Origin of the sequence: Paeniglutamicibacter sp. ZC-3 (assembly GCF_025847175.2) — a bacterium.
Classification (GTDB): Bacteria; Actinomycetota; Actinomycetes; order Actinomycetales; family Micrococcaceae; genus Paeniglutamicibacter; species Paeniglutamicibacter sulfureus.
Genome location: NZ_JAOYTG010000012.1, coordinates 55,856 through 113,526 on the forward strand (window position 1 = coordinate 55,856; position 57,671 = coordinate 113,526).

A 57,671-nucleotide genomic window follows, 5' to 3' on the forward strand; every position below is an offset into this window, starting at 1 on the left:
TGGTTGGGGTTGCAGGCTAGTTGGCCCGCGCGAGCTGGCGGACGGCCAGCCACCGGTTCGAGAGTCGGCGATAGGAAGCAGCGGCGCCGGTCATGTCGGATTCGGCCAGCGACTCGATGCCCAGGCGCAGGTCGTGGGGCGAATCGTCGGGCCAGACGAGCGCTGCAATGCGTCCGTAGTCGAGCTCGACCACCGACTCCTTGTCAAAGAGCTGCAGCCATTCGCTCAGCGCCGCAAGCTCGTCCAGAAGGTCCATTTCCGGGGCATGGATGGCCAGGGTTGCCGCGGCATAGCGGACCCGGTCCAATGCCTGCGGCAGCGGGGTGTAGATGCGGCTGGCGAGCAGTTCCTCCCCGTCCTCAATGACATCCACCTCGTCGTCCTCGTGCACCAGGATCAGCCAGCCAAAGGGGATGCCCCAAGTCGCAGTGCGGGTGTGCAGGTGTGCCAGGTCGTCGGTGAAGCGTTGCCGGTCCACGCGCAGCGCATTGGCCGCCCGGGCGGCATCGGGAACCAGCAGCTCCAGGAGCTGGGGGCGCATGGAGCCGTCGAGCTGTTCCGAGGCCAGGATGGTGCGGGTGGCCAACTGGTCGGGGCAATACAGGGTGTTGACGGTGCCGTCCCAGGTGGTGGTGACCAGTTTGCGGAAGGTCTCGGTGTGCCGGTGGGGGAACGGGTCGGAAGCCGGGCGGGTCAGGCGCTGCAATGCCGCGCATGCGCTGGCGTCCTCCATGGTTTCGCGGTTGATTCGGCCGCTGGCCACGGCCAGCCGCTGATCGGCATCCGAAAAGGCCCGAAGTGGTTCGAAAATGCGCAGGTACGAGGTCGGCGGGAGGGCCCGTCGGTTGGTTCCGTTGACCTGCACCATGGCCTAGTCCAGCTCCACAATCACCGGGACGTGGTCGGAGGCGCCCTTGCCCTTGCGTTCGTTGCGGTCGATCTCGGCACCAATCACGCGGGAGGCCAGCGCGGGGGAGGCCAGCGTGAAGTCAATCCGCATGCCCTCGTTCTTGGGGAACCGCAACTGGGTATAGTCCCAGTAGGTGTAGGTCTTGGGGGTGTCGGTATGCGGGCGGACCACGTCGACGAAACCGGTCTGCAGGAAGGCGTCGAAGGCCGCGCGTTCCGGGGCCGAGACGTGGGTGAGTTCATTGGCGATGAAGAAGTCGATGTCCCAGACGTCCTCGTCGCGCGGGGCGATGTTCCAGTCGCCCATCAGGGCAACCTGCGCCTCGGGGTTTTCGGCCAGCCAGCCGGCGGCCTGGGCGTTGAGGTTTGCGAGCCAATCGAGCTTGTAGGGCATGTGCTCGTCCTGCAGGGCGCGGCCGTTGGGCACATACAGGCTCCAGATGCGCACGCCGCCGCAGGTTGCGGCAATCGCGCGCGCTTCCTGCACCGGGTCCTTGCCGCCCTTGCCGAAGGCCGGCTGGTCTGCGAAGGTCCGCTCGACGTCGTCAAGGCCCACTCGGGAGGCGATGGCCACGCCGTTCCACTGGCTGAGGCCGAAGTGGGCGACCTCGTAGTCGTTGTTTTCAAACAACTCCCAAGGGAAATTCTCGTCCTTGCACTTGGTTTCCTGGATCGCCAGGACATCGACGTCGGAGCGGCGCAGCCAGTCCTCGACGCGGTCGGCACGGGCACGAAGGGAGTTCACGTTCCAGGTAGCAATCTTCACATACCCAACCTATCAACTCTCATCACGGCGGTCAGTTCTGCGCGACAGCGGGTTGCCGCCCCGATGAACACCGTCCGTGCCCCGGCGCACGGGCGGTGTGCGGCCATGGGGTGCGGGCGGGGGTGGCCAAGACCTAGCAATTTAGTAGGAAGTCCGAGTATATTTTTGGGTAACAGGCGTGGTGCGCATCACAGGCCGCTGCCGCGTTCAGGCGAATCTTGCATAGGAGCATCAATCACATGACCCGTGAACTGACCCACTACGTGGGCGGCGCCCACGCCAAAGGAACCTCCGGTCGCTTCTCCGATGTGTACAACCCCTCCACCGGAGCCGTGCAATCCAGGCTCCCACTGGCTTCGCCCGGCGAAGTCCGAGACGCCATCACCGTCGCCGAGGCCGCACAGGTCGAATGGGGCCAGACCAACCCGCAGCGCCGGGCCCGCATCCTTAGCAAGTTCGTCGAGCTCGTCTACGCGAACATGGATGAGCTGGCGGCGCTGCTGACCAGCGAGCACGGCAAGACGTTCCCCGATTCAAAGGGTGACATCCAGCGGGGCCTGGAAGTCATCGAGTTCTGCGCCGCCGCCCCGCACCTGCTCAAGGGCGAATTCTCCGACAGTGCCGGAACCGACATCGACGTGCACTCCCTGCGCCAGCCGCTGGGCGTTGTCGCAGGCATCACCCCGTTCAACTTCCCCGCTATGATCCCGCTGTGGAAGGCCGGACCGGCCCTCGCCGCGGGCAACTCCTACATCCTCAAGCCCTCCGAGCGCGACCCCTCCGTCCCGCTGCGGCTCGCCGAGCTCTTCACCGAGGCCGGGCTCCCGGACGGTGTCTTCAACGTCGTGAACGGTGACAAGGAAGCCGTCGACGCCTTGCTTGAGGACCCGCGGGTGAAGGCCATCGGCTTCGTGGGCTCGACCCCGATCGCCCAAAGCATCTACGCCACCGCAGCAGCCAACGGCAAACGCGCCCAGTGCTTCGGCGGGGCCAAGAACCACATGGTCATCATGCCCGATGCGGACCTGGAAATGGTGGCCGATGCCCTCATGGGCGCCGGATACGGATCGGCAGGCGAACGCTGCATGGCCATCTCTGTTGCCATCCCCGTCGGCGAGGCCACCGCCGACGCCCTGGTGTCCAAGCTGAAGGAACGCGTGGCCGGGCTCAAGGTCGGCGACGGCATGGACAAGGAATCCGACTTCGGACCCGTTGTGGCCCAAAGCGCCAAGGAACGCATCGAGAACTACATCCAGGTCGGCGTGGACGAGGGCGCCTCGCTGCTGGTCGACGGCCGCGGATTGAGCGTTTCGGGCCACGAAGACGGATTCTGGGTCGGCCCCACCCTCTTCGACAACGTCACCGAAAACATGCGCATCTACAAGGAGGAAATCTTTGGACCCGTGCTCTGCGTGGTGCGGGCCAAGGACTACGAGGAGGCCCTGCGCCTGCCCTCGGAGCACGAATTCGGCAACGGCGTCTCCATCTACACGCGCGACGGCGACACCGCCCGGAACTTCACCTCGCGCGTCCAGGTCGGCATGGTCGGGGTCAATGTTCCCATCCCGGTCCCGATCGCCTACTACACCTTCGGCGGGTGGAAGGCCTCCGGCTTCGGGGACCTGAACCAGCACGGGGCCGACGCCTTCCGCTTCTACACCAAGACCAAAACCGTGACCACGCGCTGGCCCTCGGGCATCCGCGAGGGCGCGAGCTTCGTCATGCCGGAAGGTAGCTAAGCGACGTGGACGAGCCGCAGATCCTTTCCGAAGTGCGCGGATCCCTCGGCGTGATCACGCTGAACCGACCGCGCGCCGTCAATGCCCTGACTGCTGGCATGGCCGCGACCATGCTCCAGACCCTCGGCGAGTGGGCCAGCGACCCGGCGGTGAGCCAGGTGCTGGTGCGAGGGGCAGGCGATCGCGGGCTGTGCGCCGGCGGCGACATCGTGGCGATCCACCGCGACATCGCGGCAGGCGGCAGGGAAACCGAAGCCTTCTGGGCGACCGAATACCGGCTGAATTCCCTGATCAATGCCTATCCCAAGCCCTACATCGCCTACATGGACGGTCTGGTCCTGGGCGGGGGAGTCGGGATTTCCGCCCACGGAAGCCACCGCCTGGTCACCAGCCGAACCCGCAGCGGGATGCCCGAAACCACCATCGGCTTTGTCCCGGATGTCGGCGGCACGTACCTGCTTTCCCGTGCCCCCGGGGAAACCGGCACCCATGCCGCGCTCACCGGCGAGCACCTGGGCGCGGCCGAGGTGCTCTACCTTGGACTGGCGGACCACCTCATCGACTTCGCCCGCGCCGAGGAGCTCTTCGCGGAACTTGAGCGCAGGCCGGTTGACGAAGTGCTGCCGGCATACCTCCTGCCCGTCCCGGCCTCGAACCTGGAGGCCTGGCGGCCTTGGCTCGATGACGTCTATGCGCGGCAGGATGTCGAGGAAATCGTCTCCGCGCTCCAGGAACTGGCAGACGACGGAAACGCTGAGGCCCAGTACGCCGTGGCGACGCTGGCGAAGAAATCGCCGACCGCGCTCAAGCTCACCCTGGCCTCGCTGCGCCGCGCCAGGGACCTGGGATCCCTCGAAGAGACGCTGGAGCAGGAATACCGGGTCGGGTTGCGTTGCCTCGAGTCCAGGGACTTCCCCGAGGGCATTCGTGCCCAGGTCATCGACAAGGACTACGCCCCGGCGTGGAATCCCCCCACCCTGGCCCAAGTGCGGCAGGAAGACCTTGATGCCTGCTTCGCCTCGCTCGGGGAGCGCGAACTCAAACTCAACCCACGCGCCCTGAGCGACGCGGTCGAATAACGCTGGAGGAAGAACATGTCTGAACAATCGCCCGCCTCCGCGGGCCGGATAGCATTCCTGGGGCTCGGGCACATGGGCGAGCCCATGGCCGTGAACCTCATCAAGGCGGGTTTCGACGTGGTGGGCTTCGACGTCGTCCCCGCGGCCGTTGACGCCGCCGTCGGGGCGGGCGTGCCATGTGCTGCCTCGGCCATCGAGGCCGCCACCGGCGCACGCATCGTGCTGACGATGTTCCCCTCCGGGGACATCCTGCTCGATGCCTACCGGGGCGTGGGCGAACCCGGGTTGCTGGAAAGCGCCCCGCCGAATACCCTGTTCCTCGACTGTTCCACCATCGACGTGGCCCAGGCCCGCGAGGCGGCGCAGCTGGCGCTGGCCGCCGGGCACCGGTCGGCAGACGCCCCGGTTTCCGGTGGCGTGGTCGGAGCCGAAGCCGGGACCCTGACGTTCATGATCGGCGCCGAGGAGGGCGATCTCGCGCACATCACCCCGCTGCTGGAGGTCATGGGCAAGAAGCTGGTGCACTGCGGCGGACACGGCGCCGGACAAGCCGCGAAGATCTGCAACAACATGCTCCTGGGCATCTCCATGATCGGCGCCGCCGAGGCGTTCGTGCTCGGCGAGAAGCTGGGCCTGACCCACCAGGCGCTGTTCGACGTGATCTCCACGGCCTCGGGACAATGCTGGTCGGTGACCACCAACTGCCCGGTCCCCGGACCGGTGCCGGCTTCCCCTGCCAATCGCGACTATGTCCCCGGTTTTGCCGGTGCACTGATGGCCAAGGACCTTGGCCTGGCGTTGAACGCCGTGGAGACTGCGGGGGTTGCCGCGCAACTGGGCCCAATGGCCGCACAGATCTACCGCAAGTTCGCCGATGAGGGCGGGGCCGGCCGCGACTTTTCCGGCATCATCGCCGAGATCCGGGACAAATCGGGAGGCTAGGCAGGCCGGCAAGCCGAAGCGCGGGAAGGTCGCCCGGGTGCGGGAGCGTCTATGACGCGCCCGCACCCGGGGGACTTGACCTCAACGCACCTTGAGGTTCGTGGGATGTGACCACGACCTGCAAACCGAGGGGAAAGGGGCCCTGATGACCATCTTCAGTTGCTTAACCTGCGCCATTGAACACGGCGATGGCGCCGGCCCGCCCAAGAGCTGCGCGATCTGCGAGGACGAACGCCAATACGTGCCCGCGACGGGCCAGGCCTGGACCACCCGTGATGAGCTCGAATCCAAGGGGTACAAAATACTGGTCGAGGAACTGGAACCCGACCTCTACTCCGTCACCACGACACCGCGACTGGGCATCGGGCATCGCGGGCTGCTGATCCGCACTCCCGACGGCAACCTGCTTTTTGAGCCGCCCGGATTCATCGATGTGGCCGGTGCACTTCGTATTGACGAGCTCGGCGGAGTGGCGGCCATTGCCTCCAGCCATCCGCACCTGACCGGATCCTCGATCCAGTACAGCCATCGCTTCGGACATGTCCCTGTGTACGTTGCCGCGGCAGATGAGCAGTGGATCCGGCGCCCGGATCCGGTCATCAGGCTTTGGGAAGGAAAAGTCGAGATGCTCCCCGGCCTCTGGATGTACCAATGTGGCGGCCACTTCGCCGGAAGCAGCGTCGTGCACTGGCCGGCCGGGCAGAATGGTGCCGGGGTGCTGGTCAGCGGGGACACCATTGCCGTGGGGGGTGACAGGACATCGGCAAACGCCATGCGCAGCTACGTCAACAACATCCCGCTGCCCGCCAGTGCCGTTGAACGCATCCTTGGCATCGTGATGCCACTGGCGTTCACTCGGATGTACAGCGCCTTCGGCGTATTGGAACAGGACGCCCACACCGCTGTCAAACGGACGCTGCGCCGGTACATATCGTGGGTCAATGGGGATATGCCCGAATAATGGGACAGCCTGCACCAATCGACCATATGGTCGATGTGCAAGGGAGGCTGCAGACGGAGGATGGGAGATAAGAAGGGGGAAATTGCCGGTCGCAAGGCCCCCCGCACCATCCACTGAGAGAGAACCTCCTACCGTGTTTCTTGCAATCCGCGACATCCGCTTCGCCAAGGGCCGCTTCGCCCTCATGGGCTCGGTGGTTGCGCTCATTACCTTGCTGCTGGTCATGCTCTCCGGTCTGACCGCCGGTCTGGGAGACCAGTCAACCTCTGCCCTGAAAAACCTCGGCTCCGGGACCACCCCGGTGGACACCCTTGCCTTTGGCGCCGCCAGCGGCAACGAACCCAAGGCCTCGTTCACCGAAAGCCAGGTCACCGCGGAACAGGTTGACGTCTGGGGCAGCCGCCCGGGTGTTGCATCGGCAGAAGCCATCGGCATCACCCAGACCCGCTTCCAGGGCTCGGCCGCGGGGTCGGAAACCAGCACCGGAACCACCAACGTCGCGGTCTTCGGCATCCCGGAAGGCAGCTCGCTGGCCCCGTTGCCGGTTGCCGAGGGAGAGGTCGTCATCGGCGAATCGGTGGCCGAGGACCTGGCGCTTCAGGCCGGGGACACCGTCTCCATGGCCGGGATCGACCTGGTCGTCGGCGGGATTGCCGCGGACAACTGGTACTCGCACACCTCTGTCGCCTACACGGACCTCGATTCCTGGGCCGGCCTCGCCCACCTGGGCGACGCCACCCAGGCCGGAACCGTCATCGCCGTCACCAACCGGGACGGGGCAACGGTTGATAGCGAGGCGGCCAACGCCGCCGCAGGCACCGTCAGCACCACCCGCACCGGCTCCTACGCCGCGCTGGGCTCCTACAAGAGCGAAAACGGCTCGCTGCTGATGATGCAGGGCTTCCTCTACGGGATCTCCGCCCTGGTGATCCTGGCCTTCCTCACGGTCTGGACCGTGCAACGCACCCGCGACATTGCCGTGCTCAAGGCCCTGGGCGGCTCCGGTGGGTATGTGCTTCGGGACGCCATCACCCAGGCGAGCATCGTACTGCTGCTCGGTGCCGGGATCGGCGGCGGCATCGGCATCCTCGGCGGCTCCCTCGCCGCCAGCGCCGCGCCCTTCCTGCTCGGCCCCGCCACCACGGTGCTACCCATCCTCGGCGTATTTGTGCTCGGCCTGGCCGGGGCAGCGCTCGCCGTCTCCCGCGTCACCAAGGTCGATCCGCTCATCGCCCTGGGCGGCAACTAGCCCCACAGGCCACGATGACGTCCGCGCGTCTTTCCCAACGTCTGCCCCCACCTTCCCCGCAAAGGATTTGAATGAACACCGCCGCCACCGGCATAACCGCAACCGCCAACATGCCCCTGCAATTGATCGACCTGACCCTGGAATACCCGGACGGGCAGGGCACCGTCAAGGCCCTGGACGCCGTCAACCTCGGCGTCGGTGCCGGCCAGATGCTCTCGCTCATCGGTCCCTCGGGGTCGGGCAAGTCCTCCCTGCTGGCGGCCGCGGCAACATTGATCCGCCCCGCCAGCGGGCTGGTCATCATCGACGGGACAACCGCCAGCGACCTGAACGATGCCCAGATGACCACTTTGCGTCGCGAGAAGGTCGGCATCATCTTCCAGCAGCCCAACCTGTTGGCCTCGCTGACGGCAGTCGAGCAACTCATGATTTCCGACCACTTGCGCGGCAAGCCGCTGAAGCCCGCGAAGGCCCGGGCCCTGGAACTGCTGGAAATCGTTGGTTTGGCCGACAGCGCCAAGAAGCGCCCGCACCAGCTTTCCGGCGGTCAGCGCCAGCGCGTGAACATCGCCCGCGCCCTGATGGGAGAGCCAAAGGTGTTGCTGGTCGACGAGCCCACCGCGGCACTGGACAACACGCGCAGCGAGTCCATTGTGCGGCTGTTGGCCCATGTGACCAAGGAGTTCTCCGTGGCCACCGTGATGGTCACGCACGATACCGAATTCATCTCGCTCACCGATGCCGTCGCCTCAATGCGCGACGGCGTGCTCGGACTCCCGGAATTGGTCGGCGTCTAGACCGCCGAAAACAGGCAGGCCGTTTCCCTCCGCTACTCGGAAGCCGGCTCGTCCCCGGAGAAATCCCCGGCTTCGCGGCGGAACTTGCTGAAGATCCGGATCAGTGTGGAGATGTCGCGGTCCGAAAACCCGGAGTCGGCAAAAACCTGGGAATTAAGCTCGATGGTGGCGGCCGCGGCCAGTTCGCGGCCCTGCCGCGTCAGGGCAATGAGGGTGGTGCGCTTGTCGGTCGGATGCTTGGTGCGAGCCACCAGGCCGGCACTCTCCAGCCGGTCCACGGCGTTGGTCACCGAGGTGGCGTGGACCTGTAACAGGGCGCTTGCCCGATTCATGGCCAGCGAGCCCTCACGGGCAAAGCTGAGTAAAGCGAGCATCTCATAGCGGGCGAAGGTGAGGCCGAATGGCTTGAGGACCGTTTCCGCGCGTTGCAACAGGATCTGTTGCGTCCTCATCAGGGCCGTGATCGCAGCCATGGGCTCGGCAACGTCCTCCCACCCCCGGCGTTCCCAATTGCGTTGCGCTTCCAGGATCGGGTCGCGCGATAGTGGCTGGCTCAATGTTCCCTCCGGATAGAATTCGTGCCCCAGCTTATCCAAGCCTCTCCGTGCATCAGGATTTCAGGGACGGGAAATCGTCGTCACGGTACTCGATGCCCTGGGGCTGGAGCCCAGGGGCCGCGTCGTGGCGTGCCGCTTCGTTGTTCCGCAGTTCCACGCGCCGGATCTTCCCGGAAATGGTCTTGGGAAGCTCGGCAAATTCGAGTCGACGGATCCGTTTGAAGGGAGCCAGATGTTCCCGGCAGTAGCCCAGGATGCTTTCGGCCAACTCCGCCGAAGGCTCATGGCCCGCGGCGGTGACCACGAAGGCCTTGGGGACCGAGAGCCTGAGCGCATCGGGGGAGGGCACGACGGCGGCCTCGGCGACGGCGGGATGCTGGATCAGCACCGACTCCAGCTCGAAGGGACTGAGCTTGTAGTCGCTGGACTTGAACACGTCATCGCCGCGGCCCACGTAGGTGATGACCCCCTGCTCGTCCATCTCGGCCATGTCTCCGGTGTGGTAGACGCCGTCACGGAAGGCATCCGCGGTCTTCTCCCCGTCCCCGTAGTACGACTTCATCAGCCCCAGCGGGCGTGGATCCAGCCGCAGGCAGATTTCCCCCTCGCGCCCCTCCGCTCCGGTGGCTGGGTCGATGAGGACCACGTCGTAGCCGGGCATGGGCCTGCCCATGGCACCGATCTTGATGGGCATCCCCGGCGGATTGGCGATCTGCACGGTGGTTTCGGTCTGTCCGAAGCCGTCGCGAATCGTTTGCCCCCAGGCGCGGCTGACCTGGTCGATGACCTCCGAGTTCAGCGGCTCGCCGGCAGACACCAGCTTGGCCGGAGGGTTCTTCAGTGCCGTCAGGTCGGCCTGGATCAGCAGGCGCCACACGGTGGGCGGGGCGCAGAAGCTGGTGACGGATTCGGCATCCATCTGGGCCATGAGCGCCTTGGCGTCGAAGCGTTCGTAGTTGTAGAGGAAGACGGTTGCCTCGGCAATCCAGGGGGTGAAGAAGTTGCTCCACGCGTGCTTGGCCCAACCCGGGGATGCAACATTCAGGTGTACGTCACCGGGCTCCAGACCGATCCAAAACATCGTGCTCAGGTGCCCGGCCGGGTACGAGGTATGGGTGTGTTCCACCAGCTTGGCCTTGGAAGTGGTGCCGGAGGTGAAATACAGCAGCAGGGTTTCATCGGCCTTGGTTGCCACCTCGGGCACGAATTCGGTGGGATGCCCGGTGCTCTCGGTGTAGTCCACCGCGCCCACCGGTGCGTCGCCGTCCACGTGGATCACCGTGTAGTCGCCGGCGACCAGGTCAAACTTTTGCGTGTCGCCGTGCCCGGCCAGCGCCCAGCGCACACCGCCCCGCTCAACCCGGTCCTGCAGGTCGAGGTGGTTCATCTGCGTGGTGGTGGGGATCATGACCATGCCCAGCTTGATGCCGGCCAGCATGATCTCCCAGAGCTCCACGCGGTTGCCAAGCATGACGATCATCTTTTCGCCGCGCTTCATGCCGATCGAGCGCATCCAGTTGGCGACCTGTCCGGAGCGGGCAGATAGTTCGGCCCAGGTGCGGCGCGTGGACGTTCCGTCCTTTTCGACGATGACCAGTGCATTGGTGTCGGCGCGCAGCGGATCCTTGGCAACCTGGTCGAACCAGTCGAGGCCGAAATTGAACTCCGTGAACTCGGGCCAGCGAAATTCCTTGCGGGCGCCGTCGTAATCGGTCCGCAGTTCCAGGAGTCGGTCGCGTGCTGCACGGAATTCTTCGGTAACTGTCATTGCCGTCCTTTCGCCCGGACACCCAATTAGTAGGAAGCCCTAGTGATTTGAGTCACTGGCAAATATACTTGGATATCCAAGGGTTTGGAAGAGCTCGCAAACATCGAGCCAAACATTTCACCGGACAAGGAGTTACCCCTCTCATGCCATTGAGTGAGAACCAGGCAACAATCGCCGTTGCCGACACCGAACGAAGCTTCACTTCACTCCCGTTTCCGGACGTGGACCTCATGCACATCTGGCAGCTGCTGGAGCCGTCCGAACGTCGACGCTTGCGGGATATCCGCACTTTCCTGCAGGACCGGGTGCGGCCGGAATCCCTCGAGTACTGGAACCGCGAGGAGTTTCCGCACCACCTCCTGCCCGAGATGGCAGCCCACGGCCTCGGAGGAATCCAGCTGGATGGCAGCAGCGAATTGTTCAAGGGCCTGGTCTATGTCGAGGCGGCACGCGCCGATGTCTCACTCTCGGCCCTCGTTGGCATCCACAACGAACTTATCGTCGGCATGATCCGGGAACTCGGATCGGCGGAACAGCAAAAGAAGTGGCTGCCTGGACTATCCCAATTCACTGCACTGGGTGCCTTTGCCCTGACCGAGCCCGAGCATGGCTCCGACATCGCCGGAGGGCTCGCCACCACGGCGACTCGCGACGGGAATGAATGGGTCATCAACGGGGCCAAGCGCTGGATCGGCGCGGCCACGATGGCCGACTTTTCCCTGGTTTGGGCACGCGACACCGAAGACAATACGGTCAAGGCCTTCATCGTCGAGTCCGATTGTCCGGGCTTCAGCGCCACCAAGATCTCCAACAAGGTCGGTTTGCGCATCATGCAAAACGCGGACATCCGTTTGGACGCTGTACGTGTTCCGGAAACCAACAGGCTGCCCGGGGCCAAGAACTTCGCGGCGGCCAACGAACTGCTCAAGCACTCCCGTGCCTGGGTGGGATGGCAGGCGGCGGGCGTCCAACTGGGGATCTTCGACATCGCCAGGGACTACGCCTTGGCACGCACGCAATTCGGTGCGCCCATCGCAGGCTTCCAGTTGGTGCAGTTGCCGCTGGCCGAGATTCTGGGCAACGCCATGGCAAGCCTCTCACTCATGTCGGACGTGGCCAGGATCCAGGGGACCGGGGATCTCGAAATGGTCCAGGCCGCCATGGCCAAGGCGACCACCACCCGCCTGGCACGCGAGTCCGCGGCCAAGGGACGTGCCCTTTTGGGAGGCAACGGCGTCACCAGCGACTACGAGATGGCCAAGCTATTTGGGGACGTTGAAATCCTCTACACGTATGAAGGCACCTACGAAATAAACTCATTGATCGTCGGCCGGGCCGTCACCGGCGTCTCGGCGTTTGTCAGCCGACACTGACGAATGCGGTCGCGGAACCGGGGGTGATTTCGGTGCGCCCGGCATCGTGGATCACCGGGCCGTGGGCAGTGCGGGCGTTCTTCCTGAACGCCCTGGAGTCAAGGCGTTCGATGGAAAGCGGGCAGCCGGCCGCACGCCAGGCATCGAGCTCCTCGGGCTTTCCCTCCAGTACCCAGGCGAACAACGCGTGCGCTGCCTGCGCGGCGGCCTTCCCGGTGCTCATTCCCAATGAATCGTTCAACCCAATGCGAACCGTCGTCGGGACCATGGGCGCGCCCGGAGGCAAGGTGGTTCCCGAGACCTGCAGTTTGGCCAGGCGCTTGGGCAGGGAGTCGGCCTGCATCGGGGCAAAACCCATGGCCCGTGCGGACCCAATCTGCGCGAGCGCGTGGGCGGGGAATTCCTCGGCGACCTTGGCGAACATCTTGGCATCCGCCCGGCGGACGCTCTTGGCAAACGCTCCCTGCGCCCATGGCCGCCAATACGGGTGGCGCGGATCTGCCAGCAAGGCGCTGACCGAGGCCAGCGCCGCGACGGCGATGCCCTCGTCCTCGGGGCAGGGTTCCTCGCGATCCACCAGCAAGATGATGGGCTGCACCAGCTCGCCGGTCGGTTCAGGGAATTCCTCGACCGGACTCTCTGGTGCGTCGGGACGTGGGGATGGTTCGTTCAGGCTGCTTTCCACGGGTTCCAGCCTATGCGGTAGTGGAACCGATCAGGACTTCCACCACGTGTCGGAGATCGTGACGGGAGTGGTGCGCTTGTGCCGTGTCCGCAGGAACTTGCCCTCGATCAGGGTTGCGGCGGCCTCCGGGATCTCCCGTCCCTCCAAGTAGTCATCGATGTTCTCGTAGGTGATGCCCAGCTCATCCTCGTCGGTGCGTAGAGGCTGGCCGTCGAGCAGATCGGCCGTGGGGACCTTTTCCCATAATTGCCTCGGGGAGTCCAGATGCCGCAGCAGCTCGCGGTTCTGGCGCTTGTTCAGACCGAAGAGCGGAAGGAGGTCGGCCCCGCCGTCTCCGAACTTGGTGAAGAATCCGGTGACCGATTCGGCGCCGTGATCGGTGCCCAGGACCAAAAGGTTTTCCTCGCCGGCCAAGGTGTACTGGGCGATCATGCGCATGCGCGCCTTGATGTTGCCCTTGTTGAAATCCGAGACCGGTGTGCCCACGGCCTTGTGGAAGGCGGCTTCGAGTCCGTCGACACCCGCCTTGACGTTGAAGGTCCGTTCCACGTCTGCGGCCACGAACTCCATGGCGGCCTGCGCGTCGTCCTCGTCGAGCTGGGTTCCGTAGGGAAGTCGAACGGCGACGAACTTGGCGTCGGTTCCTGCAGCCCGGAGCTCCTCCGCGGCGAGTTGTGCCAAGCGCCCGGCCAGGGTGGAGTCCAGGCCGCCAGAGATGCCAAGCACAAACCCGCTGGTGTGCGTGGCGGTGAGGTATTCCTTGAGGAAATCAATGCGGGCACGGACCTCCGCGGCGGGGTCGATCCGGGGCTTGACACCCATTTCCTTGATGATGGCAGCCTGTAGTTCGCGCATGTCCCTAGCCTAACCTGTCAAGGGAACCCAACCATGGCGGATTCGTCCTACGCGTCCGCGGGAGGCCGGTTGGGATCCCATCCAAGGTTGGTGGCCATTTTCTGCAGGGATGAGACCGTGGTGGAATACTCCTCCGGCGTGATTCCGGCGCTTGATTCCTCGCGCATCGCATCGACGATCTCTGTGAGACGGTTCAGGGACACCGACCCCTGCTCGGTGAGTGCAAAGGTGTGCCCTTCCTCGGCAACCCAACCCGATTCAACGAGCTCGGCCAGATGCTCGGATGGGCTGGTGGGTTCGTCTTCGATCTGGACGTCCCCGAAGAACGGGGCAAGGGCTGCAGTCAGCTCGCCTCCGGTGGCGGGTCCGCGCGTCAGGACATTGAGCAATTGCCATTGCCGGCGGGTGACGCCGTGCTCTTCGAGGGAGTTGGCGAACTGCTCGGAGATGAGCGAGTCAACCAATTTAAGCCAGTAACCCAAAGGGCGAGAATCGGTCATGACCCCACCCTAACCCGGGGACCACCTGCCTGTCTGTAGCCGGGTTGGCCACGCGGCGAGTGAGGGAAGGCAGTGCGGGCGATGCCGGCTTCTCAATGACACACACTCGCTGCGATCGCAGGTATGCCGTCGACCAAACTAGAATTGAACTCATGACCAACACTGCCGCGCGCACCCGCCTGCTCGAACTCATCAAGGAACTCGCCGTGGTCCACGGCAAGGTCATCCTTTCCTCCGGCAAGGAGGCCGACTACTACATCGATCTACGCCGCATCACCCTGCACCACGAGGCGGCCCCGCTGGTGGGCTCCGTCATGCTGGAAATGCTCGACGAGGCAGGCATAGAATTCACCAATGCCGGCGGCCTGACCATGGGTGCGGACCCGGTGGGCACCGCACTCATGCACGCCGCCGGACACGCCGGACGCTCCATCGACGCGTTCGTGGTCCGCAAGGCCCAGAAGTCCTACGGCATGGGCCGACAGGTCGAGGGCCCCTCGGTCGAGGGACGCAACGTCGTGGTCCTCGAGGACACCTCCACCACCGGCGGTTCCGCACTGACCGCCGTCGAGGGCGTTCGCAAGGCAGGCGGCAACGTCGTGGCGGTGGCAGTGATCGTTGACCGCGACACCGGATCCAAGGAACGCATCGAGGCCGAGGCCGGTGTGCCCTACCTCTATGCCTTCGGTAAGGACGAGCTGGGCCTCTAAGCCCGCCACTTGTGACTTCCGCTGACGCGCCAGTCCTGCGTGCAGTGCGCCGCGGAGACCCCGGGGCAGTCCTGGCACTTATCGAGTCCGACCGCCCCGGGGTACTCGCGGCCAAGCGTCCCGTCGCGGCGCTGTACCGCTTGATGATGAGCGCCCCGGGGTTGGCCACCTCGCCCGAGGGGCACTGGACCGGTGAATTGGGCAAGCACGTCGACGCGGTGGTGTGTGCCCATGCAGCATGCATCGGCCCCATGCGGGCAGCCGACCTGGTCGCTATCCCGCGGAAAGTGCTCAAGAACGCCTACCCAAGGATCTTTCCGGAAGAATTGCCCGCGATCCTCGAACGGCTGGGAGAGAACTACCAGCGCGCTCCCAAGAACTGGGACAAGATCAGCCCCTACGGGGTGATGTTTGATTGGGTCGTTTGCGGGCTCGCCCCCGCTCCCACCGGTGACGGCACGGTGAACCACCTGCTCTTTACCCTTCGCTGGAGCAAGCCGCGCGAACGCGCGGCGCTGTTTGCGGCAGCTCCGGCCTTGGCCGCGATTACCTTGCCGAGGCTTTTCGACGCCGAAGTCAGGCCCTCCCTAGGCGCCGCCGCGCTGGACTGGCAGCTGGATCCGGCCAGCGAGGACCGTATCGATCGACAGATTTTGGGCCTGCTCCGGACCGGAACGTGGGATTCGGAACAGGTACACGATGGGATTGACCGCTTCCGGACGCGCCACACCAGTGCCTTCCAATTGCGCTGGGCTGACGGACTGGAACGATTACTGGCCGCAGAACGGGCTGAGCCCTGAGGCAAGTGTTTAATGCGGGCCCGGAGATGGAGGTTTTGCTTGCCTCGGGAAGGGTTCGGCGCAACCTGCTTCTCGGACGCGAATCGCTACATCTACGTTAGACCGAATGCGGGCTGGTCAACTTACGGTTTACGCTCGCGAAACCGGGGGTGGAACGCCATGCTGCCGCGCTACCACAAGTCGTAGATAGGTGCCGGTTTTCTTCTGCTATTCTTGCCCTATCCACGGACCTCCCGGCGCATCTGCCCGCCGGTTGAAGATAACGGGTGGCGCATTTTATTACCGCTGTTGAGAACTGGAGCCCTAGATGCATTTGACCCCACGTGAGCACGAAAAACTCATGGTGGTTGTTGCCGCCGACCTGGCGCGCAGACGCCAATCCCGCGGACTGCTGCTCAACCATCCCGAATCCGTGGCCATCCTGACCTATGAACTGATTGAAGGCGCCCGGGACGGGCGCACGGTGGCGGATTTGATGAGCTACGGAACCACCATCCTGACCCGGGAGCAGGTCATGGAGGGGGTCGCCGACATGATTTCGGACGTGCAGGTCGAGGCGACCTTCCCCGACGGCACCAAACTCGTCACCGTCCACAACCCGATTCGCTAGGCAAGGGAGAAGAACATGAAACCGGGAGAATACATCCTGCGTGACGAACCCGTGCTCTGCAATTCGGAGCTCGAAACCCGAATCCTGAACCTGGTGAACCACGGCGACCGTCCCATCCAGGTCGGATCGCACTACCACTTTGCCGAGGTCAACCCGCAGCTGGACCTGGACCGGGTGGCCGCCCGCGGCTTCCGTCTGGACATCCCCGCCGGCACCGCCGTCCGCTTCGAGCCCGGCGATGCACGCACCGTGCACTTGGTCGAATTCGCCGGGCGCCGGCACGTCTATGGGTTCCAGGACCGCGTGAACGGCCCGGTCGGCGAGACCATCCCGGCCGTGGAGACCGAAGCCATCGGCGGCTCCGCCGGCATCAACCCGGTCACCGAAGCGGAATTGGTCGCCGACTACGACATCGATCTGCCCAACCTGGGCGGGGAATCGGTGGGCTTCCACACCGACTTCGGCGTGGACCCCGTGGACGAATCGCTTCCGCCGCACCCCGAAGAGGTTCGGCGCGCCACCGAGGAAAGCGAAAAGGCCGAGGCCGACGCGGCCTCGAAGGATCAGACCCCGGAGGAGGACCAATCATGAGCTTTGAAATGAGCCGCAAGCACTATGCGGAGATGTACGGACCCACCACCGGTGACGCCATTCGCCTGGCCGACACCGAGCTGCTGGCCGAGATCGAGCACGACTACACCAACTACGGCGACGAAGTCGTCTTCGGCGGCGGCAAGGTCATCCGCGACGGCATGGGCCAAAACGGCCAGATGACCCGCGACCAGGACATCCCGGACACCGTCATCACCAACGTGGTGGTGCTGGACTACACCGGGATCTACAAGGCCGACGTCGCCTTGCGCGACGGCCACATCTTCAAGATCGGCAAGGCCGGCAACCCCGACATCACCAACGGGGTGAACATCACCATCGGTGCGGCAACCGACATCATTGCGGGCGAGCACAAGATCTTGACCGCCGGCGCCATCGACACCCACATCCACTTTGTGAGCCCCGACCAGGTTCCGGTGGCCCTGGCCTCGGGGGTCACCACCATGATCGGCGGCGGCGCCGGGCCTTCCGATGCCTCGAAGGCAACGACAGTGACCCCGGGGCCCTGGCACCTGTCCCGGATGCTGCAGGCCGTTGAAAACCTGCCCATGAACATCGGATTCCTGGGCAAGGGTCACGCCAGCGCCAGAGGCCCGCTGGCCGAACAGATCCGCGCCGGCGCCATCGGCCTGAAAATCCACGAGGACTGGGGAGCAACCCACTCCTCGATCGACAACTCGCTGAAGATCGCCGACGAATTCGACGTGCAGATCGCCATCCACGCCGACACGCTGAACGAATGCGGCTTCGTGGAGGACACCATCGCGGCCATCGACGGGCGGGTCATCCACACCTTCCACACCGAGGGTGCCGGTGGCGGCCACGCACCGGACATCATCCGCATGGCGGGGCTGCCCAACGTGCTGCCGGCCTCCACCAACCCCACTTTGCCGTACACGAACAACACCGTGGATGAGCACCTTGACATGCTCATGGTGGCCCACCACCTCAACGCCGACATCCCGGAGGACGTCGCGTTCGCCGACTCGCGCATCCGCGCCGAGACCATTGCGGCCGAGGACGTGCTGCACGACATGGGCGTGTTCTCCATGACCTCCTCCGACTCCCAGGCCATGGGACGCGTCGGGGAGACGGTGCTGCGCACCTGGCAGGTCGCCGACGCCATGAAGCGCCAGCGCGGCAAGCTGGAGGGCGACCCCGAGGTGGGAGACAACTTCCGGCTCAAGCGCTACATCTCGAAGTACACCATCAACCCGGCCATCGCCCACGGCATCGCCGATTCCATCGGCAGCATCGAGGAAGGCAAGTTCGCCGACCTGGTGCTCTGGGATCCCGCGTTCTTCGGGGTGAAGCCGGACATGGTCATCAAGGGCGGGCTGATCGTCCAGTCGCTCATGGGGGATTCCAATGGATCGATCCCCACCCCGCAGCCGCGCACGCTGCGCGCCAACTTCGGTGCGCTGGGCACCGCCGTGCACCACTCCTCGATCACCTTCCTGTCCCAGGCAGCCATCGAGGAGGGCGTGCCCGAGCGCCTGCGGTTGCGCAAGGTCATCCGGCCGGTTTCAGGCATCCGGACGCTGACCAAGTCCGACCTGAAGTTCAACGGCGAAACCCCTGACATCCAGGTCGACCCGCAGACCTACCAGGTCACCGTGGACGGGGTGCTGGCCACCTGCGAGCCCTCCAGCGTGCTGCCCATGGCCCAGCGCTACTTCCTCTTCTAAGCCGACGTCGAGCATTTCAAAGGAGTTCCATGATCATCGAGCAGCTTTCGGGCAACAAACGCGATGTCCCCGAGGCCGAGCTGGCAAAGCTGCACGAGGAAAAAGTCGTGCTGCCCTCCGCAGCCCTGGTCAAGCGCATCCAGCGCGTCACCACCGACCACGGCCGGGAGCTGGGCATCCGCCTGGCCCCGGGCGCGGACCTTCAGGACGGCGACATCCTGCTGCGCAACGAGAAGGAAATCATCACCGTCTCGGTGCTTCCCACCGACGTGTTGGTCATTGCCCCGGGCAGCGTCTTCGAGATGGGGCAGGTGGCGCACGCCCTGGGCAACCGCCACCTGCAGGCGCAGTTCTTCGACGCCGATTCCGACTATGGCGCGGCGGTGATGGTGGTGCAATACGACCACACCGTCGAGGATTTCCTCAAGCACCACAAGACGCCGTTCCAGCGCCAGGAACGCGTGATGCCGTTGCCGTTCCGCCATGCCGAACACACCCACTAGCCCCGGGCCGGGCCATCTGCTGACGCTGCTGCAGCTGACCGACTCGGCGCTGCCCACCGGCGCCTTCAGCCACTCCCTGGGCCTGGAAAGCTACCTGGACGCCCGGACCGTGCACGACGAGGCCAGCTTCACGCTGTGGCTCGAGAAGTTCATCGCCCAGTCCCTGGCCTACACCGACGGGCTGGCGGTGCGCCTGGCCCACGAGGCTGCCGGGGGAGAGGAGCTGGCGCGGATCGATGCGCTGGTCCATGCCTCGGCCGTGCCGCGGCAGATCCGCGAGGCAGGGGTGAAGATGGGCGCGCGCATGCTGCACGTGGCCACCAGCGTCTTCCCCACCAAGGAGCTCGAGGACTACCGGAAGCAGGTGGCCTCCGGCACCTGTTTCGGGCACCCGGGCATCGCCTTTGCCCTGGGCGCGCGCGGCGCCGGCGCCCCGTGCGCCGACACCGTTGCGGCTTACCTGTTCTCCACCGTGACCTCGCTGACGCAGAACGCGATCCGCGGGATCCCCATCGGGCAGAACGCCGGGCAGCGGGTGCTGCGTGCCATGCACGCCCCGGTGTTGGCGGCAGTGGAGAAGATCTTCGCCCTGGACCTCCAGGACCTGGGAGCGGCTGCCCCTGGCCTGGAAATTGCGCAGATGCGCCACGAACACCTGCGCGCCCGCATGTTCATGTCCTGACCGGCAGTGACATGCGGCGCGAGAAACCTACGACAGAAGGAGTGCATGATGGAACCGATTTGCATTGGCATCGGCGGACCCGTGGGAGCGGGCAAGACCCAGCTGATCGAGCGGATCACCCGCAGGCTGAACGACGAGGTGTCGATGGCCGCGATCACCAACGACATCTACACCATCGAGGACGCCAAGATCCTGGCGGCCAACGGCGTGCTGCCGCTGGATAGGATCGTCGGCATCGAGACCGGCGGCTGCCCGCACACCGCGATCCGCGAGGACACCTCGATGAACTCCGCGGCCATCGAGGAACTGAAGGCCAAGCACCCGGACCTGCAGGTCATCTTCGTCGAGTCCGGGGGAGACAACCTCTCCGCGACGTTCTCCCCGGAACTCGTGGACTTCTCCGTCTACATCATTGACGTGGCCCAGGGCGAGAAGATCCCGCGCAAGGCCGGACAGGGCATGATCAAGTCCGATTTGTTCATCATCAACAAGACCGACCTGGCCCCCTACGTGGGCGCCGACCTGTCGGTGATGGAGCGCGACTCCAAGGAATTCCGCGGGGACAAGCCGTTCTGCTTCACCAACCTCAAGACCGACGAGGGACTGGACACCGTCATCGACTGGCTCAAGCACGAGGTGCTGATGCTGGACCTGGGCTAGGGAGGATGGCACCGAGAATGCCCGAGCAGCCAGCCATCAAGGAGCTGGGGCCCTCGCCCTTCGCGGGAACCAAGCTCGTGGGCGAGCTGCGCCTGCAGGTGGGGAACCGCGCCGGAAAGGCGATCGCCACCCGGCAGTACCACCAGGGCGCCCTGCGGATCCTGCGGCCGCACTACCTTGATGACACGGCACAGGTCTGCTACACCATCGTGAACCCCGGCGGCGGCTACCTCGGCGGGGACAACTACGGCATCGAGGTCTCTGTGGACGAAGGCGCCTCGCTGCTGCTGACCACCCAGTCGGCCACCAAGGTGTACAAGACCCCCGGCACCTTTGCCCGCCAGGACCTGGTGGTGCGCCTGGACGCCGGGGCGGTGCTCGAATACGTGCCCGACCAGCTCATCGCCTACCGCGGGGCCGACTACCGGCAGTTCACCACGGTGGACATGCACCGGGATTCCAGCCTGCTCTTCTGCGAGGTGCTCACCCCGGGGTGGAGCCCGGACGGGAAGCTCTTCCGCTACGACGAGGTGCGCCTGCGAACCGAGGTCTGCGTGGACGGCCGCCTGGCGGTGCTGGACAACCTGCTGGTGCGCCCGGGAGCGGACTCGCTGGATTCGTTGCTCTTCCTGCAGGACTACACGCACGTGGGAATGCTGCTGGCCATCGATGCGAACATCGGTTCCGGAGACGTCGAGCGCATCCGCGACCTGGCTTACCGAACCGGGAAGGCGCAGCGCACCGAGGTGCATCTGGGGATCAGCAAGGTGCCGGGCCCGGGCGTCGCCGTGCGTGCCCTGTCGAACTCCACCGAGGCCATCACTGCGGTCCTGATGTCCGTGGTCGACGAGCTGCGCCACCACCTGAGGGGCCAAAAGCCGCTGAACCTGCGCAAGTACTAGGGGCGTGCCCCACCTGTGCGTTTGCGGTGCAGGCAACGCGCGTCCTGCGTGGCGGTATGCGCCCAGGTATCCCAACCCGTCCCGGAGGCCGCCTACCTGTCGAAAATCGTCATCTCTGTGCTCGGCACGCCCCCAAGTTTGGTCGTGCCGAGTACGGAGGTAACGGTCACGGGACCGTCTTAGGTCTGAACCCGAGCCGCTTCAAAGCGGTTAGTGGCCACACGTTCCCCGTCATCGAATACTGCCGTGGATATCGGCACCCGGACGTTGGTGCTCGATCGCCAGAACGGCAAATTCCACGTGGGGAATATATCGAAAAGTGGAATATTCGAGGATGCTCCCCGGCTGCCGTTGGCCAGGGCCAGCCACCCCGCAAGATCCGCGACAACAAGCATGATCGCCCCTCCGTGGTGCACTGCGTGATTTGCTTCCTTGGTGGCGCCGATCCCCCCTGCTGCCCCCAAGGCTGCAACGGGAAGTCCAACGAGCCGGATGCACGGCTTCGGGCCGCAGGGCGGGCGGCACCTGTGCCCGGGTGCCCCCATCAAGTACCAAACTAGCTGACGCGACAAGTGGAAAAGCGCGGCCAGCGAGTTCTCGAACAACCCCGAACAAAGCCGGATATTCCGAACGGGACGTAACGGCTTTCCGGCTGGGGTCACCGGGTGCCTAAGATTCAGGTGGGGCCTTGTGCGGCATGCACGCGGCGGTAGCTAAAGAGGACTGAATGATTGACGAACCCCCTGCAGCGGAGCGCCCGGCGAGCTCATACGATGAAATCGCCCATGACTTGCAGGTATTGCGTTTCGCCGCCGGTGATATTTCCTATGCCGAGATAGTCCGCCGGATTGCGGCCCACAGGGAGCTCGGCGGCGTGGATGCCGGCAACGCCCGTCCCGCCCGCACCACGGTCTACGACGCATTCCGGACCGGGCGAACGCGAGTCAACCCCCAGCTCGTCGGTGAAATTGCGCGCGTCCTGGGGGCGTCCGAAGCCGAGGTCGCCCAGTGGGAACACCGTTGCCTTCATGCCAGGCGCAACCCGCGGGAAGTTCCCGCCGCGATGCCGGACGCCGAAGCGGAACCAGCAACTCCGCAGTCGGCCGTGGCTGAGGCGGCGCTTCCGGCGCGACGTCGGAAACTCATGCTTCTTCTGGCATGTGTTTGCTTGAACGTCCTGGGATTCACGCTGGTGGCCTGGTTGGGGTTGCCGCTCTATTTCGACATGGTGGGCACGGCCATCGTCGCCATTGTGCTTGGCCCCTGGGCAGGCGTGGCCGTGGGGTTGACCACCAACGCGATTGGCTTGGCCATCACCGACTCTTCGTCGATTGCCTTCGCGCTGGTCAACATTGCCGGCGCCTTGGTGTGGGGATACGGTGCGCGGCGCCTTCGACTGTGCCAAACCTTCCCCAGGTACGTGTTGCTCAATGTCCTCGTTGCCCTCAGCTGTTCGCTGGTCGCATCCGCCTTGCTGGTCCTGTTGTTCAACGGCGGAACCGGCCACGCATCGGAGTCGACAACCCGGAATCTCGCGGCGATGGGCAATTCCTTGTACCTCGCCGTCTTGGGGTCGAACCTGGTTCATTCCCTGGCCGACAAATTATTGACTGGCTTTGTCGTTCTTGGTGCGTTGGGCGCCGTTCGGCGATGGATCGAGGTTCCGTTCTACGAGGCGTTGAGCGCGGACGTGAAGCTCCTTCTGAAGGCGGTTGGCGACCCCGCCCGCAACGCCGGGCCCGGCTCCCGGCGTTGGCCGGCTCCCTTGCCGGTGCGGGTGGCTGGCCCCGATCCCGGGAGGAACGAGTCGGAATCGACCGCCGACAGGCCCTGAGCCTCGTGACCGTCAGGAAGGACGTCCGGCGTGGTTGACGTCTGCGAGGTCCACCATGGTGTGGGCAACCCTGGACAGCGCGGCGCGGTCGTGCGAGGCGATGAGGACGGCGGCGCCGGTCGCGGCGCGGACGGCGAACAACCCCAGGATGACGGCTTTGGTTCCGGCGTCGAGTTGGGCGGTTGGCTCGTCACAGATCAGCACCTCCGGATCCAGTGCCAGGGCACGGGCCACCATGGCCCGTTGGAGCTGCCCGTCCGAGACCTGGTGCGGATAGTGCCGCAGCAGTGCCGGATCCAATTGCACCGCCTCGGCCAGCTCGGCCAGCCGTTTGGCATGGCGCCGTGGTTGCGGGCGCAGGGCGCGGTCGCGGATGGCCAGCGGAGCGCAAATCAGTGCGTCAAGGCGCAGCCGCGGATCGGCGGCGGCACGCGGGGACTGCAGCACCATGCCAATGGACTGGCGCACCCGACGCGGGACCGGGGTACCTGGTGCAAATGCCTGGCCGTTGACGAGCACGGCCCCGGAAGCCGCGGGCGTCATCAAAGCGGCGATGCGTAGCAACGTCGATTTGCCCGCCCCCGAGGGGGCGCCAAGCCCCGTGATTTCGCCTGCTCCGACCCGCAGGCTCAACCCCTCGAGCAGCTTCCCGGATGCCGGTGCGGTGCCGGGGTGGGTGTAGGAAACGTCCGCGAGCTCCAGGCTCATGCCAACGCCCCCAGCAGCGAATCGGTCGCCGGATGCGCCGGGTTGCCGAGCACCTCCGAGGCGGGGCCCGATTCAACGACCAGCCCTTCCTGAACCACCGCCAGGTGGTCCGCGATGCGGGGGGCCAGCTCGAGGTCGTGGGTGACCATCACGATGGTGGTTCCCGCTGCGGCCAGGGACCGCAGCAGCGTTTCCACGTGGCCAACCGTGTCGGAATCCAGGGCGCTGGTGGGCTCGTCCACCAGCAGGATCCGCGCGCCGACGGCAACGCCCAGGGCGAGTGCAACCCGCTGCGCCTGCCCGCCGGAAAGCTCGTGCGGGTAGCGTGCGGCCAAGGATCCGTCGATGGACGCCGCCTCCAGTGCCGCGAGGGCATCGGCGGGGGAGGATGGCCTCTTGGCGGCCTTGAGCGTTTGGCGCATCTGTGAGGCAACCGTCCGCACGGGGTTCAGTGCGGTGCCGGATGAGCCCGGAACCAGTACGGTTGCGGTGCCCCGCACCGCGGCCAGCCCCGCCGCGTCCAGTGTGCGTCCGCCGACCGTGATATTTCCCGTGAAACTTGCTCCGGCGGGCGGCAACCCGGCCAGGGTGCGCAGCAGCAGGGACTTTCCCGCCCCGGAGGCGCCAATAATGACATTGATGCGCCCGGCCTCGGCCCGGTAGTCGATCCCCTTGAGCACCAGGGACGCTGCCCCGGGGGCGGTGGTCGAGGGGATCCGGAGGCCCAGGCCGGAGACCCGGATTGCCGCACCGTCCGGGGATTGGTCCGGATCGGTGTGGGGGATTGCGCGCGCAACGGCCGGGGCCGTTGCCGGCTGCGTCGTGGAGCCTTTGCTGAAGGCACGGGCCGGCAGGGCGGCGGTGGACCAGCTGACCAGAACCAGCAGCCCGGCGGGGAAGGCCAGCAGCCACCAGGCGCCGGCCAGGAGCCCGCCGCGGGCATCGTCCAGCAGCAGGCCCAGCGATGCGGATTCGGGCGGCAGCCCAACGCCCAGGAAGGACAGCGAGCTCTCATGCCAAATGGCATGGGGCAGCTGCAGCACGAGGGCAATGGCGGCCTGCGGTGCGACCGCCGGAAGCAGGTGGGTGAACCAGATGAAGGCCGTCCCCGCGCCGGAGGCCCGGGCGAGCTGCACGTAGTCTGCCGTGCGCTCGGCCAGCAGCCGCGAACGCACGATCCGTGCCACCTGCGTCCAGTGCGTCAATGCAATGGACAGCACGATCGCCCACCACTGCCCGCGCCACAAGGCGACAATCACCACCGCCAGCAACAGGTGCGGCAACGCATTCGTCGCATCAACCAAGCGCATGGCAATGCGGTCGACAAGCCCGCCGCGCCACGCTGCCAACAGCCCGACGCCCACCCCGAGCGCGGTGGAGAACCCCGAGGCCAACAGGGCCAGGAACAGGGACATGCGCAGGCCCTGGGCGGAACGGGTCCACACGTCCCGGCCCAAGGTATCGGTGCCAAAGAAGTGCTGGCCCGAGGGTGCCTGCAGCACCGCGGACAGGTCCACCGCACGCGGATCCAGCGGTTGCAGCCACGGGACCAACACGGCATAGCTGACGGCCAGGCCGAGCAGGGCAAGGGGAAGCAGGCGGGGCCTAGACATCGCTGACCCGCGGATCGAGGAAGAGGTAGCAGGCGTCTGCCAGCGCGGACCCGGCAAATACCGCCGCGCTGGTCAGGGCGGTGACCGCGGCCAGCAAGGGGAAATCTCCCGCGATCGCCGAGGACACCGTGGCCGAGGCCAGACCCGGCCAGGAGAACACCGCCTCGACGAGTAGCGCCCCGGTGACAAGTTCGCCCAGCTTCGAACCCACCACCGTCATGAACGGCAGCAGTGCCACCGGCAACACGTGGGTGCGCAGGACCGTGAACTGGCCCAGCCCGCGTCCGCGCGCGGCCAGCACCGCATCGGAATCCAGCGCCTCGAGCACCGAGGCCCGCAAGTTCAACACCAGCCACGGCAGCAGGGTCACCGCCAGCACGCCCGCCGGCAGGACCAGGTGCAGTGCAATGCCGCCGACGGTGGGGTCGGCCCCTCCCGACGCGGCGCCTCCGGCCGGCAACCCCAGGACGATCGCGAAGACGGCGATGGCCGCCAGTCCGAGCACAAACGACGGGATGGCCTGGGCAAGGTGGACGAGGCCGAGCACGACGGCGTCAGCGGCCGAGCCGGGTCGGCGGGCGGCACCCACCGCCAGCACCACCGAGAGCGCCATGGCCACGAGCAGCCCCGAGGCCACCAGCAACGCGGTGTAGGGAAGTCGTTCCGACACCACCTGTGCCACCGGCTGGCCGAAGACCCGGGAGGTGCCCCAATCCCCGCGGAAGATGCCGGAAACCCAGCGCCACCAGATCGCGTACCAGGCATCGTTGAGCCCCAGCTGCGCGGTCAGTTCACCGCGTTGCGCCGGGGTCGCGTGTTCGTATTGCGAGCCCATGTACAGGGCCAGCGGGTTGAAGGGGGCCAGGGAGGCGAGCCAGAAGACCGCGGCGGTGATCCCGGCCGTGGCCGGAACCGCCACGAGCGTGCGCCGCCCCAGCAGGGAGAGAACCTTGCGGGCACGTATGCGCCCCCGGGTCAGGAGCGCCGGCGGGGCCTGCATGCTCATGGCCGGGGGACCCATTGGCCGATCTTGGCCCAGGGGCCCCACGCGGTGCCGTGGTCGTGGGGCTCCAGCAGGGTCCCGGTGCCCTGCCAGGTATCTGAGACGGCGGCGCGTTGGACGTAGGTGTGGTCGATGAACGCGAGCAGGACCATGGACGGTTCGCTCGTGTACAGCCGTTGGACCTCGCGGTACGCGGTGGCCCGCTTGGCCGCATTTAGGGTGGTGCGCCCGGTTTCCAGCGCTCGGTCCATGGCCGGGTCGGCATACCTGCTCGGGTTGTCGTAGTAAGCACCGGTTGCCGGATAGGAGGAATGCAGCATTTTGTACAGCTGGGTGTCCACGTCGTAGGGGGTATCCCCGCCGCCGAGCATGATCGCGTCGGTGCCCGCTCGGGGCTCGGCTTGGTCGAAGGTCGCGGCTTCGACCGAGACATCGATGCCGAGCTGCTTCATTTGGGCGGAGAACGCCAGGGACAGGTCGCGGCGCAACTGGTCCCCGGGGTTGTACATGAGGGTGAACGCGGCCGGGTTCCCGTCCTTGGAGCGCATCGAGTTCTCGCCGACAGCCCAGCCCGCCTCATCCAGCAATTCTGCGGCGCGCTGTGGGTCGCGGGCGAAGACGGCCCCGGGATCGAAGGCATCGCCGTATTCGGCGGGCACGAAGGTGTGTGCCGGCCGCCCGGCACCGGCCAGGACGCCGTCGATCAGCGCCTGCCGATCCACGGCAAGGTTAAGCGCCATGCGCACCTTCGGGTCGCCGGTCAGAGGATTGTCCGCCGGGAGTGAGATCCCGCGCCAGTCTGCGGAGGTGGCCGTGACCAGATCGAATTCGGAGTTCGCGGCAAAGGTCTGGGCCAGCCGCGAGGGAAGTGTGGTGCCGTCGAATTCCCCGGCCAGCATGCGTTGGGCACGCGCGTTGTCATCGGGCGCGGCCTCGTAGGTGACGCGTTTGAGCGCGACTTCGCCACCGTGGTAATCCGGGTTGGCCGACAGGACCAGGCGCGAAGGGCCGATCGAGTCCACCAGGTAGGGGCCGGTGCCCACGGGTGCACGGTTCAAGGCCGATTCCTCGAAACGCTGGCCGGGCACGATGGCCTCGGAGGGGGCGATGCCGACGAGCATGGCCGTCTTGAAGGACACCTGGGACTCGTGCAGCGTGAACCTGACAGTGTGCGAATCCAAGGCCTTGACCTCCACGACGTTTGAGAGCGTGCCGAAGATCGGCGAGGCGCTCGCAGGATCCATGATGGCCTTGTAGCTTGCCACAACATCGGCGGCATCAAAGTCGGTCCCGTCGCTGAACCGGGCGTCTCGGCGCAGCGGAACCGTCCATGTGCGCGCGTCGGCGGAGACCGTCGGTTCCGCCGCGGCCAACAGCGGTACGATCCGGGGCAACTCGTCGGGGGAACCGGCCAGGGTGTACAGCGATTCGTTGACCTTGCCCGTGCCGTTGTTGTCGAACCCCGCCAGCGGGTTGAGCGTCTCCGGCAAGGCCGCGGTGAGCAGTGCCAGGGAGGACCCGGCGGGCTCCGCACCGGCGGTCCCGGGTGCCGCGGGCGCGCATGCGGTCACGGCCAATAGAATGGAGGCAAGAAAGGCCAGCGTCGTCAGGCGTTGTGGATTTCGCACGTTCGGGGTTTGGGCCTTTCATCCGGGTCGCCGGCGGACAAGCGGGATGCGGCAACGCCCCTACTGTACATCTGTCTGGGCAAACAGATGAAGGGTTCGGGGGATGGGTCCGGTGAGCTTGGGCACCAGCCCGCAACGAAGGGAAGGAGGGGACCACATGCCGGAAACGGAACACAGCAAGATCGGGGCGGACGCGGTGGCCGCCTCGGAGTCGAACATGCCCGAGTGGATCGACGTCTTTGCCTTGGTTGCGGATGCCACGCGGATGAAGATCCTCATCGCCATGCATGCCGCCCCGGACTCCTCGGTGAGCCAGTTGGCCACCGCCACGGCGTTGGGCGCCAACACCGTCACCCAAGCCCTGGCCACCTTGCACAAGGCGGGCGTGGTGAGCGTGCGTGCCGACGGCCGCTACCGCCGCTGGACCCTGACCCATCCGGAGGTCCACCGGCTGCTGCACCAGATGCAGGCACCGCATTCGGAATTGCACCCCGAGCACTAGCGGCCGGCCGCACGCCGGGGCAGCCTGTGGACGGAGGTCCGTCTGCCGTGCCGTGCACATGGCGGATGGCGCCCGCCCCGGGGGACGAACGCCATCCATCGTGGTGACTGGTTACTCGATGGGGATCAGTACCCCAGTCCGAAGCCGAACGGGTAGAGTTCCCCGTCCGTGGTCTCCTTGTAGCCGGGCAGGTCGCTGTACTGCTCGCGGATTGCCTCGGCGGTCCCGGCCAGCGCGAACGGCATCCGGCCTTGCGGGGCGACCTTGCCGGAGAGGATGTCCATCAGCGCGGTGTCGCTCATGCCGAACCCTGCCACGATCGCGCCCGCATCGCGCAGCCCGCTGGCCTCGTCCATGACGAAGGGCTGGCGGAAGTACACGTGCAGGACCACCTTGGACGGATCCTCGACCTCGCTCATGACCTGCTTGATGGTGTCCAGCGACGGGGTGATCTTCCACGACTCGGACTCGGCCATGGACGTGAAGTCCAGGATGCTGGATTCCCACGGCAGCGACCCGCCGAAGCGCAGGCCGTCGTCGGTGCATTCGGCCGCGCCCTGGGTGACACAGGCATCGGCGGCACCGTAGGGGCTCTGTCCGTCGAGCCCTTCAACGCCATCCAACACGGAGGGGTTGATGTGCTCGGGGTTCATGCCGGATTCCGGGTCGTTGCTGGTGTACGAGCCGGTGTTGGCGTTGTTCACCGTGATGTTCAGCAGGGCGACATCGCTGTCCTTGGCGCTGGGCCGGGCGGCAGGGTCCTTGGTATTGCCGTTGGTGACGTTGTAGCCGTATTCGGTGACCTTCTCGGCGGAGATGTCTCCCAGGACGTAGACGTCGGACTCGGGCTTCAGTGGCAGGACCTTGTCCCCGTCGGCGGTCTCCTTGTTCTGCAACAGGACCGCGGACTTGCGCTGCAGGTCCAGGCCCACCTCGCGGTTCGCCGCGCTGCCGACCACGTCGTTCGCGGCGCTCGTGTCAACGTACGGGTTTTCGAACAGGCCCATGCTGAACATCGGTTCGGTCAATCGCGTGGCGGCGAGCGTGATGCGCTCCTCGGTCAGCAGCCCTGAATCGACCAGGTCGGTGATCGTCTTGACGTCGTGGAAGCCCGAGAGGGTGTCGGTGCCGCCGTTGATGGCGGCCGCGACGCGCTCGGGAACCGACTTGTCCTCCAGGCCCCAGGCCCGGTCGTTGATGATGCCGGTGTCCGAGTTGACGTAGCCCTTGAATCCGAGCTCGTCGCGCAAAAGGTCATTGACGATCTGCTTGGAGAAGGCCATGCCGGTCTGGTCGTAGGTGACGCCGTTGTGTGTGACCTCCACCGGGGCGCCGTAGTACGGCATGATCGAGGAAACGCCGGCCTTGATGGCCGCCTCGAAGGGCTTGAGGTGTTCGGCGAACGCGTCGCCCGGGTAGACCTGGGTCTTGCCGAAGGAATAGTGGGCATCCAGGCCAAGCTCCTGCGGTCCGCCGCCCGGGAAGTGCTTCATGGTTAGCGCCACGGAAGTGTCAGGGCTCAGAGAGGAGCCTTCCGCATCGAGCGGGCCCTGCAGGGATTCAACGAGCGTGGTCATGATGTTGGAGTTCAGGTCCGCGTCTTCGGTGAACGTCTCGTGGGCGCGGTACCAGCGCGGCTCGGTGGACAGGTCGGCCATGTAGCCGTACATCCCGCGCAGCCCGATGGACTCCCACTCATCGCCCATGACGTTGGCGAAGTCCTCGACCACCGACATGTCGCCGGTGGTCGGTGCCTGCCCGGTGCTCGCGGCTTCCTCGCCCAGTGCCGCGGCGGCGATGCCCGCCTCCTTGGGGAAGGCAGTGAAGGCGCCGGCGGATTCGTTGATGCCGGCCCGCGCGTTCGGGTCGATGTGGTTGCGCGCGTTGGACTTGTAGAGCATCGGGATGCCCAGGCGGGTGGCCTCGCCGAGCTCCTGGATGGAGTTCATGTACGTGGCGGCTTCCTGCGGCGTGAGGGACGTGCTGGCCTGGAAGCCTCCTCCGGAAGCGCCGCAGACGGCCTTGTCCTCGCTGGTGACGGTGTTGCGGAAGATGAAGCGGTGCATTTTCTGGTCGTTGATGTAGCCGGCCGCCGCCGGGTCCAGGGCGCCGCGCTTCTTCGTGTCCGGATCGCAGGCGGCGTTGAGCGTGTCGATCAGCATCAGGCCGGACTTCTCCTCCAGCGTCATCAGCGACACCAGGTTCGCCGCGCGCTCGCCGGCGGAAAGCCGCCAGTCCTCGTAGGCGTCGAGTTTGCCGTTGGCGTTGAGGTCCTTGAAGGTGCGGCCCTTGACGGTGATGGTGTCCTTGACGCGGACGCCGAGCGTCGGCGGCTTGCCGTGGTTGCCTTCGTTCTTGTTGACGGCTGCCGGGGCACTCTTGCCGGCGCCCTCCTGCGGCGGCACGGCGGCTGCGGACGTGGCGCCCAGGGTGAGTATCAGCGGCAGGGCCAGGACCGCCACGGTGCGGCGCCTTTTTGGCGTCGGCGAAAGTTTTCTGGTCATGGTGTGCTCTCCATTGAGTAGGTGCAAGTGGCATAGTGATTCCCGGCCTGAGGGGGCCGTTCTCGAGCCATCCTCCATGGTGACCTGAAGCACAGTGGAACTCGCAGTGGTTGCCACAAATTGCTTTCCGTGTGCCGGGGAGAGTGCGGCAGGGGAGAGTGCGGCGCGTGTGCCCCGAAGCCAAAAATCCCCCCGCGGGAAAGCTCGCGGGGGGATTTTGGGAACGGTGAAACGCTACGGCGCGATCAGTTCCAGCTGGGTAGGCAGCCAGAGGCTCAGCTCCGGTACGAACACCACGAGGAACAGGCCGATGATGAGCGCAATCAGGAACGGAACCAGCTTCTGGATGACCGGTTCGATGCGCAGCCCGGCGACCCTGGCACCGACGAACAACACGTTGCCCACGGGCGGGGTGATGGTGCCCACGCACAGGTTGTAGACGATCATCGTGCCGAAGTGGACCGGGTGGATCCCGAACTCCATGACAATCGGCAGGAAGATCGGGGTGAAGATCAAGATGGCCGGGGTCGGATCCATGAAGGTACCCACGATCAACAGGATCACCATCATGAGGATCAGGATGAGCGTCGGATTCTCGGTCAGGCCAAGGATGCCGTCAGAGATCAGATCGGGGATGCGTGCGAAGGACATGAGCCAGGACATGGCTGTCGAAACGCCCACCAGCAGCATCACGATGGCGGTGGTCTTGGTTGCGTTCAGCAAGATGCCGGGCAGGTCCTTGACCTTGATCGCGCGGTAGACGAAGCCCAGTATCAGGCAGTAGACCACGGCGATGGCGGCGGACTCGGTGGGAGTGAACACGCCGGCGAGGATGCCGCCGATCACGATGACGATCATCAGCAAGGACGGGATCGCCTTGATGAGCGTCTGGATGGCGACGGCGAAGGTGACGCGCTGGGAGACTCCTGCGTCCTTGTGCTTGCGCGTGTACAGGAAGATGACCAGCATGCAGGCAGCCACCCAGACCAGGCCCGGGCCGTAGCCGGCAACGAACAACGCGGCGATCGAGGTGCTGGAGACCAGCGAATAGACGATGAACGTGTTGCTTGGCGGGATCAGCATGCCCGAGGGCGCCGAGGCCACGTTCACTGCCGCGGAGAAGTTCGGGTCGTAGCCCTCTTCCTTCTGGCGCGGTCCCATGACGGTTCCCACGGCGGCGGCAGCCGCAACGGCGGCACCGCTGACGGAGCCAAACAGCGCGTTGGCCACGGTGTTGGTCTGGGCCAGCGATCCGGGCATCCGGCCAACCAACACCTTCGCGGCATCAATCAGGCGCCCGGCGATGCCGCCGTTGTTCATCAGCACTCCGGCCAGAATGAAGAACGGTATGGCCAGCAGGGTAAATGAATTGATGCCGGCGAACACCTGCTGCGAGGTGGTCAGCACGGCGCGGTCGAAACCGAGCACCGCGATGATTGCCGCCACCGAGCTGAGCCCGATGGCGACGGCGATGGGCACCGACAAGACGATGAGTACGACGATTCCGACGAGGAGAATGAGCCCCGCGAGTACTGCTGTTTCCACGGGTTCTCCTAGACGACGTCTGGTTCGGTGTCTGCGATGGGCTCTTCGTCGCCGCGGATAACCGCCAGCGTGTGGAACAGCGCATAGAAGATGATGATGATTCCGGTGATCGGCATGACTAGGTACAGCGGACCGACCGTGACGGGCAGGCCGCTCAGGGCCTGCCCCCACGATTTCTCGGCCACGCGGTATCCGCCCCACACCAATATGAGTGCGGAGAACGCGATGATGGCGAGTTGGACGAACACCGCAGTCGCCTTTTCCACCACTGGCGGGAACTTGCGGACGACAAAGTCGACCGCGATATGCCCACGCTCGGCGAAGACCAGCGCGGCACCGAACAATCCAAGCCAGACGAACAGGTACTGCGCGAGTTCGGAGGTCCAGGCGCTGGGGCTGTTGAGGACCTGGCGGGAGAAGACTTGCCAGACCACCGTCACCACGAGGACTGCGAACAATGCGACGCAGGCCACCGCGAGGAATCTATCGAAGCTTTTCTTTACTACTTGCATGAAATTACCTGTTCGTTAACCAAGGGGGACTAGCTGGCTGCAGCGCGTGCGGCGTCGTAGATCTTCTTGGCGGAGTCGGTCGTCACGTACTTTTCGATCAGCGGCTTCAGCGCGGTCTGGAATGCGGCGGTGTCCACGTCGTTGAACTTCACGCCCGAGCCCTCGAGCTCCTTGTGGGCCTTTTCGGTTTCGGTGGTCCACAGCCCGGTGTGCTCGGTTACTGCGGCAGTCCACTGCTCATCGAACGCCGTCCGGTCCTCCGCCGACATTGCCTCATAGGCGTCGGTGTTGACGACCACGTAGTCGAGACCGACCAGGTGGTTGGTGTTGGAGAAGTACTTGGCGACCTCGGAGTGCTTCTGTGTCAGGTAGGAGACCTCGTTGTTCTCCGCCGCATCGATCACGCCGGACTGGAGCGCGGTGTAGACCTCGCCGAAGGCCATTGGGGCAGGGGCGCCGCCCATGGCCTTGATCATGTCCAGCTGGACGTCGGATTCCTGAACGCGAATCTTCATGCCGGCCATGTCGGCAGGACCCTTGACCGGGCCCTTGGCGTTGTAGATGCTGCGGGTTCCCTGGGTGAAGCCGCCAAGCACGGTGAGGTTCTGGTCCTCGAGGGAGGAGTAGAGATCGCCAACGATTGTCTCGTCGCCGACAACCTTCATCTGGTGCTCGACGTTGTCGAAGACGCCCGGCAGGTTGAAGACCTGGAACTCCGGGTTCAGGTTCTCCAGCTGGGTGCCGGAAACGACGGCCATCTCCACAGTGCCATCGCTGACCAGCTGGATTGCCTCCTGCTGGGCGCCGAGAGTTTCGTTTGCGTAGACGTCAACCGACACGCGGCCGTCGGTGGCCTTGTCGAGGTTCTTGCCCATGTTGTCAAGTGCGATGTAGGACGGGTGGGTTTCGGTCTGGTTCAGGGCGAGGCGAAACTCCTTTGAATCGCCGGCCCCCGAAGCATCGCCGCCACCGCAGGCCGCGAGCGTCAGCATCATTGCTGCTGCGGTGCCTGCAAGTCCCAAGAATTTTGTGGAACGCATGTGTTTACCTGTTTCCTGCCCGCATAGGGGCATCTGTAAGGGCGCGGTTCCCCGGCCGAATCACCTTGCATTGGGGACACCGCCACCAAGCGTGGCGGGTCCTTGCCATAATCCATGGAGCCAAACAAAGATGCTTTATTGCAACAAGTTGCCACTAGTTGCATGCGTCACTTTCATGCCATGGGTCAAAGGGGTGCCCGGGAAGTTTGCCGGGGCCGCTTCCAGTTCCACGACCTCGTCGAAGACTCGGGGGCCCGGATCCCCAGTTTATCGCGGGCCCCCGCGAAATCTCGGCCCGACGGCGGCCGGACAGACGAAGGGCACGACTCCAGACTGGCAAACGGCCCGGAACGGAACCTCGGGGCGTGGGTGGGGATTGAAGCCTTGGTCGCGATGCTGCGCGCGGCAAGCGATGCCGATTGTTGCCGCTGGTTGTCTTGATCTTCGCAAAATCGGTTTTGGGGCAGCACACTGTAACGTATGGATGATCTCGGGGAAAATAAGCGGCCGGCAACGATTTACGATGTTGCCCGCGCCGCGGGGGTGTCGGCATCCACGGTCTCCAGGGCATTTGCCCGTCCGGGCAGGGTGAGCTTCGCAACTGCCGAACGAATTCGTGCCGTGGCCACGGAAATCGGGTACCGGTCGGTGGAGATGCGTCGTCCCATGGCCTCGGGCAAGCAGCGTAGGGGGACCATCGCCCTGGTCGTCGCGGACATTTCCAATCCTGTATATTTCGAAATGATCCGCGGTGCGGAGGAAGAAGCCGCCAAGAACGGCTACACCATGCTGTTGGCGCATACCCGTGAATCCGGGGTTATCGAACGCGAGGCGATTGAACGTTCGATGGATATCGTGGACGGGATCGTGCTGAGCAGTTCGCGGATGTCGGACGCGGCCATTCGATCCATGGCCAAGCAAAAACCCACGATCGTCATGAATCGCGGGGTGAGCGGGGTTGCCAGCGTTGTCACGGACAACCAGCGCGGTGTGTTGCGGGCTGTGGAGCACCTCCGGCAATTGGGACACCGGGACATTGCCTATATGGCAGGACCGGAAGCCTCCTGGGCCAACGGAATGCGCTGGCGCTCCCTGAAGGAATGCGCTGCCGAATTCGGGATCAAGATTGCATTTTTTGAGCCCGGTGTTCCGACCATGGCCGCAGGAGCGGCCATCGCGAACGAAATCATGGCGACAAATGCCACGGCCGTGTTGGCCTATAACGACCAGTTGGCCATTGGATTCATGCGCCAGGCCCAGGCGAGCGGTTTTGATGTTCCGGGTGACATCAGCATCGTAGGTTTCGACAACTCCAGCGATGCGGAGTTGGTGACACCGGGGCTGACCAGCGTTGCGGCGCCCCTGCATGCCTTGGGCGCCACCGCAGTGCGCAACCTCCTGGTGATTGCCGGGGGAGGATCGGCGGTTCCCGAACGCCCGGTTGTGCTGCCCACCCGGTTGGCCCTGCGGAGATCGACGGCCGTGCCGCGCAAAAGGTAGCCAGCGGCCAACTTCCCCGTGGTGCAACTCGTGGCAACTTGTTGCCAATACGTGCCAGGGATACGGACGATCAATACATGTCTTCCTCGATTGCGAACCACCCCGATCGGCTTCTGCCCGCAGACCCCGGTGTCCGCGAGATAGCCCGGTCGCTCCACAAAGACGTGGAAAACCTTCCGATCATTTCGCCGCACGGCCACGTGGACGCGGCCATGATCGCCAACGACACCCCGTTCCCGGATCCCACCGCACTGCTGCTGAGCCCGGACCACTACGTGACCCGCCTGCTGCACGCCAACGGCGTACCGCTTGAACAGCTGCGCGTCGGCGGCACCTCCGAGGTCGGCGCCCTGGATGCCTGGCGTATCTTCTGCGCCAACTGGAGGGCCTTCGACGGCACCGCATCGGGGTACTGGCTGCGCCAAGAATTCGTCGACGTCTTCGGGATCGACGACCTTGACATCCGCGAGGAAACCGCCGAGGCAACCTTCAACGCGCTGCAGGCGAAGATCGACGAGCCGGGCTTCCGCCCGCGTGCGCTGATGGACTCCTTCAACATCGAGGTCATGGCCACCACCGACGACCCACTGGACGACCTGTCAGCGCACCGCGCACTGGCCGATGACGCGTCCTTCACCTCCCGGGTGCTGCCGACCTTCCGCCCCGACGCCTACATCAAGTTCTGGGGCGCCGACTTCGCCGCCAAGGCCGACGCGCTGATCCAGGCCGCCGGCCACGGGGCCACCGGCTACGACGGCTACATGGCCGCGATGGCCAACCGCCGTGCCTACTTCGTCGAACACGGCGCAGTGTCCTCCGACCACGGTTCGCATTCGGCCGCTACGCTGAAGCTTTCCCGCGACGAGGCCGCCGCACTCTTCGCCAAGGGCATGGCCGGCACCGCCTCCACCGCCGAGGCCTTTGCCTTCGAGGCGCACATGATGTACCAGCAGGCCGCCATGGCAGTGGAAGACGGACTGGTCATGACGATGCACCCGGGCGTGCACCGCAACACCCACGCAGCCACGCTGAAGGCCTTCGGCCCGGACACCGGGCATGACATCCCCTTTGCCGTGGACTTCGCCACCGGACTGCAGCCGCTGCTCAACGACTTCGGCACCGCCAAGGGATTCCACTTCATCCCCTTCACCATCGACGAAACCGTGTTCTCCCGCGAGATCGCACCGCTGGCCGGGTTCTACCCGTCGGTGTTCATCGGGGCGCCGTGGTGGTTCCTGGATGCACCCGATGCCATGATGCGCTTCCGCTCCGCCGTCACCGAGACCGCCGGCTTCTCCCGGTCCTCCGGTTTCATCGACGACACCCGCGCCTTCTGCTCCATCCCCGCCCGGCACGACGCCTCGCGCCGCGTGGAGGCCTCCTTCCTGGCCCGCCTGGTCGCCGAGCACCGGATCACCGAGGAACGCGCCCACGAGATCATCGTCGACATCGTCGACGCCGCACCGCGCCGGGCGTTCAAGCTGTGAGCGCCGGATCCGTGGCCACCCGCGAACTGAACCGCACGACCCACCCGGCGCCCAAGGCCGAGGTCCGGATCGTGCACATCGGCCTGGGCGCCTTCCACCGCGCCCACCAGGCCTGGTACACAGCCAAGGCCAACGACGGATGGGGGATCGCCGCGTTCACCGGGCGCAGCGCCACCGCCGCGACGGAGCTCGCGGCCCAGGACGGGCTGTACACCCTCATCCGGCGCGAAGCGGACGGGGACAGCTTCGAGGTCATCGACTCCATCGTGGAGGCGCACGACGGCAACGACATGGCGGCGCTGTCCACCCTGCTGGCCAGCCCCTCCACCGCGATCGTCACCCTGACCATCACGGAGGCCGGCTACAAGATGGCCCCCGGGGCCACGGAACCGACGTTGAACCTCGACGACGACCAGGTCCTGGCGGACCTGGGGGTCCTGCGGGAATGCTACGACGCCGGGGTCTTCGCCAAGACCGCCGCCGAGTTCGAGGCCCTGGCCCTGGGCACCGCCGCGGCACGCCTGGTGGTCGGCCTGGCTGCCCGCCGTTCCGGCGACGGCTGGCCGCTGGCCGTCGTGTCCTGCGACAACCTGCCGGGCAACGGCGCGGTGGCACGGGCCGGCATCCTGGGCTTCGCGCAGGCCGTGGACCCAATGCTGGCGCGCTGGATCGATGCGAACATTTCATTCGTGGACACCTCCATCGACCGCATCACCCCGCGGACCACCGACGCCGACCGCGACACCGTGGCCGCCGAAACCGGCTTCGCCGATGTCTCTCCGGTAGTCACCGAGCCTTTCACCTCCTGGGTGCTTTCCGGGGACTTCCCGGCCGGCCGCCCTGCCTGGGAAAAAGCCGGCGCCCAGTTCGTGACGGACCTGGAGCCCTTTGAACGCCGCAAGCTGTGGCTGCTCAACGGTGCCCACACGCTGATGTCCTTTGCCGGGCAGCTGCGCGGACACGCAACCGTCGCCCAGGCCCTGGCCGACCCGACCGTTTCCGGTTGGGTCGAGGAATTCTGGGATGCCGCTGCCGCACACCTCACCGAGCCGGAACTCAAGGTCCCCGAATACCGCAAGGCGTTGCGCGAACGCTTCGAGAACCCGCGCATCGCCCACTTCCTGGCCCAGATCGCAGACGACGGATCGCTCAAGCTTGCCGCCCGCGCCTTGCCGGTGTTCCGCGCCGAGCAGGCTGCCGGGCGCGACGGCACCGCTGCCTTGCGCCTGTTGGCCGCCTGGTGCGACCAGCTGGCGGCGCAACATACGGCCGGAACCCCGGTGCGAGATGCGAACGCAACGGCGCTGGAAGCGATTCTGGCCGACCACGCCGTCCGTTCCGGCTCCGCGCAACAGACCGCCGCGCTGCTGGGCGTCATCGAGACCGGGCTCGGCACCGACCCCTCCCTGGCCGCCTCGGTCCACGCCCTGCGCGGAAGCTTCACCAACTAACTTCTCTCCCCGTCACCACCGGTGCACCGTTGCACCGCGCATTTGAAAGGATTGCCATGAAAATCATCAAGGCAGAAGTATTTGTGACCAGCCCGTCACGCAACTTTGTGACCCTCAAGGTCACCACCGAATCCGGCTTGGTCGGCATCGGCGACGCCACCGTGAACGGCCGCGAACTTGCCGTCGCGTCCTACCTGAAGGACCACGTCGCGCAGTTGCTCATCGGCAAGGACGCACATCGCATCGAGGACACTTGGCAGTTCCTCTACCGCTCGTCCTACTGGCGCCGCGGGCCCATCACCATGGCAGCCATCGCCGCCGTGGACATGGCCCTGTGGGACATCAAGGGCAAGGCCGCCAACATGCCGGTCTACCAGCTGCTGGGCGGCGCGTCGCGCAACGGCCTGCGCGCCTACGGCCACGCCTCGGGCACCGACACCGAGCAGCTTTTCGACTCGATCCGCGAGCACCTGGAACTGGGCTACAAGTCCATCCGCGTGCAGACCGCCGTCCCGGGCATCAAGGCCGTTTACGGTGTTGCCGCCCAGACCCAGGCCTCGGGCGAACGCTACGACTACGAGCCCGCCGGTCGCGGCGCATTCCCGCAGGAAGAGGACTGGGACACCCGCGCCTACTTGCGCCACCTGCCGACCGTCTTCGAGGCCGTGCGCAACGAATTCGGCCCCGAGATCCCGCTGCTGCACGACGGCCACCACCGCATGACCCCGATCCAGGCCGCGAAGCTGGGCAAGTCGCTGGAGCCCTACGACCTGTTCTGGCTCGAGGACTGCACCCCTGGCGAAAACCAGGAAGCGCTGCGCCTGGTCCGCCAGCACACCACCACCCCGATCGCCATCGGCGAGGTCTTCAACACGATCTACGACTTCCAGTCGCTGATCAAGGAACAGCTCATCGACTACGTGCGTGCAGCCTCCACCCACTTCGGCGGCATCTCGCCGCTGAAGAAGGTCATGGACTACGCAGCCCAATACCAGGTCAAGTCCGGCTTCCACGGCCCGACCGACATCTCCCCGGTGGGCTTCGCCGCCCAGCTGCACGTGGGCCTGGCCATCCACAACTACGGCATCCAGGAATACATGCAGCACTCGGACGCCACCAACACGGTCTTCGAGCAGTCCATGACCTTCAAGGACGGCTACCTGCACCCGGGCGACAAGCCGGGCCTGGGCGTCGAGTTCAACGAAGAGGCCGCGCTGTCCTACCCGTACCAGCAGGCCTACCTGCCCTACAACCGTCTCATCGACGGCACCGTCCACGACTGGTGAGCGCCGAAACCATGGAAGCCGCCACCGACACCGCCCTCAACGGCGCGGCAGTCACGCTGCACCGGGTCATCGTCATGGGTGTCTCCGGCTGCGGCAAGTCCACCGTGGGTGAGCTGCTCGGCGCGGAACTGGGTGCGGGATTCCTCGACGGGGATTCCCTGCACCCGCAGGCGAACATCGACAAGATGGCCGCCGGGCACCCGCTGGACGACGCGGACCGCGAACCGTGGCTGCGCGAGGTGGGCGAACGCCTCGGCTCGGCCGAATCCGGGTCGATGGTCATCGCGTGTTCGGCGCTCAAGCGCTCCTACCGCGACCTGATCCGCTCCGAGGCGCCGGGTACGGTGTTCATCCACCTGCACGGAACCGTCGAGCTGCTGACCGAACGCATGAGCGCCCGCCCCGGGCACTTCATGCCGGTCGGATTGCTCGAATCACAGCTGGCCACACTCGAGCCGCTCGAATCGGATGAAGCCGGCGTGGTGCTGGACATCGCGGCTACGCCGGCACAGCTGGCGCAGGAAGCCGCCGGCTGGCTGGACGCGCGAGCCTGAGCCATCGGCTGGGTGTAGTACGGAGGCCACGGTGCAAGGGAATGATTCCCTTGCACCGTGGCCTTTTGCCTTCCATACGAGATCAGAAATCCCCAACGGACCGAGACGTTGACCCACGGTGGCCGTGCCCGAAAATCCGGGCACGGCCACCGTGGGTCAATGCTGCACATCAGTCTTCGTGCGGCCCGGAGGCAACGAACGAATCCTCGCCGACGCGTCCCTCGCGAAGTTCGGCCAGGATCTCGGCCACCGAATCATGTTCCACATCCGGGCGGAACGGGAACGATGCCACGTCGCCGGGACGAGTGATTCCCGTGTGGACCAGGATGGTCAGCAGCCCTGCCTCCATGCCCGCGACGATGTCGGTGTCCATGCGGTCCCCGATCATCGCGGTGGTTTCCGAATGCGCGTCGATCCGGTTCAGTGCAGAGCGGAACATCATCGGGTTCGGCTTGCCGACCACGTACGGGGCGCTGCCGGTGGCCTGGGTGATCAGCGCCGCCACGGAACCGGTGGCCGGAAGCAGGCCCTCGGGCGAGGGGCCGGTGACATCCGGGTTGGTGGTGATGAAGCGGGCGCCGCCGGCGATCAACCGGATGGCCTTGGTGATGGCCTCGAAGGAGTACGTGCGGGTCTCGCCCAGCACCACGTACTCCGGGTCCTGGTCGGTCAGGATGAAACCGGCATCGTGCAGCGCGGTGGTCAATCCCGCCTCGCCGATCACGAAGGCCCGACCGCCTGGCCGCTGGCGGCGCAGGAACTCCGCGGTTGCCATGGCCGAGGTCCAGATGTTGGCCTCGGGCACGTCCAGCCCGGAGGAAAGCAAACGCGCGCGCAGGTCCCGCGGGGTGTAAATCGAGTTGTTGGTCAGCACCAGGAAGCGCTTGCCGGAAGCGACCCAATGCTCGATCATGTCCGCGGCGCCCGGGATGGCCTGGTTTTCGTGGACGAGCACCCCGTCCATGTCCGTGAGCCAGCATTCAATGTCATGGACGTTGCGTGGTTCATGCGTTGACACGTGTGGGTGTTCCTTTCGAGAGGTTTCCTGCTGCCACTAGTCTTTCAGGTTTCCGGCATTGCACGAAGCCGCGGACGGAGCTAGAGCCAATTGTTCTTCTTGAAGATGACAAAGAGTCCCACTCCGAGGGCGAACATCAGCCCGATCGCAGCCGGATAGCCAAAAGTGAAGTCCAATTCGGGCATGTGCGTGAAATTCATGCCGTACACGCCGGTGACCAGGCTCGGGGCAAAGAGGATGGCGGCCCACGCCGAGATTTTCTTCATCTGCTCGTTTTGCGCCAGTCCCGCCTCCGTCGCCCGCTGTGAAGCCAGCGTCGAGGACAGCGACAGGGCGTTGGTCAGCAGGGCGCGGAAGGAGGTAATGCGCTCGGTGAGCCGGATCGCGTGGTCCTGGACGTCGATGAGCTTGCGGTCAAGTTCCAGGGCGTCGTCTTCGGAAATGTCGCTGAGCCTGAAGTCCCTGCGCAAACGGGTGAGGACGTCCTCCAACGGCGCGAGCGCGCGCTGGAATTCAATGACCTCCCGGGAGAGCTCGTAGATGCGCCTCGAGACGTTCGGGGTCCCGGAGAACAGCTGGTCCTCGATCTCGTCGATGTCGTTGCTCAGGCCCGCAAACACCGGCTCGTATTCGTCCACGACCTGGTCAACGACCGCGTAAAGGACGGCCTCGGGGCCGATCGCCAAGAGCCCGGCTTCGTCCTCGAGCCGGTGGCGCACTTGCGCCAGTTTGGGAGACTCCGCGTGGCGTACCGTCACCACGAAGTCGGCTCCGACGTAGACGTGCAGTTCCCCGAACTCGACCTTTTCCGATTCATCAATGTAGCGGGCCGGTCGAAGCACCACAAAAAGGTGGTCGCCGTAGTGCTCCAGCTTGGGACGCTGGTGGCCGGAGAGCGTGTCTTCCACCGCCAGTTCGTGAAGGCCCAGCTCCTCGGAGACTTCCCGCATTTCGGCCTCGTCGGGTCGATAGAGTCCCAGCCAGGCCATGCCGCCGGACTCCTTCATGGACTCGAACGTGGAGCTGAGGTCCGGAGGATGGATCACTCGCTTGCCCTTGACGTAGATCGCATTGTCGATGATGGGCATGGATCCTCCTTGCGTTCCGGGCCGGAGGAAAACCCGGCGAACCAATCGTGCCTTAGCCAAGTTTGCCATCAACCGGCCGCACGCCATTGCACGCGTGGTTCCCCGACCTGCGGTTTTAGGGCAGGGATCCGGTGCGGGACCATTGGCGACTACCCTTGAGGAGTGACTTCCGCCGTTGAATCCCCCGCACCAGAACCCACCGAGTACGATCCCGTCCATGAGGAACGCCCCGAGGTGGGCCTCGGCCCGTGGGAGGGCGATTTTCCATCCGGCGACCACTTCGACCGCGAACTGCTGGAGCAGGGAGACCGGCGCAATGTGGCGGACAAGTACCGCTACTGGTCCATGGAGGCGATCATCGCCGACCTTGACGAGCGCCGCCACGACTTCCACATTGCCATCGAAAACTGGCAGCACGACATGAACATCGGCACCGTGGTGCGCACCGCCAACGCCTTTCTGGCCAAGGAAGTGCACATCATCGGACGCCGCCGCTGGAACAAGCGCGGGGCAATGGTCACCGACCGCTACCAGCACGTCCGCCACCACCCGACGGTCGAGGACTTCGTTGCATGGGCTCAGGGTGAAGGATTGGCGATCATCGGTATCGACATTTTCCCGGATTCCCAGAAGCTGGAGACCTATGAGCTGCCACGCAATTGTGTCCTGGTTTTCGGTCAAGAGGGGCCGGGGCTGAGCGAGGAAGTCCACCAAAGCGCCGAGGCAACATTGTCAATCGAACAATTCGGTTCTACTCGGTCCATCAACGCTGCTTCGGCAGCCGGAATCGCCATGCATGCGTGGATCCGACGCCACGTTTTCAACCAAACGGTTTAACCCAACGTAGCCGCTTGGCCAGAATTCCAGACCCATGGCCAATATCCCTTCTTTCCCTACCGTCCTTCAGTTAGCGTAAATGTTGGGCGCTCGGTCCCGTGCGGTGGGCTTGTGCAGTCACCGTTCCCAAAGCGGAAACGACGCCGACGTTCGTGCGACGGGACCGGCCGTGGTGTCGGACCGGGGAACGGAGAGGCCCGCTGGTGAAGAAGCATCGCGTCAATCATCCGCTTCCGCTGCCCAAGCCATCCCAGAGGCGTAGGCAGCCGAAGGCAGCCCGAGCAGCTGCCGCGGGAATCGCCATCGTTGCCGCACTTGCAGTATCCAGCACACCGACACTGGCCGACCGCCAAGTGGCCTCCATTCCCGTGGCATCGTCCCCGCTTGCGGTCGAGGGGGCTTCCTACAGGCAACCTGTCGAGCTCTCGCTGCTGAGCGGGGTCGACGCCATTGCCTGGGACACGGAGAACATCACCAGCGCGGCCGAAGGCCTGCCTTTGCCCGACGCCTCCGACCCGGGATCGGCGCAGGGCCCCGGGGGGACAACCGGGCAATTCGCCGGTCAACTCGTGGGGCAAAATGTGGGGCCGTTGGGTGTACTGCCAGGCGGGATCCAACTGATCCACCCGGTTTCCTCGAGACTCATCACCAGTCCATATGGCTGGCGAAACAATCCAACCGGGCCGGGCACCCAAATCCATATTGGTCAGGACTACGCGATTCCCTGCGGTTCCCCGGTATATGCGACGGCGGACGGGGTGGTCGTCCAATCTGCCTGGGCAGGGCATTCCGGACTGCGCGTGACCATCGACCACGGATCCTCGGTGCGCACGGGCTACAGCCACAACTCACGGCTCATCGCCAAAGTGGGCGACACCGTCAGCCAGGGTCAGCTCATCGCGCTCAGCGGCACCACGGGCAACTCAACCGGCTGCCACGTGCACTACGAAGTGATCATCAACGGACGCTGGAACGATCCCCGGAACTTCCTGCCCGTCATCCCCGGCCAGCCAATTCCGAAAATCGATTCGCGCCGCACCACCATCGCCGCCGAACCGATCCGCAACTCGGGGGCGCCGCGGACCGAGAGCCAGAACGGCCACGACATCGAGGTGGAGATGCCGGAACCGAGCAGGACCCCGCCCAAGTCAACGGCACCCGGTAAAGAATCCCCACGGCGGAAACCGAGCCAAGAGCCCACGCCCGACACAAAGCCCACGCCGAAACCGACGTCTACGCCGAGCGTCAAACCCTCGCCGAACGACACGCCCGATCCTTCTCCCACAAAGTCGGCGCCACCCGAAACGAGTCCGACGCCTACGCGGAGCGACGAAACAACTCCGCCGACCAATTCATCCCCGGACACCACGGAACCCACGGTTTCACCTTCCGTCGAACCGACCGAGTCCTCGGGCAGCGCCTCAACCAGTGCTTCGACCAGTGCTTCGACCAGCGCTCCGACCAGCGCTTCGCGCGAGTCATCGAGCAGCGCCTCGACCAGCGCTTCGAGCGAGTCACCGACCAGCGCCTCAACCAGCGCTTCGAGCGAGTCGTCGAGCAGCGCCTCAACCAGCGCTTCGACCAGCGCCTCAACCAGCGCTTCAACCGAGGCGTCGAGTAGATTGCCTGAATCGCGATCCGGGACTCCGGCTACGGAATCGTCAAGTGGCGCGTCGATCACAAGTGGCGGCATGGAGACTCTGTCCTCGTCCGCAAGCACAGCGAAATAACCGTAGTTATTGGTTTTCGGCGACCATGGCCCGTCCCAGAACCGTCGCTGGAGTGATCGGCGGTCCCGGGCTGGCCGGGGCCTCCCGGACTCAGTTTCGGGAAGCGCGACCCACGGAGTGCCGCAACGGTTGCTCACCGGAGGACGGAGGCGCTGAATGCCTCGCGATGTGGATGGGAAGGCCGATCGGCCACCTACGTGTCCTCGCGCGGGGTCGAGGCAACCACGGACAGACTGTACAAACCCACCACGCAGAGCCGCCCTTCGGTGACCTCGCGTCATCCCGTAAGCGATCCAGCACACAAGTAGATAGGATGGGAACAGCCAACGAGGTCTACTCCCCACACATTCCTTTTCTACATAGGAGTCAGTATGCCCATCGCAACACCGGAACAGTACAACGCCATGATTGATTCTGCGAAGGCCGGCGGCTACGCCTTCCCCGCAGTCAACGTGACGTCGTCGCAAACCCTGAATGCCGCAATCCGCGGCTTCGCGGAAGCAGAATCCGACGGAATCATTCAGGTGTCCACCGGTGGCGCAGCCTACTGGTCGGGTGCCTCCGTCAAGAACATGGTCACCGGCTCGCTGGCCTTTGCCGCGTTCGCGCGCGAAGTGGCCAAGAGCTACGGCGTAAACATCGCGCTGCATACCGACCACTGCCCGGCCGACAAGCTCGACGAATTCGTCCTGCCGCTGCTGGCGGCCTCCGAGGCCGAGGTCGCTGCCGGCCGCAACCCGTACTTCAACTCGCACATGTGGGACGGTTCCGCCGAGACCCTCGAGGAGAACCTGCGCATCGCCAAGGAGTTGCTGCCGCGCACCGCCGCGGCCAAGCAGATCCTTGAGGTCGAGATCGGTGCCGTGGGCGGCGAGGAAGATGGCGTGGAAAACGCCATCAACGACAAGCTGTACTCCACCGTCGAGGACGCCATGGCCACCATCGAGGCCCTGGGCGCCGGCGAAAACGGCCGCTACATCACGGCGCTGACTTTCGGCAACGTGCACGGCGTCTACAAGCCGGGCAACGTCAAGCTGCGTCCGGAGATCCTCAAGGACATCCAGGAGCAGGTCGGGTCCAAGCTTGGCAAGGCCAACCCGTTCGACCTCGTCTTCCACGGCGGCTCGGGTTCCTCCGACAAGGAAATCGCCGACGCGGTTTCCTACGGCGTCATCAAGATGAACATCGACACGGACACCCAGTACGCCTTCACCCGCCCGGTGGCCGGCCACATGCTTGCCAACTACGACGGCGTATTGAAGATCGACGGCGAGGTCGGCAACAAGAAGACCTACGACCCGCGCGTCTGGGGTGCCGCCGCCGAGGCTTCGATGGCCGCCCGCATCGTGGAGGCCGCACGTCAGCTCGGTTCCGCCGGAAAGGCGCTGAAGTAACCATGGCAGATCTTGGAGCAAACCTGCTCGGCATCCCCGCAACCCTGTTGCCGGAGGAGACCGAGGTCAAGGCGCGGCTGGAAGCCGGAGACGAAGCGGTGGACATTGCCGCTGCCTTCCCGGCATCCTCGCTGGGGTGGGCCCTGCTGGCCAACGACGCGCATGCGGAGGGCCGCACCGTGGAGTCCTACGCCTACGCCCGCGTCGGCTACCACCGCGGACTGGACGCCCTGCGCAAGGCCGGCTGGCGCGGCCAGGGCCCGGTGCCCTGGGCGCACGAGCCCAACCGCGGTTTCCTGCGTTCGCTGTATGCGCTGCAGCGCGCCGCCGCAGCCATCGGCGAGGCCGAGGAAGTCGATCGCATTGGCCGCTTCCTCAACGATTCCGATCCGCTCGCGGCCGCAGCGCTCGAAGCCGAGTAATCCCGTCGGGCCGCCTTAGGCCCCGCTGGCAATTGTTCGTGCCGACCCCCGGGTCCGGCACGAACAATTGCTGCTTAACCAAGGAGCAGACGAAAAAGAATGGCAAACGTGCAGCCCGGTGACGCGCTTGGCGCCTCCTACCGCTTCGTCGAGCCCCTCGGCTCCGGTGCGGTGGGCGAGGTGTGGCGGGTCAGCGCGCTCCCGGGCGACCCCGACCTCGCGGCCAAGGTGCTGCGCCCGGAACACGCCCACGACCCCGCCCTCGTTGAGCGCTTCGTGAAGGAACGTTCGGTGCTTTTGGCACTGCGGCACCCGAACATCGTGGCGGTCAGGGACCTGGTGGTCGAGGGTGAAAGGCTCGCCATCCTCATGGACCTGGTGCCCGGAGGATCCCTCCGCGACCTGCTCGAAGACCGCCGTACGCTTCCCGCTTCAGACGCGTTGGCCATCTGCGCCGAGATGCTGGACGCCATTGCGTATGCGCACACCCGAAACACGACGCACCGGGACATCAAACCCGACAACGTGCTGCTGGCCGAACCGTGGAGGCCAGGACTTGCAGGAGCCGTGCGGGTCTCGGACTTCGGCATCGCCTCGGTCATGCACGAAAAATCCCGACACACCACCGGCATGGTGGGAACCCCCGCCTACATGCCGCCCGAACTGCTCAGTACCGGCGAGATCGGGCCCGCCGCCGATCTCTACGCCACTGGCATCATGCTCTACGAGATGCTTTCCGGGCGGACTCCGTACGCCGGGACGGGAACCGATTTCACCCTTGCCTACCGCCACGTGACCACCCTTCCGCCGCGGTTGGCGGTGCCCGATGCCCTGTGGGAGGCGCTCGAATCGCTCTTGGGCAAGGACCCGCGCCAACGGCCCGGCGCGCCCGAGGCCGCGGCGCGGCTGCGCCGGCTGGCTGCCCAATTCGCCGACCTGCCGGCCCTGCCGTTGGCCTCCGAACCCGAGGACTTCCAGCCCCTTGAGCGTCCGGCCACGGTGCTGCGCGGCGCGGCCGCGGCCCCCGATCCAGTGTCGGAGGAGGTTCCGGATTCCGGATCCGGTGCCTCCGCGCTCCCCGAACTGGGTCCGGTGGGCCAGCACACCGTGGTGCGGTCGATGCCGCGGCCCGAATTGCGGCCCCGCCCACAGCCGGCACCCGCCCCTGTACGCGCCGGGTCGCGGCCTGCATGGCTGCACGGCAAGTCCATCGCGATGATCGCCGGCGGCCTCGTGGCGGCCATCGCCATCGTCATCGGGGCCGTGGCGCTGGCGAAGCCCGAGGCCCCCGCGGCGGCACCGGCAGCAGATTCCACCGCGAGCCAGCAGGACGCCCCGTTGCCCAGTGGGTTGTCCGTCAGCCGCAGCGCCCAATACGACGCCCAGGCGCACGAAGTGACGCTGACGATCACCTATGCGGCGCAAAAATCACCGCTGGGCGGGCCCTTCCTCGAGGTGCTCCCGGGCGCGTCCGCGTCAGCCTCCTGTCCACCGGCGACCTGGGAAAAGATCGAGGCAACACGCAACCAGCCGAGCCTGACTGGCATCTCCGCAACCTGCGGGTGGAGTCTTGCCGGGATCACCGTCCCGGCCAAGGGCAGCGTCGAGGCCAGCGCCAGGATTCCGGTGGAACTGGTCGGTGAGAACGCCCTGGAGCAATGGCTGGAAGCTTCGGCCGCGGCAACCACCGCAGCGGTGTCGGACCCTGCTGCGGCCGGCTCGGCGTATCCGGTGCAGCGGCTGCGGGACATCAAGGTCGTCACCCCGGCGCGAACGGTGAGCCAGACCGCGCTTCCGGTCACCCTGGTGCCGGTGTGGCCCGGCGGCGAAGACGTGCTGAACCCGCTCTACACCTCCCCGTCCACGGGCAAGGCCTCGGCAATGCTCGCCGCGGTGGCCGGGGGCGAGAAGGGCGTGCGCTTCTCCGACGGCTGTTCCGGTTCCCTGGCGGTCTCCGCCGACGGGCTGGTGGTCACCGCGTTGTCGGTCACCCCGAACTGCATCCTGCGGGCCGGGGTCGGCAACTTCACCGACCTGGCCAGCGACCCGTTTGGCATCACCACCCGCGGGTAGCCGGTAGTCGCGGACTGCCGAACAGGCAGCGAATGATGCCCTCACGGTCTCGAAGACCCGGCGCACCGGGACGGAGGATCAATGACCCGCGCCCACCTCCGATTCCAGGAAAACCGGAAACCATGACCCTTCCCCGTTCCAGGCAACTGCCATGGCTGATATCCCATCTCTGTGCCCCGACGGTCCTGGTCACCGCGTTGTTGATGTTCACCCCGCTGAGGTTCCCGCAGGTCTCCTGGCCCCACGCGTTCGTGGCCACCACCTTCACCATGCTCATCCCGTGGGCGGCCCTCGTCTGGGCCCGCAAGACCGGGAAAGTCAGTGACATCCACATCACCCGGCGCGAACAGCGGTGGCCATTGCTGTTGACCGCGTTGGCCGATCCTGCTGGGCCTGGCGCTGATGGTGTGGCTTCGGGTCGAACCGGTCCTCCTGCGTGAGGTGTTGCTGATCTTGGCGGGCCTGCTGATCACCGGGGGCATCACACTGCGCTGGAAGATTTCGATCCATGTGGCCGTTGCCGCCTTCGTGGCCCTCCACATCCTTGAAGACCAGCCTTTTGGCGCTGCCGTGGCGGTGGCCGTGGTGGGAATACTCAGCTGGTCACGGGTTCAGCTCAGGCACCACACCAGCAGCCAGGTCTTTGCCGGGGCCGTCGTGGGGGCGATGGTCAGCCTTTTCGCCTTATTACCCATGTCGGACTGAGAAGGCCCGCTTTCGCGGCCCTTCCCGGGCATCGTCTAATTCGTATCCCTTGGGCTCGAATCAGGCGCCGGGCGTTGGCCCCGGCCCCATGGACTGGATGAACGCCGGCGTCCCGCCCACGCAGAGGTAGCCGCGGCCGGGGGTCACCGCCACCGGGGCGCGGCGCGGCAGCGTGACGCCGAGCAGCTCCCCGTCGTAGTCGACGTCGGGCTGCAGCAGCACCCCGCAACGGGACTTGCGCAGCGTCTTGGTCCAGTGCGCATACAGGGCCCGCAGGTCAGCTGAGCGGCCCGCGGCGATCACGCAGACCCGCTGCCCGGAGGCCAACAGGTTGGCCAGGGATGCATCGGAATCCTCGAAGCGTTCGGCGTCGTCCACCAGCAACACCACGGGTCCGCGCTCTAGCCGGATCGAGGCCAGCAGCGCCGGCAGGTCCTCCGGTCCCACGGCCACCTTGTCCAGGCCGGCGTTGGCCAGCGGGGAACGCCGGCCGCAGGCGCCCCACACTGCCACCGGCTCCCCGTCGGCGGCGGAGGAGGCGCGGATCGACTCGGCAAGGGCCAGCAACAGCGTCGACTTGCCCGAGCGTGCGGGCCCGGAAATGAGCACGTGTTCGCCCTCGTAGACCTCGAGCAGTCCCGGGGCCAGGTCCTCCTCGCGCAACCCGACCGGGAAGCGCCATGGCTCGCCCTGAAGTTGCGCAGGCATGCCGAGTTCGGCGACGGTCAGCTCCTCGGGCAGCCGGCCGATGGCGGCGGCCTTCGGCGCGGTGCCGGGCCAGCGCGCGGCGACGGATTCCACCGCTGCGGCCAGGTCGGTGCCGGGGGTGGCGATGTGCATCTGCCGCAGCGTCCCGGCATCCACGCAGCGCCCGGGCACCGCAGCCGGGATGTTGCTCCCGCGCACGCCCAGGGCCGAGTAGTCGTAGGGATCGGCCAGCCGGTAGAGCCATTTCTGGATGGTGACCTCGTCGATCGCCGAGGGCACCGCCTTGGCGCGGGTGGTGGCCACGGCGAAGTACAGCCCCAGGGCCGGTCCGTCGGCATAGGCGCGGTTCAGGGCATCCAACAGCCCCTGGCCATCGTAGTCCTGGAATTCGTCGCGCAGCGTGGCCAGCCCGTCGATGAGCACGAGCGTCTCGCGGCGCGAGCCGAGGTCGGCGCGCCGGCGCGCCAGCTCGGTGCGCAGGTGCCGCAGGAAGCGGGCCTGCTGCTCCTTGGCGCCGGGTCCGGTGCCCACGTAGGCGGAGGTGTGCGGCAGCGCCGCCAGCGGGGCCAGGGCGCGGGACCCCAGGTCCAGCACCAGCAGGTCAAGTTCCCGCGGGTCCTTGGCGGCCGCAGCGGCCAGGGCCAGGGACGCCAGCGTGGTGCTGGTGCCGGAACCTGCGATGCCCAGCAATAGCAGGTTGCCCTTGGCCAGGTCCCAGCCGGCGGGGGACTGGCGCTGGGCCTCGGGCTCGTCCTTCAGCGCGACCTCGATGCAGCGCGCGCGCACCGAACCCACCACCGGGATCGTTGAGGCCCGGTGGGCGGGACCGGAGCCGGTGCCGTCGGCGGGGAAGCCGGCCAGCGGGACGCGCTCGCCCAGCGCCACGGGCCAGACCGGCCGAGGCTCCCCGAACCCGGCAGCCCGGTGGGCCTGGTTGATGGCCTCGATGAGCTCGTCCAGGTCGCTGTCCTCGGATTCGGCTCCCGGCGCCGGGGCCCGCGGCGGAACCGCGATGCCAAAGTGCCCGATCTCATCGAGCACCAGTTCGTCGGAGGCTGCCCGCGAGGCGCGCCCGGTGACCAGTGCCGTCTGCACCGGGGTGATCTCGTCCTGCCCCAGCTTGATGTAGGCCCGCCCGGTCTGCGCGCGGGAAATGCCGGCGGCTGCCGGGACGCCGATGACGTTGGAGGAGTCGTCGCGGCTTTGGACGCGCAGGGCCACGCGCAGGTTGGTGTTGGCCAGGATGTCGTCGTTGACCACGCCGGCGGGACGCTGGGTGGCCAGGATCATGTGCACGCCCAGGGTTCGCCCGACCGCGGCGACGGAGACCAGCGAAGAGAGCACCTCGGGGAAGTCCTTGGCCAGCATCGCGAATTCGTCGACCACCAGCAGCAGCCGGGGCATCGGCTCTTCCGGGTTGGTGGCCAGGTAGGCATCGAGGTTGTCGATGTCCTCGCCGGCGGCGGCGAAGATGCGCTGGCGGCGGGCCATCTCAGCCTCGAGGGAGCGCAGGGCCCGGTCGGCCAGCTGCTCGTCGAGGTTGGAGATGGTGCCGATGGTGTGCGGCAGGGCCTCGCAGGCGGCGAACGCGGCGCCCCCCTTGAAGTCGATGAGGATGAAGTTCAGCCGGGTCGCGTCGTTGCGGGCGGCGAGCCCGGCGACCAGGGAGCGCAGGAATTCGCTCTTGCCCGAACCCGTGGTGCCGCCGACCAGCCCGTGTGGTCCGTCCTTGACCAGGTCAAGGGACATCGGCCCGGATTCGGAGGTGCCGATCGGGGCGGAGAAACCCTTGGCCTTGGCCCACTGCGCGCGGATCGACTCGGCGTCGCTGGCCGGCATGCCGACCAGCTCGGGCAGGCGCACCAGGGAGGGCAGCGCGGCCCCGGGGACCACCAGCTCCGGGTCGTCGAAGCGCGCCAGGTCCATGGCGCAGCGTTCCGCGGCCTCAAGGCCGATGCCGGCCAACACCGTGTCGCCCACGTTCGTGAGCTCGCCGAGGTCGTGCACGGATGCCGCGGCGTCGGTTCCCACGGTGATGACGGTGGTGCAGGAGGCGGGCAGCTGCTGCTCGGAGGCGGCGATCACGATGCCCGAGACCCTCGGTCCCTGCGCCGTGCCGCGGCCGCCGAGTCCCGGGACCGAGCGGCCGTGGCCCAGCAGCTCGCGTGCCGGGGCGTCGCGGCCCTCGGTGAGCACCTCGGAATCCAGCACCAGCAGCGTGGTGCCGCCGGTGGACTCCTCGAGCCCATCGCGCAGGGCGCGCAACAGTGCCGCACTGCGCCGGCGCTCATCCGAGAGCCAGCGTTCGGAGGTGCCGGTGCCCAGCCGCCGGGTGTGTGGCAACCAGGAGGCCCAAGACCATTCCTCGTGGCGTCCGCGGTCGCAGAACACGGCGATGGACAAATCTGCGGGCCCCGCGTGCACGGCGGCCTGGGTGAGCAGGGACCTGGCCAGGGCCAAGGCTCCGGCGCGGTCCCCGACGATGCCCACGACGCCGGCGTCGGTGAGGTCCACCAGCACGGGGGCCGCGGGGATCCGGCTGGCCTCCAGTGCCTCGCGCACCAGGCGGTCGGGAACGGGGGCGGATCGGTCATCGAGCCGGGGGGCCCAGGGCACGTCGCCGATCCCTGCGTTAAGGGCCAGGAATCCCGCGGAGCCGGCTCTTCGCTGCCACAGCCCGGTCGTGGGCAGCGCGGCGATGCGCATGGTCGTGGCGGGGTCGGGGATTTCGCTGTGGCGGCGCGTGGCCTGGACCGCCGCCGCGTCGGCGATCTCGGTGGCGAAGTCGGCCAGGGCAGCGGTGAAGCGCTCGTCCTCTTCCTTGAGGTTCTTGGCGCGGCGGTGCTTCTGCTCGAACCACATGCCCACGGCCATGACCGGACTCAGCGCGGCGAACATGGCGAAGCGGGCATCTCCCAGCATCATCACCATGGCTCCGGCCAGCAGCAGCGGGGCCAGCACGGTGATGTAGCTGAACTTGGAGGCCGGGGGGACGTCCTTGCGCACCGGCGGGGACAGCGGATCGGGTTCCGGCGGGTTTCCGGGGCGCGGGGGCCGGTTGAACGGCGCGGTGGCCGCGGGCGTGAGGTTGTGCAGCGACCCGGGTTCCGGGGCGCGGTTCTCCGTGATCTCCGGCCGCAGCAGCACCGTCGTTCCGCCCATGACCAGGGTGGCGCCGGCGGTGACAAGTACGCCGTCCCCATCCACCGCTTCCCCGGCCAGCAGCGTTCCGTTGGTCGAGCCCGAGTCACGGACCCGCACGCCGTCGCCCTCGAGTTCCAGGCTGGCATGGTTCCAGGAGGCGCTTTCGGTCTGCAGGACCAGATCCGCCTGCGGGGAACGGCCGATGAGCAGCGGCCGGTGCGCGGGAAGCGGAATAACCGCACCTGCATCCAGGCCGCCGGATAGGGTGGCGCTCCAGCCGCGCAAGGGCTCGGGGCGGGGGAGGGGTGCCAGCGAAATGGTGCTGCCCTCCAGCAGCAGCAACTCCTCCAACGGGGTATCGGCGGGCACCGCAGCGGCGTCCACGTACAGCGTGGAGCCGGGGGGAGGAGCGGTGCCGCCTGCGGCGGTGACCAGCTGCGCGAGTGTCGTGCCGGGAGCGAAGGTTCCCAGCTCCCGGTCAAGTCGCTGGCCATCCAGCCGGATCAGCACGCGCACCGCGCGCTCCTTTCGTCGTTGGGACGTGGGGTCAGTCGGCGGCGGGGCTCGAGAACCAGGAAGCCGGTCCGCCGCTCCCGGATACCAGCGGGCGCAAGCCCAGGTCCTGGGCCGAGAAGTGCAGCACCGCCGGTTCCCCGTCCATGCTATCGGGCCGGGTGAAGTCCAGTCCGGGGCCGGCGATGCCGTCGGCCGGGCCAAGCTTCAGCGTACCGAGTGCCTTGGCCACCTTGGCCGGATCGCCGCTGCCGGCGGTTGATACCGCCCGCACCAGAGCCACCACGGCGTCGTGGCTGCGCGAATCGGCGGCGTTGGCGACCTCGCTGAAGGGCACGTCGCCGGTGAGGTTCTTGGCTTCCTTGTCCTGGGCGAGGACCCGCAGGCCGGCGAGGAACCCGGACATGGCCCGTCCGGAGGCATCGGGCCGCAGGGCGGCCGCGTCGCCGGCGTCGGGGCCGACGGTGGAGAGCCGTCCGGAGGCGGTGCCGCCGGCCTGGGCCAACCGGGAGGCGAAGGCGGGGCTGGTGGCCCCGGGTGTCAGCACGACCGGGACCGTGACGTTGGCCGATTGCAGGGCATGGACGACCGTTGCCTGTTGCGTCGGGTTGCCCGAGAGCAGCACCGCGTCGGCGGGGTTGGCCACCGGGGCGCGTCCAGGGGTGCCGTCGGCCTTCGCCGGTTCAACCACGCCGGTGCGGCGGGCGACATCTGCAGCGAGCTGCTCGGCATCGGCGCCCGGTTCGAAGGAGATTTTCGCCGCGACGTCCACGGATGCCGGGGCACCGCCGCCGGCGTCGATCAGCAGCGTCCGCTTCGCGCCGGCCAGGGCGGAAGTCAGTGACTTGGACACTTGGGCCTCGGTGGGCGCGGTGCGCCAGGCGGCACCGTCGCCATCGACCTTGTCGGCGTAGTAGGGCAGCAGTACCGGGACCCCGGCGCTGGCGGCGGCCTCGAGGGCTCCGTCCACCTGCTCGCCGTCGGTGGCCACGATGATCCCCGAGACGCCCTCGGAAACCAGTTTCTCCACGGCCTTGCGTGCGCCCTCGGTCGTTCCGCGGTCATCTGCGGTGGACAGGGCGATGGCGGTGCCCGAGAGGGAGAAGCGGTGCGCGGCAACCGCCGCGCCCTGTGCCGCATCCTTCCACGCGGCGCCGGAACTGGACCCGAGCGTCACCACGACACCGAGCTTGGTCTCAGCAGGGACGTTCGCGGCGGACAGCGCCACCGGGACGCTTGCCTCCACAGGGTCGCCCATGGCCGCGTCGGAAGGACGGAACAGGAAGACGGACATCGCGATGATCGCGGCCACGGCCACAAGGGCCACCGCGCCGGAAATCAGGTTCCGGCGCGTCGCGAGACGGCTCACTTGGCACTTCCGAGACGGAAGGCGTACAGCGTCTGCGTCGCGGTGCCCGCCGGCACCTCGAGGCGGAAGGTCGGCAGGGCCGAGACGGCCTCGAGCGAAGCCTTGAACTGTGCCTGGCGCAGCAGGATCCCGGCGACGTCCTCGGCGCGCACGTTGGCGTAGCCCTGGGCGTTCTTGGTGGCCAGGGCCAGCTGGTAGTCGGCCGTGTCGGCCTTCGCCGCGCTGGTGGCCATGGATCCGAGCAGGCCGGACCCGTTCACCTTGCGGTCGCCCAGGTCGAGCATGACCTTGGACAGGCCGGCGGCGAGCAGCTTCGAGGCACCCTCGACATCCCGCGTCGAGGCTCCTGTACTCTGCGCGATGCCCTCGAGCGAGGCAGCGGTCTGCTTGCTGACTGCCTCCGAAAGGCCGGCGTCCTGCTTGGCTAGTTCGGCGTGCTGCTTGTCAACGGTCGTCTTGGCGTTGGCCTCAACGTCGACGGCAGTCGCGGACAGACCCGCAACCGAGCGGTCGAAGGCCTTTACGACTGCGTCGCTGCCTTCGGCGCCTTGGGCGGAGACCACGCGGATCTGGCTGTCGATCAGCGCGGTGATCTCTTCGGTCATGGCGTTCTGGGTGTCCGCGAAGGCCTTCTTGATGCCAGACTCGAGCTCGTCCTGCTGCTTGTCCAAGACCAGCAAGCCCTCGCCGAGTCGATCCCGACTTCCCTGGGCAGCCTCCAGCGTCTTGCGCAGGTTGGCGATGTCGCCCTTGATGCTGCCACCGTTCTTAACCGTGAATTCCAGCTCATCGATGCTCTCGCTGATGGCCTCGAGACTGGCCTCTGCGTCCTTGATGGATTCCTTGAGCGGCTCGCCGTCGACAGGCGCATCGGTCAATGAGGTCACCTTATTCAGTGCCAGGGTCTGCTCCTTGGCACGGTCATCCCAGATCTTGGCCTGCTTGCTTACCCAGGTATCCCAGGCCTCGGCCTGGTCCTCTGCCTGTTTGGCGCGAGCGCCAGCTTGCCTCTCCAGCTCGCTGGCGTGGTCGGTCAAATCCTGGATCTGGTTGGCCAGATCGGCTTTCTGCTCGGCCAGATCGGCTTTCTGCTCGGCCAATTGCTCGTCCAACGGATCGGCGATCAGCCTTAGCTTGCCGCCGGTCCCGTCGTCACAGGGGACGGAAGTCACGTACGCACGAAGTTTCTCGAGGGCCAATTTCTCGGGAATGCGGTCCTCTCCCTCGATCCGGGTGCAAAGGTCCCTGGCCAACGTAGCGGCCTGCTCGTCCATGTCCACAGTCTTCGTTTCCATGGCCGCATTCTGCTTAAGCATGTCCTTGTTCCGCCCGAGCATGGCGCCCAGGGGATTTTCTTCTTCGATCGGTTCGTAGATCCAAGGATTGGTCAGCTTGTGGTCGCCGCCCTTGACCAGCTTCGCGGCGGCCTCGCTGGCGGTACGAATGTCATTGAACCTGGTCTGTTCGGCCAAGACGAAGGAGTCGACGTCTCCATTCAGGTCGGCCAACGGTGTCCCGGCGTCGTCGACAGTGGTCCGGAGCGCCTTGACGGCGTCATCGAAGGCCTTCTCGTCGTTGGCTTTTCCGTTGGATTCGGCCTGGTCCAGTGCGGTGAGCTGGTTGGAAAGCTCATCGATTCCATCCGAAAGGCTTCTGTGGCGTGCCAGCGCGCCAGTGATGATCTCCGGATCCAAAGAGGCAACCAGCTTGTCGCCCTGGTCCACCAACTTCAGCAGGGCGCCGGTCACGGTGATCGACGAAGCGTGGAACGCACAGGTCAGTGATGCGACGGCGCAGTTCTCGGCGTTGGGCTCGGAAGGGCCAACGGTGCTCTGCAGTGCGGTGGCAACTTCGTCGCGGCAACCGGCGGTCGAGCGGGCATAGCCGTCCAGCTGGGCGGACATCAGCACGAGGCTGGAGTAGACCGTCGCGGTTTCGCCTGCGGGTGCAACGATGGCGGCGCAGCCGTTGCCCTTGATCGTTGCCTTTGGCACGCCGACCGAGGTGTCGCCCAGCATGGCGTCGACCGTGTTCACGGTCTGGGAAAGCTGCGCAAGGGTCGTGGTCTCGGCGCCGGTGACAGTGGAATCGAGGTCTGTCTTGAGCGATCCGAGTTGGTCCTTCAAGCCGCCGAGGGTCCCGGCCAAGGAGTCGCT

General features: G+C 66.2%; 49 protein-coding genes and 2 pseudogenes (1 of these 51 cut by a window edge). 30 read left to right on the plus strand and 21 right to left on the minus strand.

The genetic code is table 11. The features are described 5' to 3' along the window. Nucleotides 1-16: 16 nt before the first annotated feature. Nucleotides 17-868, minus strand: coding sequence for a hypothetical protein (locus OIU93_RS13185; protein ID WP_264270532.1), 852 nt, complete (start codon nucleotides 866-868; stop codon nucleotides 17-19). Between the two features lie 3 nt (nucleotides 869-871). After that, entirely contained in the window at nucleotides 872-1,675 is an 804-nt protein-coding gene (locus OIU93_RS13190) for an exodeoxyribonuclease III (RefSeq protein WP_264270533.1), read from the minus strand. A 239-nt stretch (nucleotides 1,676-1,914) separates the two neighbouring features. On the opposite strand from OIU93_RS13190, the gene OIU93_RS13195 reads away from it, so the two are divergent. The 6 genes from OIU93_RS13195 to OIU93_RS13220 all read left to right on the plus strand — a co-directional run bounded on the left by OIU93_RS13195 (nucleotide 1,915) and on the right by OIU93_RS13220 (nucleotide 8,442). Then, nucleotides 1,915-3,414 (plus strand): CoA-acylating methylmalonate-semialdehyde dehydrogenase, encoded by a 1,500-nt coding sequence (locus tag OIU93_RS13195; RefSeq protein ID WP_264270534.1) that lies wholly within the window; start codon nucleotides 1,915-1,917, stop codon nucleotides 3,412-3,414. A 5-nt stretch (nucleotides 3,415-3,419) separates the two neighbouring features. Next, nucleotides 3,420-4,493, plus strand: coding sequence for an enoyl-CoA hydratase/isomerase family protein (locus tag OIU93_RS13200; protein WP_264270535.1), 1,074 nt, complete (start codon nucleotides 3,420-3,422; stop codon nucleotides 4,491-4,493). A gap of 15 nt (nucleotides 4,494-4,508) precedes the next feature. Further along, a complete protein-coding gene (gene mmsB, locus OIU93_RS13205) occupies nucleotides 4,509-5,435 on the plus strand; it encodes a 3-hydroxyisobutyrate dehydrogenase (RefSeq protein ID WP_264270536.1) in 927 nt (308 codons plus the stop codon). A gap of 145 nt (nucleotides 5,436-5,580) precedes the next feature. Beyond that, nucleotides 5,581-6,396 carry a hydrolase gene (locus OIU93_RS13210; protein ID WP_264270537.1) on the plus strand — a complete coding sequence of 272 codons (816 nt, stop codon included), beginning with the start codon at nucleotides 5,581-5,583 and terminating at the stop codon, nucleotides 6,394-6,396. Nucleotides 6,397-6,529: 133 nt separating this feature from the next. Beyond that, the gene (locus OIU93_RS13215) at nucleotides 6,530-7,645 is read left to right on the plus strand and encodes an ABC transporter permease (RefSeq protein ID WP_264270538.1); all 1,116 of its coding nucleotides are present in this window, start codon (nucleotides 6,530-6,532) and stop codon (nucleotides 7,643-7,645) included. A gap of 71 nt (nucleotides 7,646-7,716) precedes the next feature. After that, nucleotides 7,717-8,442: an ABC transporter ATP-binding protein gene (locus OIU93_RS13220; RefSeq protein WP_264270539.1), complete on the plus strand. Its 726-nt coding sequence runs from the start codon at nucleotides 7,717-7,719 to the stop codon at nucleotides 8,440-8,442. Nucleotides 8,443-8,474: 32 nt separating this feature from the next. On the opposite strand, the gene OIU93_RS13225 is transcribed toward OIU93_RS13220, so the two are convergent. Both OIU93_RS13225 and OIU93_RS13230 read right to left on the minus strand, forming a co-directional pair. Further along, complete coding sequence (locus OIU93_RS13225; protein ID WP_264270540.1) at nucleotides 8,475-8,999, minus strand: MarR family winged helix-turn-helix transcriptional regulator; 525 nt, start codon at nucleotides 8,997-8,999, stop codon at nucleotides 8,475-8,477. A 52-nt stretch (nucleotides 9,000-9,051) separates the two neighbouring features. Beyond that, nucleotides 9,052-10,767 carry an AMP-binding protein gene (locus OIU93_RS13230; protein ID WP_264270541.1) on the minus strand — a complete coding sequence of 572 codons (1,716 nt, stop codon included), beginning with the start codon at nucleotides 10,765-10,767 and terminating at the stop codon, nucleotides 9,052-9,054. A 230-nt stretch (nucleotides 10,768-10,997) separates the two neighbouring features. Between OIU93_RS13230 and OIU93_RS13235 the strand changes: the two genes are divergently transcribed. Then, the gene (locus OIU93_RS13235; protein ID WP_264270586.1) at nucleotides 10,998-12,140 is read left to right on the plus strand and encodes an acyl-CoA dehydrogenase family protein; all 1,143 of its coding nucleotides are present in this window, start codon (nucleotides 10,998-11,000) and stop codon (nucleotides 12,138-12,140) included. Here the strand turns inward: OIU93_RS13235 and OIU93_RS13240 are convergent. The 3 genes from OIU93_RS13240 to OIU93_RS13250 are packed head-to-tail and all read right to left on the minus strand — an operon-like array spanning nucleotide 12,127 to nucleotide 14,180. Next, nucleotides 12,127-12,825, minus strand: a complete 699-nt coding sequence (locus OIU93_RS13240; protein ID WP_264270542.1) for a peptidyl-tRNA hydrolase — start codon at nucleotides 12,823-12,825, stop codon at nucleotides 12,127-12,129. The genes OIU93_RS13235 and OIU93_RS13240 overlap by 14 nt on opposite strands. A gap of 30 nt (nucleotides 12,826-12,855) precedes the next feature. Beyond that, nucleotides 12,856-13,680: an ammonia-dependent NAD(+) synthetase gene (nadE, locus tag OIU93_RS13245; protein WP_264270543.1), complete on the minus strand. Its 825-nt coding sequence runs from the start codon at nucleotides 13,678-13,680 to the stop codon at nucleotides 12,856-12,858. A gap of 47 nt (nucleotides 13,681-13,727) precedes the next feature. Further along, entirely contained in the window at nucleotides 13,728-14,180 is a 453-nt protein-coding gene (locus OIU93_RS13250) for a MarR family winged helix-turn-helix transcriptional regulator (protein WP_264270544.1), read from the minus strand. Nucleotides 14,181-14,332: 152 nt separating this feature from the next. On the opposite strand from OIU93_RS13250, the gene pyrE reads away from it, so the two are divergent. The 10 genes and pseudogenes from pyrE (at nucleotide 14,333) to OIU93_RS13300 (ending at nucleotide 23,181) form a co-directional block, all read left to right on the plus strand. Beyond that, complete coding sequence (pyrE, locus tag OIU93_RS13255) at nucleotides 14,333-14,890, plus strand: orotate phosphoribosyltransferase (RefSeq protein WP_264270545.1); 558 nt, start codon at nucleotides 14,333-14,335, stop codon at nucleotides 14,888-14,890. An 11-nt stretch (nucleotides 14,891-14,901) separates the two neighbouring features. Next, nucleotides 14,902-15,690 carry a hypothetical protein gene (locus tag OIU93_RS13260; RefSeq protein WP_264270546.1) on the plus strand — a complete coding sequence of 263 codons (789 nt, stop codon included), beginning with the start codon at nucleotides 14,902-14,904 and terminating at the stop codon, nucleotides 15,688-15,690. 307 nt (nucleotides 15,691-15,997) lie between these two features. After that, nucleotides 15,998-16,300, plus strand: a complete 303-nt coding sequence (locus OIU93_RS13265; protein ID WP_264270547.1) for an urease subunit gamma — start codon at nucleotides 15,998-16,000, stop codon at nucleotides 16,298-16,300. Nucleotides 16,301-16,315: 15 nt separating this feature from the next. Next, nucleotides 16,316-16,657 (plus strand): annotated as a pseudogene (locus tag OIU93_RS13270) (urease subunit beta); the annotation flags it as partial. Nucleotides 16,658-16,887: 230 nt separating this feature from the next. Continuing rightward, entirely contained in the window at nucleotides 16,888-18,600 is a 1,713-nt protein-coding gene (ureC, locus tag OIU93_RS13275) for an urease subunit alpha (protein WP_264270548.1), read from the plus strand. A gap of 29 nt (nucleotides 18,601-18,629) precedes the next feature. Beyond that, entirely contained in the window at nucleotides 18,630-19,103 is a 474-nt protein-coding gene (gene ureE / locus OIU93_RS13280) for an urease accessory protein UreE (protein WP_264270549.1), read from the plus strand. Continuing rightward, complete coding sequence (locus tag OIU93_RS13285) at nucleotides 19,084-19,785, plus strand: urease accessory protein UreF (RefSeq protein ID WP_264270550.1); 702 nt, start codon at nucleotides 19,084-19,086, stop codon at nucleotides 19,783-19,785. The genes ureE and OIU93_RS13285 overlap by 20 nt, the downstream gene beginning before the upstream one ends. A gap of 45 nt (nucleotides 19,786-19,830) precedes the next feature. Next, a complete protein-coding gene (gene ureG / locus OIU93_RS13290) occupies nucleotides 19,831-20,445 on the plus strand; it encodes an urease accessory protein UreG (protein WP_264270551.1) in 615 nt (204 codons plus the stop codon). Between the two features lie 17 nt (nucleotides 20,446-20,462). Beyond that, nucleotides 20,463-21,347, plus strand: a complete 885-nt coding sequence (locus tag OIU93_RS13295; protein ID WP_264270552.1) for an urease accessory protein UreD — start codon at nucleotides 20,463-20,465, stop codon at nucleotides 21,345-21,347. A 727-nt stretch (nucleotides 21,348-22,074) separates the two neighbouring features. Continuing rightward, nucleotides 22,075-23,181 carry an ECF transporter S component gene (locus tag OIU93_RS13300; protein ID WP_264270553.1) on the plus strand — a complete coding sequence of 369 codons (1,107 nt, stop codon included), beginning with the start codon at nucleotides 22,075-22,077 and terminating at the stop codon, nucleotides 23,179-23,181. 12 nt (nucleotides 23,182-23,193) lie between these two features. On the opposite strand, the gene OIU93_RS13305 is transcribed toward OIU93_RS13300, so the two are convergent. From OIU93_RS13305 to OIU93_RS13320, 4 genes are read right to left on the minus strand one after another with little or no spacing between them, the layout of a single operon-like run. Then, nucleotides 23,194-23,889 carry an ABC transporter ATP-binding protein gene (locus OIU93_RS13305; RefSeq protein ID WP_264270554.1) on the minus strand — a complete coding sequence of 232 codons (696 nt, stop codon included), beginning with the start codon at nucleotides 23,887-23,889 and terminating at the stop codon, nucleotides 23,194-23,196. Continuing rightward, nucleotides 23,886-25,502 carry an ABC transporter permease subunit gene (locus OIU93_RS13310; protein WP_264270555.1) on the minus strand — a complete coding sequence of 539 codons (1,617 nt, stop codon included), beginning with the start codon at nucleotides 25,500-25,502 and terminating at the stop codon, nucleotides 23,886-23,888. Before OIU93_RS13310 ends, OIU93_RS13305 begins: the two co-directional genes overlap by 4 nt. Next, complete coding sequence (locus OIU93_RS13315) at nucleotides 25,495-26,508, minus strand: ABC transporter permease (protein ID WP_264270556.1); 1,014 nt, start codon at nucleotides 26,506-26,508, stop codon at nucleotides 25,495-25,497. Before OIU93_RS13315 ends, OIU93_RS13310 begins: the two co-directional genes overlap by 8 nt. After that, nucleotides 26,505-28,133 (minus strand): ABC transporter substrate-binding protein, encoded by a 1,629-nt coding sequence (locus tag OIU93_RS13320; RefSeq protein ID WP_264270557.1) that lies wholly within the window; start codon nucleotides 28,131-28,133, stop codon nucleotides 26,505-26,507. The genes OIU93_RS13315 and OIU93_RS13320 overlap by 4 nt, the downstream gene beginning before the upstream one ends. Nucleotides 28,134-28,290: 157 nt before the next feature. Between OIU93_RS13320 and OIU93_RS13325 the strand changes: the two genes are divergently transcribed. Then, complete coding sequence (locus OIU93_RS13325) at nucleotides 28,291-28,635, plus strand: helix-turn-helix transcriptional regulator (protein WP_264270558.1); 345 nt, start codon at nucleotides 28,291-28,293, stop codon at nucleotides 28,633-28,635. 125 nt (nucleotides 28,636-28,760) lie between these two features. On the opposite strand, the gene OIU93_RS13330 is transcribed toward OIU93_RS13325, so the two are convergent. From OIU93_RS13330 to OIU93_RS13345, 4 genes are all read right to left on the minus strand, one after another. Continuing rightward, nucleotides 28,761-31,139 carry a glycoside hydrolase family 3 N-terminal domain-containing protein gene (locus OIU93_RS13330; protein ID WP_264270559.1) on the minus strand — a complete coding sequence of 793 codons (2,379 nt, stop codon included), beginning with the start codon at nucleotides 31,137-31,139 and terminating at the stop codon, nucleotides 28,761-28,763. 234 nt (nucleotides 31,140-31,373) lie between these two features. Next, complete coding sequence (locus OIU93_RS13335; RefSeq protein WP_264270560.1) at nucleotides 31,374-32,684, minus strand: TRAP transporter large permease; 1,311 nt, start codon at nucleotides 32,682-32,684, stop codon at nucleotides 31,374-31,376. 8 nt (nucleotides 32,685-32,692) lie between these two features. Next, nucleotides 32,693-33,196 carry a TRAP transporter small permease gene (locus OIU93_RS13340; protein WP_264270561.1) on the minus strand — a complete coding sequence of 168 codons (504 nt, stop codon included), beginning with the start codon at nucleotides 33,194-33,196 and terminating at the stop codon, nucleotides 32,693-32,695. A 29-nt stretch (nucleotides 33,197-33,225) separates the two neighbouring features. Further along, the gene (locus OIU93_RS13345; RefSeq protein ID WP_264270562.1) at nucleotides 33,226-34,236 is read right to left on the minus strand and encodes a TRAP transporter substrate-binding protein; all 1,011 of its coding nucleotides are present in this window, start codon (nucleotides 34,234-34,236) and stop codon (nucleotides 33,226-33,228) included. Nucleotides 34,237-34,716: 480 nt separating this feature from the next. On the opposite strand from OIU93_RS13345, the gene OIU93_RS13350 reads away from it, so the two are divergent. The 5 genes from OIU93_RS13350 (at nucleotide 34,717) to OIU93_RS13370 (ending at nucleotide 40,514) form a co-directional block, all read left to right on the plus strand. Then, entirely contained in the window at nucleotides 34,717-35,736 is a 1,020-nt protein-coding gene (locus OIU93_RS13350) for a LacI family DNA-binding transcriptional regulator (RefSeq protein WP_372342928.1), read from the plus strand. 77 nt (nucleotides 35,737-35,813) lie between these two features. Further along, a complete protein-coding gene (gene uxaC, locus OIU93_RS13355; protein WP_264270564.1) occupies nucleotides 35,814-37,223 on the plus strand; it encodes a glucuronate isomerase in 1,410 nt (469 codons plus the stop codon). Next, the gene (locus tag OIU93_RS13360) at nucleotides 37,220-38,674 is read left to right on the plus strand and encodes a mannitol dehydrogenase family protein (RefSeq protein WP_264270565.1); all 1,455 of its coding nucleotides are present in this window, start codon (nucleotides 37,220-37,222) and stop codon (nucleotides 38,672-38,674) included. The genes uxaC and OIU93_RS13360 overlap by 4 nt, the downstream gene beginning before the upstream one ends. Nucleotides 38,675-38,730: 56 nt before the next feature. After that, nucleotides 38,731-39,960, plus strand: a complete 1,230-nt coding sequence (gene manD, locus OIU93_RS13365; protein WP_264270566.1) for a D-mannonate dehydratase ManD — start codon at nucleotides 38,731-38,733, stop codon at nucleotides 39,958-39,960. Next, nucleotides 39,957-40,514, plus strand: a complete 558-nt coding sequence (locus tag OIU93_RS13370; protein WP_372342929.1) for a gluconokinase — start codon at nucleotides 39,957-39,959, stop codon at nucleotides 40,512-40,514. The genes manD and OIU93_RS13370 overlap by 4 nt, the downstream gene beginning before the upstream one ends. Nucleotides 40,515-40,683: 169 nt before the next feature. On the opposite strand, the gene OIU93_RS13375 is transcribed toward OIU93_RS13370, so the two are convergent. Both OIU93_RS13375 and corA read right to left on the minus strand, forming a co-directional pair. Beyond that, complete coding sequence (locus OIU93_RS13375) at nucleotides 40,684-41,478, minus strand: HAD-IIA family hydrolase (protein ID WP_264270588.1); 795 nt, start codon at nucleotides 41,476-41,478, stop codon at nucleotides 40,684-40,686. Nucleotides 41,479-41,612: 134 nt separating this feature from the next. Next, on the minus strand, nucleotides 41,613-42,620 hold the full coding sequence (gene corA, locus OIU93_RS13380) for a magnesium/cobalt transporter CorA (RefSeq protein WP_264270567.1): 1,008 nt from the start codon (nucleotides 42,618-42,620) through the stop codon (nucleotides 41,613-41,615). A gap of 162 nt (nucleotides 42,621-42,782) precedes the next feature. Here corA and OIU93_RS13385 point away from each other — a divergent pair, with 162 nt between their 5' ends. Together OIU93_RS13385 and OIU93_RS13390 are read left to right on the plus strand one after the other, a co-directional pair. Beyond that, nucleotides 42,783-43,457, plus strand: coding sequence for a TrmH family RNA methyltransferase (locus OIU93_RS13385; protein ID WP_372342930.1), 675 nt, complete (start codon nucleotides 42,783-42,785; stop codon nucleotides 43,455-43,457). 581 nt (nucleotides 43,458-44,038) lie between these two features. Beyond that, a pseudogene (locus tag OIU93_RS13390) lies at nucleotides 44,039-44,377 on the plus strand (M23 family metallopeptidase); the annotation flags it as partial. 23 nt (nucleotides 44,378-44,400) lie between these two features. Here OIU93_RS13390 and OIU93_RS13395 read toward each other — a convergent pair. Then, nucleotides 44,401-45,150, minus strand: coding sequence for a hypothetical protein (locus OIU93_RS13395; protein ID WP_264270568.1), 750 nt, complete (start codon nucleotides 45,148-45,150; stop codon nucleotides 44,401-44,403). A 408-nt stretch (nucleotides 45,151-45,558) separates the two neighbouring features. Here OIU93_RS13395 and fbaA point away from each other — a divergent pair, with 408 nt between their 5' ends. From fbaA to OIU93_RS13420, 5 genes are all read left to right on the plus strand, one after another. Continuing rightward, nucleotides 45,559-46,581 (plus strand): class II fructose-bisphosphate aldolase, encoded by a 1,023-nt coding sequence (fbaA, locus tag OIU93_RS13400; RefSeq protein WP_264270569.1) that lies wholly within the window; start codon nucleotides 45,559-45,561, stop codon nucleotides 46,579-46,581. A gap of 2 nt (nucleotides 46,582-46,583) precedes the next feature. After that, the gene (locus tag OIU93_RS13405) at nucleotides 46,584-47,003 is read left to right on the plus strand and encodes a DUF3151 domain-containing protein (protein WP_264270570.1); all 420 of its coding nucleotides are present in this window, start codon (nucleotides 46,584-46,586) and stop codon (nucleotides 47,001-47,003) included. Nucleotides 47,004-47,102: 99 nt separating this feature from the next. Next, nucleotides 47,103-49,076, plus strand: coding sequence for a serine/threonine-protein kinase (locus OIU93_RS13410; RefSeq protein WP_264270571.1), 1,974 nt, complete (start codon nucleotides 47,103-47,105; stop codon nucleotides 49,074-49,076). Between the two features lie 122 nt (nucleotides 49,077-49,198). Next, nucleotides 49,199-49,516 (plus strand): hypothetical protein, encoded by a 318-nt coding sequence (locus OIU93_RS13415; RefSeq protein WP_264270572.1) that lies wholly within the window; start codon nucleotides 49,199-49,201, stop codon nucleotides 49,514-49,516. A 1-nt stretch (nucleotide 49,517) separates the two neighbouring features. Beyond that, nucleotides 49,518-49,781, plus strand: coding sequence for a hypothetical protein (locus tag OIU93_RS13420; protein WP_264270573.1), 264 nt, complete (start codon nucleotides 49,518-49,520; stop codon nucleotides 49,779-49,781). A 60-nt stretch (nucleotides 49,782-49,841) separates the two neighbouring features. On the opposite strand, the gene OIU93_RS13425 is transcribed toward OIU93_RS13420, so the two are convergent. The 3 genes in view from OIU93_RS13425 to OIU93_RS13435 are tightly spaced (at most 31 nt apart) and all read right to left on the minus strand, a layout consistent with a single transcriptional unit that may run on beyond the window. Further along, nucleotides 49,842-54,149 carry an FtsK/SpoIIIE domain-containing protein gene (locus OIU93_RS13425; protein ID WP_264270574.1) on the minus strand — a complete coding sequence of 1,436 codons (4,308 nt, stop codon included), beginning with the start codon at nucleotides 54,147-54,149 and terminating at the stop codon, nucleotides 49,842-49,844. A gap of 31 nt (nucleotides 54,150-54,180) precedes the next feature. After that, nucleotides 54,181-55,515 (minus strand): hypothetical protein, encoded by a 1,335-nt coding sequence (locus OIU93_RS13430; protein ID WP_264270575.1) that lies wholly within the window; start codon nucleotides 55,513-55,515, stop codon nucleotides 54,181-54,183. Further along, nucleotides 55,512-57,671: the 3' portion of a hypothetical protein gene (locus tag OIU93_RS13435; protein WP_264270576.1), read on the minus strand. The gene runs 843 nt beyond the window's last position; only the last 2,160 of its 3,003 coding nucleotides appear in the window; its start codon lies beyond the right edge, outside the window; its stop codon occupies nucleotides 55,512-55,514. The genes OIU93_RS13430 and OIU93_RS13435 overlap by 4 nt, the downstream gene beginning before the upstream one ends.

Coding starts and splice junctions, on each gene's coding strand:
- OIU93_RS13300 (WP_264270553.1), top strand. CDS start 22,075: ATGATTGACGAACCCCCTGCAGCGGAGCGCCCGGCGAGCTCATACGAT.
- OIU93_RS13310 (WP_264270555.1), bottom strand. CDS start 25,502: ATGTCTAGGCCCCGCCTGCTTCCCCTTGCCCTGCTCGGCCTGGCCGTC.
- OIU93_RS13315 (WP_264270556.1), bottom strand. CDS start 26,508: ATGAGCATGCAGGCCCCGCCGGCGCTCCTGACCCGGGGGCGCATACGT.
- OIU93_RS13415 (WP_264270572.1), top strand. CDS start 49,199: ATGACCCTTCCCCGTTCCAGGCAACTGCCATGGCTGATATCCCATCTC.
- OIU93_RS13295 (WP_264270552.1), top strand. CDS start 20,463: ATGCCCGAGCAGCCAGCCATCAAGGAGCTGGGGCCCTCGCCCTTCGCG.
- ureE (WP_264270549.1), top strand. CDS start 18,630: ATGATCATCGAGCAGCTTTCGGGCAACAAACGCGATGTCCCCGAGGCC.
- OIU93_RS13250 (WP_264270544.1), bottom strand. CDS start 14,180: ATGACCGATTCTCGCCCTTTGGGTTACTGGCTTAAATTGGTTGACTCG.
- OIU93_RS13210 (WP_264270537.1), top strand. CDS start 5,581: ATGACCATCTTCAGTTGCTTAACCTGCGCCATTGAACACGGCGATGGC.
- OIU93_RS13345 (WP_264270562.1), bottom strand. CDS start 34,236: ATGCGTTCCACAAAATTCTTGGGACTTGCAGGCACCGCAGCAGCAATG.
- OIU93_RS13265 (WP_264270547.1), top strand. CDS start 15,998: ATGCATTTGACCCCACGTGAGCACGAAAAACTCATGGTGGTTGTTGCC.
- mmsB (WP_264270536.1), top strand. CDS start 4,509: ATGTCTGAACAATCGCCCGCCTCCGCGGGCCGGATAGCATTCCTGGGG.
- pyrE (WP_264270545.1), top strand. CDS start 14,333: ATGACCAACACTGCCGCGCGCACCCGCCTGCTCGAACTCATCAAGGAA.
- OIU93_RS13220 (WP_264270539.1), top strand. CDS start 7,717: ATGAACACCGCCGCCACCGGCATAACCGCAACCGCCAACATGCCCCTG.
- OIU93_RS13405 (WP_264270570.1), top strand. CDS start 46,584: ATGGCAGATCTTGGAGCAAACCTGCTCGGCATCCCCGCAACCCTGTTG.
- OIU93_RS13375 (WP_264270588.1), bottom strand. CDS start 41,478: ATGGACGGGGTGCTCGTCCACGAAAACCAGGCCATCCCGGGCGCCGCG.
- OIU93_RS13230 (WP_264270541.1), bottom strand. CDS start 10,767: ATGACAGTTACCGAAGAATTCCGTGCAGCACGCGACCGACTCCTGGAA.
- OIU93_RS13285 (WP_264270550.1), top strand. CDS start 19,084: ATGCCGAACACACCCACTAGCCCCGGGCCGGGCCATCTGCTGACGCTG.
- OIU93_RS13410 (WP_264270571.1), top strand. CDS start 47,103: ATGGCAAACGTGCAGCCCGGTGACGCGCTTGGCGCCTCCTACCGCTTC.
- OIU93_RS13305 (WP_264270554.1), bottom strand. CDS start 23,889: ATGAGCCTGGAGCTCGCGGACGTTTCCTACACCCACCCCGGCACCGCA.
- ureG (WP_264270551.1), top strand. CDS start 19,831: ATGATGGAACCGATTTGCATTGGCATCGGCGGACCCGTGGGAGCGGGC.
- uxaC (WP_264270564.1), top strand. CDS start 35,814: ATGTCTTCCTCGATTGCGAACCACCCCGATCGGCTTCTGCCCGCAGAC.
- OIU93_RS13235 (WP_264270586.1), top strand. CDS start 10,998: ATGCACATCTGGCAGCTGCTGGAGCCGTCCGAACGTCGACGCTTGCGG.
- fbaA (WP_264270569.1), top strand. CDS start 45,559: ATGCCCATCGCAACACCGGAACAGTACAACGCCATGATTGATTCTGCG.
- OIU93_RS13350 (WP_372342928.1), top strand. CDS start 34,717: ATGGATGATCTCGGGGAAAATAAGCGGCCGGCAACGATTTACGATGTT.
- OIU93_RS13185 (WP_264270532.1), bottom strand. CDS start 868: ATGGTGCAGGTCAACGGAACCAACCGACGGGCCCTCCCGCCGACCTCG.
- corA (WP_264270567.1), bottom strand. CDS start 42,620: ATGCCCATCATCGACAATGCGATCTACGTCAAGGGCAAGCGAGTGATC.
- manD (WP_264270566.1), top strand. CDS start 38,731: ATGAAAATCATCAAGGCAGAAGTATTTGTGACCAGCCCGTCACGCAAC.
- OIU93_RS13395 (WP_264270568.1), bottom strand. CDS start 45,150: ATGCCGCCACTTGTGATCGACGCGCCACTTGACGATTCCGTAGCCGGA.
- OIU93_RS13340 (WP_264270561.1), bottom strand. CDS start 33,196: ATGCAAGTAGTAAAGAAAAGCTTCGATAGATTCCTCGCGGTGGCCTGC.
- OIU93_RS13330 (WP_264270559.1), bottom strand. CDS start 31,139: ATGACCAGAAAACTTTCGCCGACGCCAAAAAGGCGCCGCACCGTGGCG.
- nadE (WP_264270543.1), bottom strand. CDS start 13,680: ATGCGCGAACTACAGGCTGCCATCATCAAGGAAATGGGTGTCAAGCCC.
- OIU93_RS13325 (WP_264270558.1), top strand. CDS start 28,291: ATGCCGGAAACGGAACACAGCAAGATCGGGGCGGACGCGGTGGCCGCC.
- ureC (WP_264270548.1), top strand. CDS start 16,888: ATGAGCTTTGAAATGAGCCGCAAGCACTATGCGGAGATGTACGGACCC.
- OIU93_RS13195 (WP_264270534.1), top strand. CDS start 1,915: ATGACCCGTGAACTGACCCACTACGTGGGCGGCGCCCACGCCAAAGGA.